The sequence below is a fragment of the Chloracidobacterium sp. genome, assembly GCA_025057975.1.
Taxonomy (GTDB): domain Bacteria; phylum Acidobacteriota; class Blastocatellia; order Chloracidobacteriales; family Chloracidobacteriaceae; genus Chloracidobacterium.
Genome location: JANWUV010000008.1, coordinates 1 through 55,339, shown reverse-complemented (window position 1 = coordinate 55,339; position 55,339 = coordinate 1). Strand labels below are relative to the sequence as shown.

General features: G+C 53.9%; 62 protein-coding genes and 2 pseudogenes (1 of these 64 cut by a window edge). 17 read left to right on the top strand and 47 right to left on the bottom strand.

The window, feature by feature from the left end; translation table 11 throughout:
• A protein-coding gene (gene tyrS / locus NZ585_08565) for a tyrosine--tRNA ligase (GenBank protein ID MCS7080088.1) crosses the window boundary here: on the top strand, positions 1-922 show its 3' portion. 389 nt of this gene lie to the left of the window's left edge; 922 of the gene's 1,311 nt are visible here — the last part of the coding sequence; the start codon falls outside the window, past its left edge; it ends in the stop codon at positions 920-922.
• The gene (locus tag NZ585_08560) at positions 909-2,036 is read left to right on the top strand and encodes an SAM-dependent methyltransferase (GenBank protein MCS7080087.1); all 1,128 of its coding nucleotides are present in this window, start codon (positions 909-911) and stop codon (positions 2,034-2,036) included. Before tyrS ends, NZ585_08560 begins: the two co-directional genes overlap by 14 nt.
• On the opposite strand, the gene NZ585_08555 is transcribed toward NZ585_08560, so the two are convergent.
• The 3 genes from NZ585_08555 to NZ585_08545 form a co-directional block, all read right to left on the bottom strand.
• On the bottom strand, positions 2,022-2,981 hold the full coding sequence (locus tag NZ585_08555; protein ID MCS7080086.1) for an AAA family ATPase: 960 nt from the start codon (positions 2,979-2,981) through the stop codon (positions 2,022-2,024). The two genes, NZ585_08560 and NZ585_08555, sit on opposite strands and share 15 nt — an antisense overlap.
• Before the next feature lie 77 nt (positions 2,982-3,058).
• Complete coding sequence (locus tag NZ585_08550; GenBank protein MCS7080085.1) at positions 3,059-3,502, bottom strand: universal stress protein; 444 nt, start codon at positions 3,500-3,502, stop codon at positions 3,059-3,061.
• 131 nt (positions 3,503-3,633) lie between these two features.
• Entirely contained in the window at positions 3,634-3,921 is a 288-nt protein-coding gene (locus NZ585_08545; protein ID MCS7080084.1) for a hypothetical protein, read from the bottom strand.
• A 411-nt stretch (positions 3,922-4,332) separates the two neighbouring features.
• Between NZ585_08545 and hemL the strand changes: the two genes are divergently transcribed.
• Positions 4,333-5,658, top strand: coding sequence for a glutamate-1-semialdehyde 2,1-aminomutase (gene hemL / locus NZ585_08540; protein ID MCS7080083.1), 1,326 nt, complete (start codon positions 4,333-4,335; stop codon positions 5,656-5,658).
• A gap of 81 nt (positions 5,659-5,739) precedes the next feature.
• The gene (locus NZ585_08535; protein ID MCS7080082.1) at positions 5,740-6,288 is read left to right on the top strand and encodes a DUF3299 domain-containing protein; all 549 of its coding nucleotides are present in this window, start codon (positions 5,740-5,742) and stop codon (positions 6,286-6,288) included.
• A gap of 27 nt (positions 6,289-6,315) precedes the next feature.
• Here the strand turns inward: NZ585_08535 and NZ585_08530 are convergent, their stop codons facing one another.
• The 5 genes from NZ585_08530 to galU all read right to left on the bottom strand — a co-directional run bounded on the left by NZ585_08530 (position 6,316) and on the right by galU (position 12,039).
• The gene (locus tag NZ585_08530) at positions 6,316-6,756 is read right to left on the bottom strand and encodes a transcriptional repressor (protein ID MCS7080081.1); all 441 of its coding nucleotides are present in this window, start codon (positions 6,754-6,756) and stop codon (positions 6,316-6,318) included.
• A 162-nt stretch (positions 6,757-6,918) separates the two neighbouring features.
• Positions 6,919-8,001, bottom strand: coding sequence for a 3-phosphoserine/phosphohydroxythreonine transaminase (gene serC, locus NZ585_08525; GenBank protein MCS7080080.1), 1,083 nt, complete (start codon positions 7,999-8,001; stop codon positions 6,919-6,921).
• A 331-nt stretch (positions 8,002-8,332) separates the two neighbouring features.
• Positions 8,333-8,917 (bottom strand): PAP2 family protein, encoded by a 585-nt coding sequence (locus NZ585_08520; protein MCS7080079.1) that lies wholly within the window; start codon positions 8,915-8,917, stop codon positions 8,333-8,335.
• Between the two features lie 44 nt (positions 8,918-8,961).
• The gene (locus tag NZ585_08515) at positions 8,962-11,091 is read right to left on the bottom strand and encodes a S9 family peptidase (protein MCS7080078.1); all 2,130 of its coding nucleotides are present in this window, start codon (positions 11,089-11,091) and stop codon (positions 8,962-8,964) included.
• Between the two features lie 84 nt (positions 11,092-11,175).
• Complete coding sequence (gene galU / locus NZ585_08510) at positions 11,176-12,039, bottom strand: UTP--glucose-1-phosphate uridylyltransferase GalU (GenBank protein ID MCS7080077.1); 864 nt, start codon at positions 12,037-12,039, stop codon at positions 11,176-11,178.
• 305 nt (positions 12,040-12,344) lie between these two features.
• On the opposite strand from galU, the gene tatA reads away from it, so the two are divergent.
• Together tatA and NZ585_08500 are read left to right on the top strand one after the other, a co-directional pair.
• A complete protein-coding gene (gene tatA, locus NZ585_08505; protein MCS7080076.1) occupies positions 12,345-12,530 on the top strand; it encodes a twin-arginine translocase TatA/TatE family subunit in 186 nt (61 codons plus the stop codon).
• A 141-nt stretch (positions 12,531-12,671) separates the two neighbouring features.
• A complete protein-coding gene (locus NZ585_08500) occupies positions 12,672-13,319 on the top strand; it encodes a Crp/Fnr family transcriptional regulator (GenBank protein ID MCS7080075.1) in 648 nt (215 codons plus the stop codon).
• Between the two features lie 63 nt (positions 13,320-13,382).
• On the opposite strand, the gene NZ585_08495 is transcribed toward NZ585_08500, so the two are convergent.
• Complete coding sequence (locus NZ585_08495; protein MCS7080074.1) at positions 13,383-14,774, bottom strand: protein kinase; 1,392 nt, start codon at positions 14,772-14,774, stop codon at positions 13,383-13,385.
• A gap of 153 nt (positions 14,775-14,927) precedes the next feature.
• Between NZ585_08495 and NZ585_08490 the strand changes: the two genes are divergently transcribed.
• Positions 14,928-16,718: an ABC transporter transmembrane domain-containing protein gene (locus NZ585_08490; protein MCS7080073.1), complete on the top strand. Its 1,791-nt coding sequence runs from the start codon at positions 14,928-14,930 to the stop codon at positions 16,716-16,718.
• Between the two features lie 68 nt (positions 16,719-16,786).
• Positions 16,787-17,695 carry a decaprenyl-phosphate phosphoribosyltransferase gene (locus tag NZ585_08485; GenBank protein ID MCS7080072.1) on the top strand — a complete coding sequence of 303 codons (909 nt, stop codon included), beginning with the start codon at positions 16,787-16,789 and terminating at the stop codon, positions 17,693-17,695.
• A 123-nt stretch (positions 17,696-17,818) separates the two neighbouring features.
• Here NZ585_08485 and NZ585_08480 read toward each other — a convergent pair whose 3' ends face one another.
• Positions 17,819-18,985 carry a redoxin family protein gene (locus tag NZ585_08480; GenBank protein MCS7080071.1) on the bottom strand — a complete coding sequence of 389 codons (1,167 nt, stop codon included), beginning with the start codon at positions 18,983-18,985 and terminating at the stop codon, positions 17,819-17,821.
• 158 nt (positions 18,986-19,143) lie between these two features.
• Here NZ585_08480 and NZ585_08475 point away from each other — a divergent pair, with 158 nt between their 5' ends.
• Positions 19,144-20,937, top strand: a complete 1,794-nt coding sequence (locus NZ585_08475) for a SpoIIE family protein phosphatase (GenBank protein ID MCS7080070.1) — start codon at positions 19,144-19,146, stop codon at positions 20,935-20,937.
• Between the two features lie 94 nt (positions 20,938-21,031).
• A complete protein-coding gene (locus NZ585_08470; protein MCS7080069.1) occupies positions 21,032-21,790 on the top strand; it encodes a peptidoglycan-binding protein in 759 nt (252 codons plus the stop codon).
• A 116-nt stretch (positions 21,791-21,906) separates the two neighbouring features.
• Here the strand turns inward: NZ585_08470 and NZ585_08465 are convergent, their stop codons facing one another.
• The 3 genes from NZ585_08465 to NZ585_08455 all read right to left on the bottom strand — a co-directional run bounded on the left by NZ585_08465 (position 21,907) and on the right by NZ585_08455 (position 24,643).
• Positions 21,907-22,851 (bottom strand): YihY/virulence factor BrkB family protein, encoded by a 945-nt coding sequence (locus NZ585_08465; GenBank protein ID MCS7080068.1) that lies wholly within the window; start codon positions 22,849-22,851, stop codon positions 21,907-21,909.
• Between the two features lie 31 nt (positions 22,852-22,882).
• Complete coding sequence (locus tag NZ585_08460; protein MCS7080067.1) at positions 22,883-24,160, bottom strand: glucose-1-phosphate adenylyltransferase; 1,278 nt, start codon at positions 24,158-24,160, stop codon at positions 22,883-22,885.
• A 72-nt stretch (positions 24,161-24,232) separates the two neighbouring features.
• Positions 24,233-24,643, bottom strand: a complete 411-nt coding sequence (locus tag NZ585_08455) for a hypothetical protein (protein ID MCS7080066.1) — start codon at positions 24,641-24,643, stop codon at positions 24,233-24,235.
• A gap of 641 nt (positions 24,644-25,284) precedes the next feature.
• On the opposite strand from NZ585_08455, the gene NZ585_08450 reads away from it, so the two are divergent.
• Entirely contained in the window at positions 25,285-27,132 is a 1,848-nt protein-coding gene (locus NZ585_08450) for a PDZ domain-containing protein (protein MCS7080065.1), read from the top strand.
• A gap of 26 nt (positions 27,133-27,158) precedes the next feature.
• Here the strand turns inward: NZ585_08450 and NZ585_08445 are convergent, their stop codons facing one another.
• Positions 27,159-27,818, bottom strand: a complete 660-nt coding sequence (locus NZ585_08445) for a Uma2 family endonuclease (GenBank protein MCS7080064.1) — start codon at positions 27,816-27,818, stop codon at positions 27,159-27,161.
• Here NZ585_08445 and NZ585_08440 point away from each other — a divergent pair.
• On the top strand, positions 27,817-27,987 hold the full coding sequence (locus NZ585_08440) for a hypothetical protein (protein ID MCS7080063.1): 171 nt from the start codon (positions 27,817-27,819) through the stop codon (positions 27,985-27,987). The genes NZ585_08445 and NZ585_08440 overlap by 2 nt on opposite strands.
• Before the next feature lie 54 nt (positions 27,988-28,041).
• Here the strand turns inward: NZ585_08440 and NZ585_08435 are convergent, their stop codons facing one another.
• A complete protein-coding gene (locus tag NZ585_08435) occupies positions 28,042-29,472 on the bottom strand; it encodes a DUF4912 domain-containing protein (GenBank protein MCS7080062.1) in 1,431 nt (476 codons plus the stop codon).
• A 93-nt stretch (positions 29,473-29,565) separates the two neighbouring features.
• Between NZ585_08435 and NZ585_08430 the strand changes: the two genes are divergently transcribed.
• Positions 29,566-32,127: a penicillin acylase family protein gene (locus NZ585_08430; protein MCS7080061.1), complete on the top strand. Its 2,562-nt coding sequence runs from the start codon at positions 29,566-29,568 to the stop codon at positions 32,125-32,127.
• On the opposite strand, the gene NZ585_08425 is transcribed toward NZ585_08430, so the two are convergent.
• On the bottom strand, positions 32,108-33,379 hold the full coding sequence (locus NZ585_08425; protein ID MCS7080060.1) for a thymidine phosphorylase: 1,272 nt from the start codon (positions 33,377-33,379) through the stop codon (positions 32,108-32,110). The two genes, NZ585_08430 and NZ585_08425, sit on opposite strands and share 20 nt — an antisense overlap.
• 150 nt (positions 33,380-33,529) lie before the next feature.
• Here NZ585_08425 and NZ585_08420 point away from each other — a divergent pair, with 150 nt between their 5' ends.
• Entirely contained in the window at positions 33,530-34,747 is a 1,218-nt protein-coding gene (locus NZ585_08420; protein MCS7080059.1) for a HEAT repeat domain-containing protein, read from the top strand.
• Positions 34,748-34,771: 24 nt separating this feature from the next.
• Entirely contained in the window at positions 34,772-35,452 is a 681-nt protein-coding gene (gene deoC / locus NZ585_08415) for a deoxyribose-phosphate aldolase (GenBank protein ID MCS7080058.1), read from the top strand.
• On the opposite strand, the gene NZ585_08410 is transcribed toward deoC, so the two are convergent.
• Complete coding sequence (locus NZ585_08410; GenBank protein MCS7080057.1) at positions 35,449-35,850, bottom strand: hypothetical protein; 402 nt, start codon at positions 35,848-35,850, stop codon at positions 35,449-35,451. The genes deoC and NZ585_08410 overlap by 4 nt on opposite strands.
• A gap of 38 nt (positions 35,851-35,888) precedes the next feature.
• Here NZ585_08410 and NZ585_08405 point away from each other — a divergent pair, with 38 nt between their 5' ends.
• Together NZ585_08405 and NZ585_08400 are read left to right on the top strand one after the other, a co-directional pair.
• Entirely contained in the window at positions 35,889-36,563 is a 675-nt protein-coding gene (locus NZ585_08405; GenBank protein ID MCS7080056.1) for an HAD family phosphatase, read from the top strand.
• A gap of 54 nt (positions 36,564-36,617) precedes the next feature.
• Complete coding sequence (locus tag NZ585_08400) at positions 36,618-37,967, top strand: hypothetical protein (GenBank protein ID MCS7080055.1); 1,350 nt, start codon at positions 36,618-36,620, stop codon at positions 37,965-37,967.
• Here the strand turns inward: NZ585_08400 and accC are convergent.
• From accC to NZ585_08250, 30 genes and pseudogenes are all read right to left on the bottom strand, one after another.
• Positions 37,921-39,255: an acetyl-CoA carboxylase biotin carboxylase subunit gene (gene accC, locus NZ585_08395; GenBank protein MCS7080054.1), complete on the bottom strand. Its 1,335-nt coding sequence runs from the start codon at positions 39,253-39,255 to the stop codon at positions 37,921-37,923. The two genes, NZ585_08400 and accC, sit on opposite strands and share 47 nt — an antisense overlap.
• A 7-nt stretch (positions 39,256-39,262) precedes the next feature.
• Positions 39,263-39,748 carry an acetyl-CoA carboxylase biotin carboxyl carrier protein gene (gene accB / locus NZ585_08390; protein ID MCS7080053.1) on the bottom strand — a complete coding sequence of 162 codons (486 nt, stop codon included), beginning with the start codon at positions 39,746-39,748 and terminating at the stop codon, positions 39,263-39,265.
• Positions 39,749-39,861: 113 nt separating this feature from the next.
• The gene (gene rplQ, locus NZ585_08385) at positions 39,862-40,317 is read right to left on the bottom strand and encodes a 50S ribosomal protein L17 (GenBank protein ID MCS7080052.1); all 456 of its coding nucleotides are present in this window, start codon (positions 40,315-40,317) and stop codon (positions 39,862-39,864) included.
• A 40-nt stretch (positions 40,318-40,357) separates the two neighbouring features.
• Positions 40,358-41,350 carry a DNA-directed RNA polymerase subunit alpha gene (locus tag NZ585_08380; protein MCS7080051.1) on the bottom strand — a complete coding sequence of 331 codons (993 nt, stop codon included), beginning with the start codon at positions 41,348-41,350 and terminating at the stop codon, positions 40,358-40,360.
• A gap of 30 nt (positions 41,351-41,380) precedes the next feature.
• Positions 41,381-42,019: a 30S ribosomal protein S4 gene (gene rpsD, locus NZ585_08375; GenBank protein ID MCS7080050.1), complete on the bottom strand. Its 639-nt coding sequence runs from the start codon at positions 42,017-42,019 to the stop codon at positions 41,381-41,383.
• Between the two features lie 86 nt (positions 42,020-42,105).
• The gene (gene rpsK, locus NZ585_08370) at positions 42,106-42,525 is read right to left on the bottom strand and encodes a 30S ribosomal protein S11 (GenBank protein MCS7080049.1); all 420 of its coding nucleotides are present in this window, start codon (positions 42,523-42,525) and stop codon (positions 42,106-42,108) included.
• Positions 42,526-42,547: 22 nt separating this feature from the next.
• Positions 42,548-42,931 (bottom strand): 30S ribosomal protein S13, encoded by a 384-nt coding sequence (gene rpsM / locus NZ585_08365; GenBank protein MCS7080048.1) that lies wholly within the window; start codon positions 42,929-42,931, stop codon positions 42,548-42,550.
• A gap of 25 nt (positions 42,932-42,956) precedes the next feature.
• On the bottom strand, positions 42,957-43,070 hold the full coding sequence (rpmJ, locus tag NZ585_08360; protein ID MCS7080047.1) for a 50S ribosomal protein L36: 114 nt from the start codon (positions 43,068-43,070) through the stop codon (positions 42,957-42,959).
• Positions 43,071-43,082: 12 nt separating this feature from the next.
• Complete coding sequence (gene infA / locus NZ585_08355; GenBank protein MCS7080046.1) at positions 43,083-43,301, bottom strand: translation initiation factor IF-1; 219 nt, start codon at positions 43,299-43,301, stop codon at positions 43,083-43,085.
• A gap of 28 nt (positions 43,302-43,329) precedes the next feature.
• Entirely contained in the window at positions 43,330-44,082 is a 753-nt protein-coding gene (gene map / locus NZ585_08350; GenBank protein MCS7080045.1) for a type I methionyl aminopeptidase, read from the bottom strand.
• The gene (locus NZ585_08345; GenBank protein MCS7080044.1) at positions 44,051-44,776 is read right to left on the bottom strand and encodes an adenylate kinase; all 726 of its coding nucleotides are present in this window, start codon (positions 44,774-44,776) and stop codon (positions 44,051-44,053) included. The genes map and NZ585_08345 overlap by 32 nt, the downstream gene beginning before the upstream one ends.
• A complete protein-coding gene (gene secY, locus NZ585_08340; protein MCS7080043.1) occupies positions 44,773-46,200 on the bottom strand; it encodes a preprotein translocase subunit SecY in 1,428 nt (475 codons plus the stop codon). The genes NZ585_08345 and secY overlap by 4 nt, the downstream gene beginning before the upstream one ends.
• A gap of 114 nt (positions 46,201-46,314) precedes the next feature.
• Positions 46,315-46,512: pseudogene (gene rplO, locus NZ585_08335) on the bottom strand (50S ribosomal protein L15).
• A gap of 47 nt (positions 46,513-46,559) precedes the next feature.
• Positions 46,560-47,063, bottom strand: coding sequence for a 30S ribosomal protein S5 (gene rpsE, locus NZ585_08330; protein MCS7080042.1), 504 nt, complete (start codon positions 47,061-47,063; stop codon positions 46,560-46,562).
• A gap of 7 nt (positions 47,064-47,070) precedes the next feature.
• Positions 47,071-47,376, bottom strand: a complete 306-nt coding sequence (gene rplR, locus NZ585_08325) for a 50S ribosomal protein L18 (GenBank protein ID MCS7080041.1) — start codon at positions 47,374-47,376, stop codon at positions 47,071-47,073.
• A 58-nt stretch (positions 47,377-47,434) separates the two neighbouring features.
• The gene (locus NZ585_08320) at positions 47,435-48,001 is read right to left on the bottom strand and encodes a 50S ribosomal protein L6 (GenBank protein ID MCS7080040.1); all 567 of its coding nucleotides are present in this window, start codon (positions 47,999-48,001) and stop codon (positions 47,435-47,437) included.
• Between the two features lie 9 nt (positions 48,002-48,010).
• Positions 48,011-48,403: a 30S ribosomal protein S8 gene (gene rpsH / locus NZ585_08315; protein ID MCS7080039.1), complete on the bottom strand. Its 393-nt coding sequence runs from the start codon at positions 48,401-48,403 to the stop codon at positions 48,011-48,013.
• 46 nt (positions 48,404-48,449) lie between these two features.
• Complete coding sequence (gene rplE, locus NZ585_08310; GenBank protein ID MCS7080038.1) at positions 48,450-48,992, bottom strand: 50S ribosomal protein L5; 543 nt, start codon at positions 48,990-48,992, stop codon at positions 48,450-48,452.
• 254 nt (positions 48,993-49,246) lie between these two features.
• Positions 49,247-49,624 carry a 50S ribosomal protein L14 gene (gene rplN / locus NZ585_08305; GenBank protein MCS7080037.1) on the bottom strand — a complete coding sequence of 126 codons (378 nt, stop codon included), beginning with the start codon at positions 49,622-49,624 and terminating at the stop codon, positions 49,247-49,249.
• Between the two features lie 6 nt (positions 49,625-49,630).
• Complete coding sequence (rpsQ, locus tag NZ585_08300) at positions 49,631-49,882, bottom strand: 30S ribosomal protein S17 (protein MCS7080036.1); 252 nt, start codon at positions 49,880-49,882, stop codon at positions 49,631-49,633.
• The gene (rpmC, locus tag NZ585_08295; GenBank protein ID MCS7080035.1) at positions 49,879-50,082 is read right to left on the bottom strand and encodes a 50S ribosomal protein L29; all 204 of its coding nucleotides are present in this window, start codon (positions 50,080-50,082) and stop codon (positions 49,879-49,881) included. Before rpmC ends, rpsQ begins: the two co-directional genes overlap by 4 nt.
• Positions 50,082-50,519: a 50S ribosomal protein L16 gene (rplP, locus tag NZ585_08290; protein MCS7080034.1), complete on the bottom strand. Its 438-nt coding sequence runs from the start codon at positions 50,517-50,519 to the stop codon at positions 50,082-50,084. Before rplP ends, rpmC begins: the two co-directional genes overlap by 1 nt.
• Before the next feature lie 12 nt (positions 50,520-50,531).
• Positions 50,532-51,209: a 30S ribosomal protein S3 gene (gene rpsC, locus NZ585_08285; protein ID MCS7080033.1), complete on the bottom strand. Its 678-nt coding sequence runs from the start codon at positions 51,207-51,209 to the stop codon at positions 50,532-50,534.
• A gap of 380 nt (positions 51,210-51,589) precedes the next feature.
• Complete coding sequence (rpsS, locus tag NZ585_08280; GenBank protein MCS7080032.1) at positions 51,590-51,877, bottom strand: 30S ribosomal protein S19; 288 nt, start codon at positions 51,875-51,877, stop codon at positions 51,590-51,592.
• 17 nt (positions 51,878-51,894) lie between these two features.
• A complete protein-coding gene (rplB, locus tag NZ585_08275) occupies positions 51,895-52,716 on the bottom strand; it encodes a 50S ribosomal protein L2 (GenBank protein ID MCS7080031.1) in 822 nt (273 codons plus the stop codon).
• A gap of 25 nt (positions 52,717-52,741) precedes the next feature.
• Positions 52,742-53,044: a 50S ribosomal protein L23 gene (gene rplW, locus NZ585_08270; protein MCS7080030.1), complete on the bottom strand. Its 303-nt coding sequence runs from the start codon at positions 53,042-53,044 to the stop codon at positions 52,742-52,744.
• A 6-nt stretch (positions 53,045-53,050) separates the two neighbouring features.
• Complete coding sequence (gene rplD / locus NZ585_08265) at positions 53,051-53,701, bottom strand: 50S ribosomal protein L4 (GenBank protein MCS7080029.1); 651 nt, start codon at positions 53,699-53,701, stop codon at positions 53,051-53,053.
• 36 nt (positions 53,702-53,737) lie between these two features.
• Positions 53,738-54,373 carry a 50S ribosomal protein L3 gene (gene rplC / locus NZ585_08260; protein MCS7080028.1) on the bottom strand — a complete coding sequence of 212 codons (636 nt, stop codon included), beginning with the start codon at positions 54,371-54,373 and terminating at the stop codon, positions 53,738-53,740.
• Positions 54,374-54,414: 41 nt separating this feature from the next.
• Positions 54,415-54,741, bottom strand: a complete 327-nt coding sequence (gene rpsJ / locus NZ585_08255) for a 30S ribosomal protein S10 (protein ID MCS7080027.1) — start codon at positions 54,739-54,741, stop codon at positions 54,415-54,417.
• 42 nt (positions 54,742-54,783) lie between these two features.
• Positions 54,784-55,339: pseudogene (locus tag NZ585_08250) on the bottom strand (EF-Tu/IF-2/RF-3 family GTPase).

Below are 55,339 nucleotides of genomic sequence, written 5' to 3'. Positions count from 1 at the left end.
GCTGCTGACGTTCCTGCGTGAAACGGGCAAGCATTTTTCCCTCAATATGATGCTCGGCAAAGAATCGGTGCGCCGCCGGTTGGAAACGGGCATCTCGTACACGGAATTCAGTTACATGCTCTTGCAGGCGCGTGACTACCTTGAACTCCACGACCGCTACGACTGTACGCTCCAAATCGGCGGCAGCGACCAGTGGGGCAACATCACGGCCGGCATTGAACTCATTCGTCGGATGCGCGGCCGCACCGTCCATGGGTTGACGATGCCGCTTGTCACCAAGGCGGACGGCACAAAGTTCGGCAAAACCGAACAGGGCGCGGTCTGGCTCACGGCTGACCGAACCTCGCCTTACGAGTTTTATCAGTTCTGGTTCAACACGGAAGACGCCGTAGTAATTCGCTACCTGAAGTCCTTCACGTTTCTCTCCCCCGAAGCGATTGGAGCGTTGGAAACCGCTGTTGCAACTGCGCCGGAAGCGCGGGAGGCGCAACGCGCGCTGGCCGCCGCCGTTACAGAAATTGTTCACGGCCCAGCCGGGTTACGGACGGCGCTAGCGGCGACCGACATTCTGTTTGGCGGCCATCCAATCACGGATATTGACGCCGACACCCTGCTGGCGATTTTTCATGACGCGCCTTCGGCTGAAGTTTCGTCGTCGCTCTTCGCCGGAGCGGGAGCTTTGCTAACCGACTTGGCGACCGCGGCCAAGTTGGTCGCTTCAAAGAGCGAAGCCCGCCGTCTGATTGAGGGTGGCGGCCTATACTTCAACAACCGGCGCGTCGAATCGGTTCATAGCCGTGTTGCGCGTGAGCAACTCATCGGCGGACGATATGGCGTTTTGCGCAAGGGCGCACGCACTTATCACCTGATTCGGTTGGTGGATTCCCCCGACGCCGCTGGCGGCGACCATGACGCCTCTTGAACAGCACATTCGCGAACGGATAGCGCGGCAAGGACCGCTGACGTTCCGGGACTTCATGGCCTTAGCGCTTTATGAGCCACGGCATGGCTACTACATGACGGCGGTCGAGCGGATTGGCCGCCGAGGTGACTTCTATACGGCGAGCAGCATCTCCAGTCACTTTGGCCAACTGCTCGCCCGCCAAGTTCAGGCTGTCTGGGAGGCGCTTGAGCATCCGTCGGAGTTGACCGTTGTCGAATGTGGCGCCGGAACAGGCGATCTTGCCGCTGACATTCTCACTGAACTCCGTGTTTCGGCGCCGGACTGTTTTCAAGCGTTGCACTATGTCCTTTGTGAAACTAGCGCCACAATGCGGGCGGCGCAGGCGGTGCGGCTGGCTTCCTTTGCAGCGCATGTTCGTTGGTGTGGCCTAGAGGAGCTTGCCGCCACGCCTATCACCGGCTTGATTTTCTCCAACGAACTGGTGGACGCGCTGCCAGTGCATCTGATTGCCGTCCGCCACGGACGCTATGCGGAAGGTCTAGTGACGCTTAGGGACGACCGACTACAGCTCATCTGGGCATCGCCAACGCAACCGGAAGCTTTCGCCGACTACCTAGCAAAGGGCGAGCTAACGCTGGCGGAAGGCGACCAGTGTGAAGTTGCACTCGACGCCGTCGCGTGGCTGGCGCAAGCGGCGGCGGCGCTTGGACGGGGGTACCTGGTTACAATTGACTACGGCGACACTGGCGACCACCTAAGCGGGCACCCGACTGGAACTGTACGTTGCTTCGCCCGCCATCAGATGTCCGAAAATTTTTTCACCGACGTCGGCCGGCAAGACATCACGGCCGATGTCAACTTTTCGGCGCTCATCAACTACGGCGCAGCCTACGGTTTGCGCACCATCCAACTCACCCGCCAAGCTGATTACCTGATACAGCTTGGGCTGTTGGACCTGCTTCAGAAACATACGCCGCTGGGCGACACGCCGGAGGACCTCAAGGCCCGCTTGGCGCTCAAACATTTTCTTGTACCGGGCGGGTTTAGCGACCGCTTCAAGGTGCTGGTTCAAGCCAAGGGGGACACGCCGCGTTTCCTGCCCCGTCCACCGGCTAACCTACAGTCGTTTTGACAATTCTCGTAGCAACGGGTGAACGACCAGCGTTCGGTTGTCGTCGTCAAGGGTGTGAACAAGACAGTTGGCCGCCGCCAGCGCCTGATGGAGTTCCCGGCCAGCGGGCGTTTCCATGTCGCCGTTTTTGAGCAGCCGCACCGCCTCATCAAACGGCGTCGGCAGGCGGCGCAAAAATTCCCGCAAGAGTAAAACCGGCGCCGATTCTCCGGCAGGCGTAAGCAGCGTCTCAAAGTTGATGCGGAGGTAAGAAGGCAGCCCGTACGCCAACTGTAAAACCAGATTGACGACGGCGGCCTGACCACCGGTTCGCTCGACAATCAGTCCGCCTTCATCAGCGCTGAGGTCATAGCGGGCCGCCTGCGCGAAGTATCCGACAACGTCTTCTGGGTCAAAACGCAGATCGGACTCCGTAATGTCCAACCGGGCGACGCGCCCGCGCGCGGTGCGCTTGAGCAACGGTGGGCGCTGGGTGGCAATGATGATCTGCAACGGCGGCGGCAAGTCAGCCGCTGCCTGTTCAACCAAGTAATTGACCGCCGGCGACTCCGCCACCCGCTCAAAGTTGTCCAACACCAAGGTTTCAATACCCAACTCGCGCATGCCGTTGACGACAAGCTGCACAGCTGGACGAATATCGCCGGGGTCAAGTACGTGGTAATCCGACACAATCGGCAAGCGGTAGAGTGCCGCACACACGTTAGCCGTAAACGTGTTCAACGCCGCGTCCGTCGCATCCAGCGTCAACCAACCGACTTGCGCGTTTGGGCGGTGCGCGATAGCGCTCAATAAGGTGGTCTTGCCGTAGCCGGGCGGGGCTTCAATGACCACTAGGGGAATGTGAAAGTGGCCGGCAAGCAAGTTGCCAAGGTACGCCCGATGGTACGCTCGTCGGTGCGGGCGCACCGGCGCACGCTTGGCTTGGAGCAACGACTCGACTGTCATACGAGGGTGCGTAACCTCCGCACGCCGCCGATCAGGCTCTGGCAACGCCGCTAGACGCCAAGGTTGATCCAGGTACGCTACTTAATGATTAACACGGGACAGTGAGCCCGGTGCATTACGCGGTCGCACACGCTGCCCAGCAAGAAGGATACGATGGGGCCGCGCCCACGACTGCCCATCACAATCAAGTCAAACTTTTCGGTTTCGGCGACTGACACAATTGTGGCGGCGGGAGACCCAATCTCATAGCGCATGAGGAAAGGCACGCCGCTCGGCCGGATCACTTCAGCGGTACGTTCCAGCACGGCGTTGGCCGACTCCCGCTGAAACCGCGCGACTTTTTCCGGGTCAATGCCCAACTCATAGCCGGGCAAGCTAATGTAAGCCATTTCATTGAATGGCTCCATGACAAATAACAGCGTCATAGCGCTCTGGGTCTTCGTCGCCAGTTCAGCCGCCGCCCGCGCCGCCTTGAGCGCTGTTTCAGAACCGTCTGTCGCCAGTAGGATTTTCTCAAACATAGCTCCGCCTCGCCGCCGGAAAAGGGTGATGTTTCATTTAGACAACTACGAAGCCGTCTCTCCCAAACCTCAGCTCCAGTAGTCACAACCCATCCATTAGGGGACAACCTAGCGTTTTGCAGTAGGGGAGTTTACCCAGCCAGCCACTCAACCAGCTTGATGACCGCAGGCGAATTGCCACGACGATTATCCGCCGCCAACTGCCAGGTATCAGCGCTGACGATTCCTTGTGTGGTTTCTGCCTCAGAGCTGCTTTTAGGAAAAAACCTGCGTGTAGCATAGCGTTGCTCTGGATTCAACGCCAGCACCTTGGCGAAGACGGCGTTCAGCGCCGCCGGCAACCTTGAACATACGGGCGACAGAAGGCGGCACTTCACCCTTCGCGGTTTTTGCAGGCGCTGGGCAAACAGCCGCTTCATGCGACCAAACGTTGGGCTTGCGCCGCTGCTCTGCAACCCTCCGCTGGCTCTTGTGGAAAACAAGCCGCTGACGGTCACACTATCAAACAGGTTTCTAACCAACTGTGAGGATATGTAGCCAAAACATTTGAAAAACTGGCCAACGATGCTTTAGAACCGAAGGTCGTTTCTTACTGGCAACGAACTGACGCGCAGCGCCAATCCGGGGGACTGAGATCCGACTAGCCTGGCGATGCGCCCGTTTAGCAGATTTGACTCACAACGCCATCGGCGCTAAAAGCTCTTCCGTCGCCCAAGAAAGCCGGGCGGTCGCCCCCTTGGCATTCATTGCCTTGTGGACGCAACGGCGGTTTTACCGCTGACTTCAGGCGAAGCGCCCACACTTTCTGTCAATTTTCTCTGAACATCACCATGCCTTTCACCTTGGAAACTGAAAAAATCGGCCCAAGTCGGTCGGAGACGCTTTTTGAGCAGGCGCGCACCGTCATTCCCGGTGGGGTCAACAGCCCTGTCCGTGCTTTTCGCGGCGTCGGCGGTACGCCGTTGTTCATTCGTTCCGCGCACGGTCCCTACATGACCGACGTGGACGGCAAGCGGTACGTGGACTACATCGGCTCGTGGGGACCGATGATTCTCGGCCATGCGCACCCGGAAGTGCTGGCGGCGATTCGCGCCGTCATCGAACGCGGCACGTCGTTCGGCGCGCCGACAGAGCTGGAAGTGGAAATTGCCGAACTGATAGTCTCGCTGGTGCCGTCGATTGAGAAAGTGCGGATGGTCAGCAGTGGTACAGAGGCGACTATGGCCGCCATCCGTGTCGCGCGCGGCTTCACAGGTCGGCGCAAAATCATCAAGTTCATCGGCTGCTACCATGGTCACGGCGACGCTTTTCTTGTGAAGGCTGGATCGGGCGTCGCTACGTTGGGCCTGCCGGACAGCCCCGGTGTTCCGGTCGAAGTCTCCCAGCAGACCATTGCCGTTCCTTACAATGACCTGACCGCTGTTGAAGCCGCCTTTGCAGCTTACCCGGACGACATTGCTGCCGTCATCGTCGAGCCGGTGGTCGGCAACATGGGTTGCGTTATTCCGAAACCCGGCTACTTGCAGGGCCTACGCGACCTGACGCAAAAACACGGCGCGGTGCTCATCTTTGATGAAGTGATGACTGGCTTTCGGCTGGCGCGGGGCGGCGCACAGGAGTTGTACGGCGTCACGCCCGACATGACGTGCTTGGGCAAGGTCATGGGCGGCGGCCTGCCGGCTGCCGCCTATGGTGGTCGCGCCGAGATTATGGACTGCGTCGCCCCGGTTGGTCCGGTCTATCAGGCAGGCACATTATCTGGCAATCCGGTAGCGATGGCGGCTGGTTTGACCACCCTGCGCTTGCTTCAGCAGCCTGGTGTGTACGAAACGCTAGACCGGCAAGCTAAAAAGGTCGCTGAAGGGCTTCTCAACCTCATTCACAAGGCGGGCTTTCCGGCGACGCTCAACCGAGTCGGCTCGATGTTCACAATCTTCTTCACCGACGGCGAAGTGACGGATTGGGACTCGGCCTCAAAAAGCGATACGGCGCTCTTCGCCCGGTTTTTCCACGCTATGCTCCAGGAAGGCGTGTACTTGCCACCGTCACAGTACGAGGCGGCTTTCATGGGTCTAGCGCATACGGATGAAGTTGTGGAGGCGACGCTAGCGGCGGCTGAACGCGCGCTTAGTAAGTTGACGGCGAATTCCGCCTGAACAGCCAATCGGGCGCGCATCTTTTGCGCCAACCACCATGGCGGCTCAGAGGTCGAGCCGCCTTTGCCTGACACTCCACGAATGCCGCGTTTCACTGAGCAAATCCGCGCCCATGCGCCCTATCTTGGTCTGGGCAGTCTGCTCCTGCTCATGGTGCTGGGCAGCCTGCTTGCGCCGCAACCAACAGCTCGCCCGCCAGCAAATGGGCGGCGTCCGCTCGCCGTTGAAGGCGACGTTATTCGGCTGCGTTTCGACTATATCAAGAACGCCAACTATGACTTTGACCCACGGGCGACAACGCCGACGCCACCCCCGCCAGAGCTTCAGGCGCTGGACGGCAAGCAGGTCGAAATCGCTGGCTTTGCACTACCGCTCTACAGTCCGACGGGGCAGACGGAGTTTCTACTGACGCAATCCGCCAACGGCTGCTGCTTTGGGGCGCCACCCATGCTACAGCACATGATTTTAGTCCGCGCTGGCCAGCTCAAGGTCGCCAGTTATAGTGAGCCGGTTGTCGTCCGTGGGACCCTTTCTGTCGGACCGGAATGGGAAGACGGTTATGTAACCAGCTTGTTGCGGCTTCAAGCAACGGCGATCCATCCTCTCACCGAGGGCCGCGCCGTTGAATGACCGTCGTCGCCCAATCGCGCAAGCTATTCAAGCCGATGCGGCGCGGGCGAAATGGCATTCGGCGCAGTAGCCGTACACCTCAAATGCATGCTTGACAATCGAAAACTGCCTGCGCAGCGCCTGCGTCATCAGTTTGGTCTCAATCGGACACCAATCGAGGCGGATGCTTTTGTGGCAGTTGAGACAGATGGCGTAGTGGCGATGCTCATCGCCCTGAAACTCAAACCGTGCAACATCCCGATTTTGAAGATTCGACTGATGCACCAACCCCACGTCCGTCAGCAACGTCAGGTTGCGATAAACGGTATCAAGGCTGACGTGCGGATGCAGCTTCGTCACTTCGCGGTGTACTTCCTGCGCCGTCATTGGACGCGCGGACTCCATCAAAATCCGGAGGATAGTTGAGCGCTGCGGCGTCATTTTCTGTCCGCGCTTTTTGAGGACGCCCAAAGCTTCATCGAACGTCATCGCTGTCCCTCATCTTACCCGACGCCCGCCGACGCGGTTGCCGTGTGCTGCAGCTCGCGCTTTTTTTCAGAAGATTCTCAGTTGCGAAGCCTAAAGCGTTGGGGATAAACCGTCAATACGCTAGGTATTACATGCCTTTGACGACCTGCTCAGGGCGCCGCCTCACCCATGACGGCGGGCAAAATCGCCCATGAAGTCAATCAGCGCCGTCACGCTTTCCATTGGCAGGGCATTGTAAAGCGAAGCGCGGATGCCGCCGACCGAACGATGCCCGGCCAACCCCTCAAAACCATTGGCGGCGGCTTCCCTCAGAAAGACAGCTTCCAGATCAGGGTTAGGCAAGCGGAAACACACGTTCATCAGGGAGCGGGAGTTGCACTCGGCCGTCCCGCGATAGAAACCGCTGCCGTCAATTGCGGCGTAGAGCCGTCCGGCCTTTTCGGCGTTGGCGGCGGCCACAGCCGCCAACCCGCCTCGGGTCTCAAGGTATTCCAACACTAGCCCAACGACGTAAATCGCAAACACCGGCGGCGTGTTGTACAGCGAGCGATGCCTGACGTGCGTCCGGTAGTCGAGCATCGTCGGCAATCCTTCTGGAATGCGCGCCAGCCAGTCGTCGCGCACAATAACAATGGTGACGCCCGCTGGGCCAGCGTTCTTTTGCGCGCCAGCGTAAATGAGCGCGTACTTGCTGACTTCCAGCGGCCGACTCAAAAAGTCCGATGAAGCGTCACACACTAGCGGGACCTCGCCGACTTCCGGCTCTTGGCGCCACTGTGTCCCAAAAATCGTGTTGTTCGAGGTGAAGTGCACATACGCCGCCCTTGGATCAAGGCGCAGTTCGCTCTGCGTCGGAATGCGGGCGTAGCTTTCAGCTTTGGTCGTCGCGGCAATGTTAACCCGCCCGATTTTACGCGCTTCCTCAACGGCTTTCTCCGACCAACTCCCCGTCACGATGTAGTCGGCGACGCCGTCCTTGGGCAGAAAGTTGAGCGGGACCATGCTGAACTGCAAACTCGCGCCACCCTGCAAAAACAGGATATGGTGCGTGTCGGGAACCTTCAGCAAGCGCCGCAGGCGGTTTTCCGCTTCGGTCAGGATGTTTTCAAAGGTTTTCGAGCGATGGCTGATTTCCAGCACAGACATGCCGACGCCCGGTAGACTCAACATTTCGTCGCGGATGCGTTCCAGCACCGGGACAGGCAAGACAGCCGGCCCAGCGTTGAAGTTGTGACAACGTTTCATAAGCGACCTTCTAGCCTTTCCAAAGAAAACCGCTGCGCTTGAAGCCTATCCGAAATAACCAGTGACGCAGAGGGCGTGGTACAAAGACAAGATATTGGAGGGGTTATTATAGTCTCTCCCAATGCCTTATTTAGACAGGCGCTCAGAGTGGGTTTCAAGGAGATGTAGCGCTCAGTCAGCCGAGCAGTCAGCAGCGCCGCCCGCCCAATCTACGAAGCGGGTTTCAACCGGCGTTTTCATCGGCTTTCAAAACAGCGAAGGGTTTGCATGGCGCACTTGCGCGCCAAGTCTCGGCCGGCGACGGAGGCATATCGCCATCAGCGGAACAAAGTCAGCGGAACAAAAGTGTGATTTGGGCGGCGGTGGCGGTCAGCCCCAGCGCTGTCCCAGCAACAACTTGCCCGATGGTATGCTTTTTCATTACGACGCGCGAAGCGCAGACAAGCGGAATCAAGCTGAAGTAGGGCAGCACAGCCGCCCCAAGCTGATAATAGAGCGCTACGAGCGGGCCGCTGATGCCAGTCGCATGGACGCTGATTTTCCAGTAGCGCGTAATCGCCAGAATGACCGTCGTATTGACCGCGTAGCAAAACATCAGCCCCTGCGCCAAGCGGGGGGCCTGGAACAGTTTGAGGCAAATAAAGCCGACCGTGTAGCAGAGAATTCCCAGCAAAAACGGGCGCGTCCGCTGCTCGCGCCGGTCAATGTTGACGTTCGTAATGAGACCGCGCCGCTTCATAATGAGCAGGGCTGAGAGTGGCAGGGCGGTTGCAAACACAATCGCCGTCGCCGCCGCTAGCGGCTTACTCGCGCCCTGATGATTGGCGTCGGTGGCAATGATGATGAGAAACGCCGCCGCCGCGTTGACGAGTGGGTTGAACACGTCCGACAGAATGCGCGACACCAATAACTTCATGCCTCGTAGATAACCACTCGTCTGTGAACGGAATGTGAAACGCTTCAGCGCAGATACTTTGCCAGCCAAGCATGAACCTCTTGAAACAGATACTTGTTGTCTTCGCCCCGGAGAATCCAGTGATTCGCTTCAGGAAAAACAATCAGACGGCTCGGCACGCGACGACGCTGAAGGATTGTCCAGTTCTCTAGCGTCTGGCTAAGCGGGACGCGAAAGTCGTTCTCGCCGATGGTGAGCAAAATCGGCGTCTGAAAGTTGGCGGCGTACCGGATGGGGTTCTGCTTGCGCCACGTTTCATTCTGCTCCCAGACAGGCCCGCCGTTCATCAACTCCCGGAAGTAGCTCGTATCGCTCGCGCCGTACTGTGACTCCGAGTTAATCAATCCAGCGTGACAGATGAGGCATTTGTAGCGTGTCGTCGTCGCCTGCAGCCAGTTTACCAAGTGGCCGCCGTAGCTGGCCCCGCCAGCGGCGACTCGCTCGCCGTCCGCATAGGGAAACGCCGCCGCGACCGCGTCCACGGCTTCGGTAATCTCGCTGCCGCACGTCCCAAAGGGATCGCCCTGAATGGCTTGCGCGAACTGTTCCCCAAAACCTGTCGAGCCAGTGTAGTTCGTCAACACGACGACATACCCTGGCTGCGCCAGCAGGTGGTAGTTCCAGCGTAGGAAAAACTGGTCGCGGAACATCGTGTGTGGCCCGCCGTGAATGAAGGCGAAGATGGGGTACTTCCGGTTGGGATCGAAACCGGGCGGCAGGACCAGCATGTTGTGAATACGCTTGCCAGCGCGGCTGGTAAACCAGAAGTGCTGAAGCGGTTGCCAGTCAATTTGTGCGGCGGCAGCCGTGTTGAAGGCGGTCAGCGCCGTATGACGACCAGCCGCCGGATCAATCCGTACGATTTCGGCCGGATTGACGGCGCTCTCCCAGTTGGCGAACAGTAGGAGTTTTTCGGCTTTCGGCGGAACAGCTAGATTGACATAACAGCCGAGCTTTACGTCCAAAACGGGCCTAGCCGTCCCGCCGCGCGCTGGCAGCGCGAAAAGTTTTTCGTGACCAGCGTCTTCGGCCGTGACATAGACGGTGTTCCCGTCAGGCGCAACGCCGAACGACTCCACCGAACGGTCAAAATCCGGCGCGAGCAGTCTCTCGCCCACCGCCTGTCCGTCCCGCCAATCGAAGCGCACCAAGCGGTCAAGGTGATAGACCTTCCCCTCCGTCGTCGGTTGCCGCAGAGCGTAGAGCGTCCGGCCGTCAGGAGCGAAGGCGGGACGGGTGTAGCTGTGGCCCTTGGCGGTCAGTTGACGTGGTTCGCCACCCTGCACGCCGACAACGTACAGATGCGTCTCAACCGGCGCGTAGGCCGCTGTATGCCGCTCGGTCGTCGCTGTAAACACCACGCTTGCGCCGTCGGGCGTCCATATGGCGTCGAGAGTATCGGCGGCGTTGGTTTCGCGGCCGCCAAAACCCGGTCCGGCGACGAGTTTGGTTCCGGCGAGCAAATCGCGCGCCGGCTCGCCGCCGTCAAGCGACTGAACGAATAGGTGAGTTTGCGTGTCTTCAAGCCAGTGATCCCACCGTCGGATGGGATAGCCGTCATAGACCCGCGCCTTGTATTTGCGCGCCTTGCGCTCAGCCGCAATGCGTTGGTTGTCGGCGTCGGTGAGCGCACCTGGAAAAACAACGCTTGAAAACAGCAGCGTCCGGCCGTCAGGACTAAAGCGTGGGGCGCTTGCGCCAGTGGAAAGCGATGTCACTCGCTGCGCTTCGCCGCCTTCCACGACATCCAGAAGATAGACCTGTCCCACTTCATCCCCTTCGCGCTTAGTGACAAAGGCAATCCGCCGCCCGTCGGGACTCCACGTAACATCACTTTCGGCCGCCTTTGTGAAGGTCAACCGGCGTGGCGGCGCGCCGCCGTCGCCGCGCACCAGCCACAAATCACTGGCTTGATCCTTGGGATCGTAGGCTGGCTCGACTACGGAAAAGACCACCAGCAGACCGTTCGGACTCGGTACAGGTGCGCCGACGCGCTTCATCAGCCAAACGTCTTCGTGGGTGATGGGGCGTTTCGCCGTGGTTGGGCTAGACGTTTGGGCGCGTAGGCTGAGCGAAGTTGGCGCGATGAAGAGCAACAATGAAAGAGCGGCAATTGGCTTTCTGTTCCGGTGCATGGCTTCGTGTGCAGAAGAGCGCCCTTGACCGGCGCTGCATGAGGCCGGCGGACGCAGTTTTGGTGAGCGCAGAGAGGTCGAATCCTACAAGGCGAGCGACTTGAGGTAGGCGCGAAACTCCGGCCCAAGATCGGGGCGCTGGAGCGCAAACTCGACGGTCGCCATCAAAAAGCCAAGCTTGTCGCCGGCGTCGTAGCGGACGCCAATAAACTCATGCGCATACATCGCTTGTTCCTTCAGCAGCAGACGCATGGCGTCCGTAAGCTGAATTTCGCCGCCGGCCCCTTTGGGCGTCTTAGCGAGTACGTCGAAGATTTCTGGCATGAGAATGTACCGACCAATGATAGCTAGATTGGATGGCGCTTCGGCGAATGGTGGTTTTTCCACCATGTCGCGGATTTTATAGACGCGCTCTTCAATCGGGTCCACCGCTAGCACGCCGAAGCGCGAAATGGCTTCGCCTTCGACGCGCGCCGTGCCGATGACTGAGCGGCCGTAACGCTCATACACATCAATCATTTGCCGCAGGCAGGGCACCTTGGAGTCCACAATGTCATCGCCGAGAATGACGGCGAACGGCTCGTCGCCGACCAGATCGCGCGCCACCAGCACGGCATGACCTAACCCCAACGCCTGCTTCTGACGGACGTAGGAAATATTGATTTTCGAGATTTCCTGCACCTGTTCGAGCAGGTCGAGTTTCCCTTTCTCGCGCAACAGTTGTTCCAGCTCGAAGGAAATATCGAAGTGATCCTCGATGGCGTTTTTGCCGCGTCCGGTCACGATGATGACTTGTTCGATGCCGCTCAAGATGGCTTCTTCAACGCCGTACTGGATGAGCGGTTTGTCCACCAGCGGCAGCATCTCCTTAGGTTGGGCTTTGGTGGCCGGCAAGAAACGGGTGCCGAGTCCGGCGGCGGGAAAGATGGCTTTCCGAATTTTTTTCATAGCGGTGCTTTTCTGAATGAAAAATGAACGCGCCCTTGGCGGACAACGCCGACAAGCGCACGGCAAACGTAGCCTTCTGAGCGCCCAACGATACGCTAACCCGTCCAAACTGTGCGAGTGTAATCCGTGTGTGGCGCTACGGTCATCTTACCTAGTGTGGGATGCAGGCGGCGGACGGCGGCGCTGGGGAACGCTGTCTCGACAATGAAGGGACTGCGTGGAGTTCAATTGACAGTATCCCGACACACTCTTAGTATGAAGTCACCTTGGCTGGCAGGCCCGGCTGCGGAGGAGCCACGTAGAGTATGAACCTGAGCATGTGGGAAATCCTCTTCATCGGTCTCATTGTCGTGCTGTTGTTTGGGACGAAGAAGATTCCCGAACTTTTCACCGGACTTGGGACTGGCATTCGCAACTTCAAGAAGGCTCTCAGTGAAGACCCGGAGGAAGCCAAACGCAAGGAACTTCCGACGCTGCCATCCAAGGAGTGAGCGTAGCAGGCGGCTCTGCGCCTTTCTCGTGACGGTCATCAGGCGTCCCCGCATAACATCAAGGTTTTTGGTATGTTCGCCGGATGGCGGCGGCCACCCGGCGGTGGCGTCCCTGCTTATCCACACCGAGGCGGTTCCGTTATGAGCACGATTGACCCGATTGCAGAGTTTATTCAAGGCCAGCTCAACGAGATTCGTAACGTCAGTAGTGAGCGGGAATACCACCGCAATGAAACGATTTATCATCTCGATGATCCCGCCGACCACATTTTTTACATCCTGTCAGGAAGCGTCAAAATCACGCGCGTTTCAGACGACGGCAAAGAGAAGATTATCAGCATTCACCGCGCCGGCGAGATTTTCGGCGAGTTGTGTTTCTGTGAGGTGGACGACCGCCGCAGCGATCAGGCGGTGGCCATGGAGTCCACGCGCGTGTTGGCGATTCGCGTTCACGACTTTCTGGCGATGCTGCGGGAGAATCCGAAGGCGCTGTTGGATATGCTCTCGCTGTTTTGCAAGCGGCTTTCGGAAGCGCAGCAGCAGATTGAAACCCTTGCGTTTGACAACACGACGCGCCGCTTGGCGCGCGTCTTGCTCAAATCGAGCAGCGACTCCGGTTTGGAGCGGCTACGACTGACGCATGAAGAACTGGCGCAAATGGTCGGTACGTCCCGCGAAATCATCACGACGATTATGAACCAGTTCCGCGAGGAAGGGCTGATTGACTACCGGCGAAGCGAGGTCAGTCCCCATGTGGAAAAGTTGCGGCAGTTCCTTGTCACCACTTGAGGCCGCCCAGGACGGCCTCCATCCCGCAGCTGACAGGCGGCGGACGCGCCGCCTGCGCGCCGCTCAAAAGCCGCCGTCCACCTGCTCACGTAGAACCCATCCTTCCGTCACCAGTGCTGCTTTGCGACGCGCCCATTTCTGTGGTCGGATGCGGTAAAAGTCACCCTTCATTTCCAGCACATCTGCTTCGACGCCGGCCGCAAGGTCACCCAGCCAATCACGCGGCGTTGGGTTATCCGTTGGCGCGGCGTACACTTTGGTCGGCGTCACAACTTTAACTTTGAACAGCGGCCGCGCTGGAGCTGTCGGCGGCGTCCGGCGCTGGACATACTCGCGTACGGAGGCGCGCGCCAAACGGTAAAGCGCCGTCAGCCCGCCAATAAACAACACTAAGGCTGCCAGACAGACCCCGACGCCAATCAGCCGTGTTATCGTCGGTGGAACAGTTGGCGAGGAGTCGGAGACCATCTCCGCCGTCGCTTTCGCAACTGGTGCGTCGTCTTCCTTATCCTGTCGTTTCCTCTGTTGGTCGCTCACGCCGTTTGTGGCCTCTAGCGCGGGGCCAGCCGGCGTGGGCACCAACGTCAATGTCGTTTCAACCGTCGCTGGCGGCGTTAGAACACGCTCTACTTCCGACCAGAAAGCGGCGACGCTCGGATAGCGTGCTGTCACTAGTGTCGCTGTCGCCTGCCGCAGGACACCGAGCAGCGCCTCCGCTGTCGGCCAAGCGGAGAGACGTGGCGGCAACGCGCCAATTGGCTCGCCGACGTAGGCCGTTGGCGGCTCGCCGGCCAGAACGGCGTAAAGAGTCTTCGCTAAACCGTACACGTCGGTCGCCGCCGACATAGGCGCTACGGCGCGACATTCCGGCGGGGCGTAGATACGCAAGCGATTGGCATCCGCTTGGTCTCCACGACGCGGTGTTTCGTCATCAGCGGCGGCGCCGAAGTCAGCGAGCTTCAACGTTTGGTGATCGCTTGTCAGGAGTAGATTGGTTGGTTCCACGTCGCCATGGACGACGCTAAGCGCATGACAGTGACTAAGCGCCGCCGCCGCTTGACGCAACAAGCGCAGAGCCATATCCGGCGGCAATCCACCTGCCGACCGACTCAGGGCGGCTAACGACCCCCCGGCAAGGTACTCAAGAACGTGGTAATCAAACGCCACGCCAGTTAAGTCGTACGCCCTTCCGCTTGCTAGTCGCTGAACAATGTTCGGGTGACTTACTCGATCCAGCCACAGCCCTTCGCGGCGAAACGCCTCCAGACGCGGATGGGATGGTTCAGCCGCGGGCGACAAACTACGCAGGTGGGCGATAAACGCCTTGACGACGACCGGCCGACCAGCGACGTTGTCCAATGCCAGAAAAATCGCCGTTTCGACGCCGGTCGCCAGATGGCGCTCAACGCGGTAACGTCCATCTAGTTCTACGTTTTCCAGCCGGAGAACGGTCACCCTGCTCTCTCCCTTGCACGGCGTCACAGGACAGCGGACATCCTACCGTGACGCCGCCGGCCACGGTAGAAGCTCCGCCGGTCGCCGGGTTCAACCGCCGGCACACCACCATGGTAAAAGGCTGAAACAAGGCTTTGACGCCGCTGCTCCGTCATGAACAACCTGCTGCGACTGCTCCGCTACACACGACCCTACACCGGACGAATTGCCGTCGCCGTTTTTGCCGCCGCCAGCGTAGGCTTCTTTGAAGCGGCTCGAACAGCTCTGATTCAACCGATCTTCGATGGCTTGGGCGTCACTTTGGATGGGCCGCCCGTCAACGTCGGCGGGTTTTCCCTGCCGCGTCTAAGCGACTGGTTGCCGTCCGGCGGCGCGTATTGGGTGATCGTACTCGGCTTGCTCGTTGGTTTCAGCCTGCTACGCGGCGTTGCGGAATTCACCGCCAACTTTTTGCTCACCTCCGTCGGGCAATCGGTCATCGTCACTCTGCGAACGGCGCTTTTCGCACGTGTACTCGACCAGTCGGCTCCCTTCTTCGACCGTCGGCGCACCGCCGAGATCACCAACTGTCTCATCACGGATATCGAAAAGGTGCAGTCCGGCGTGGCGCAATATCTAGCAGACGCTCTACGCGAAGGGTTTACGCTTCTGTGTTTGCTCGGGCTGGCGTTAGTGCTGTCGTGGAAGCTCACGCTGCTAACGCTGGCGGTCGTCCCGCTGTTGGCGACGCTCACCAGCATTTTCGGCCGCCGCTTGCGTCAGGCTGGGCGCGCCACGCAGCAGGCTATTGAGGATGTGTTGGCCTTGGCGAGTGAGACGCTGGCCGGCTATCGCATCGTTCAGGCGTACGGCGCAGAGGCTTACGAACGGGCGCGATTTCAAGCAGCCATCCAGCGCCTTCGGCGCTTCAACCTACGGACGGCGCGCGCGCTGTTTTTGCCGTCCCCCCTGCTCGATCTGCTGGGCGTTGCGGTCGGCGCGGGCGTCATTTTCTACACGCACCAGCTCATCGCCGCCGGGGAACTCACAGCCGGGACGTTCACGGCGACGCTGCTGGCGCTCGTCCGGCTCTACGATCCGATTCGCAAGCTGACGCAAACGTATCACGCCTACCAACAGGCGCTTGTATCCGCCGGGCGGCTGTTTGCCCTCCTTGACGAACCGGCGACGGTCGCCGACGCGCCGAACGCCCTGACAAAGGCGACCTTTCACCAGACGCTGACGTTCACCGATGTCGGCTTCACCTATCCACAGGCGACCACGCCGGCGCTGGACGGCGTGACATTCACCGTTCGCCGTGGGGAAACCGTGGCGTTGGTCGGGCCAAGCGGCGGCGGCAAAAGCACCGTCTTTGCGCTCCTGCTGCGGTTCTACGATCCCAACCGGGGCGTCATCGCCATAGACGGGATGGACATTCGCCGCCTAACGCGCGCGGCGCTGCGGCGGCTGATGGCGTATGTCCCGCAGGAAACGGTGCTGTTTGACGGCACGTTCGCCGACAACATCGCCTACGGACAACCGGACGCGACGCGCGCCGACATTGAACGCGCCGCGCGGGCGGCCTACGCCCACGAGTTCATTATTGAACGCGGCGGCTACGATGCGCGCATTGGGGAAGCTGGGCGCAACCTCTCCGGCGGACAGCGGCAGCGGATCGCCATCGCCCGCGCGCTGTTGCGCGACGCGCCCATTTTGCTGCTGGATGAAGCGACCTCGGCGCTCGATGCGGAATCCGAACAGGCGGTACAAGCCGCGCTGTCCGCGTTGATGCAGGGACGCACGACGCTGGTCATTGCTCACCGGCTGACCACCGTCCAACGCGCCGACCGGATTCTGGTTTTTGAGCGCGGTCGCATTGTTGAAGCCGGGACGCACGCCGCACTGGCGGCCGCGCATGGCGCCTACCGGCGGTTGTACGAACTTCAGTTCGCTGCACCGACTTAACGCAGACTGCCCTGCGCAATTGGTGGGCGCTACCGTACGGCGCGTTGATTCGGCTATATTCGCAAACGATGCCGACCGCCGTTGCCTCGCCTGTCGTTTCCCTTCCAGTAACCCTGTTCAAGGCGATGCGTCCGCAGCAGTGGACGAAAAACATCCTGCTGTTTCCAGCGCTGCTTTTCTCACAAAACCTTTTCCACCGGCGCGAAACCCTACTGGTGTGCGCCGCCTGCGTTGTGTTTTGCCTGCTCAGCAGCGGCGTTTATCTACTCAACGACCTGCTTGACATCGAGAACGACCGCGCGCATCCGACCAAGCGCCAGCGGCCGCTGGCGTCGGGCGCGCTGCCGATTCCGGTTGGCGTCGCCGCCTGCCTCACGCTGTCGCTAGGGTCGCTGATTGCGGCTTTTTGGCTTTCGACCGCCTTCGCCTGGACGGCTGTGGCGTACTTCCTTTTACAGGTGGCCTACACCGTCCGTCTCAAGCATGTCGTCATCCTCGACGTAGGCTGTATCGCCGCCGGTTTTGTGCTGCGTGCAGTCGCAGGTGGACAGGTTATTGCCGTGACGATCTCCTCATGGCTGCTCATCTGCGCAATGCTACTGTCGCTGTTTCTCGCGCTCGGCAAGCGGCGGCATGAGTTGCTACTACTTGAAGACGGCGCGACGGCGCACCGACGCATTTTGGGCGAATACACAATTGAACTGCTCGACCAGATGATCGCCATTGTGACGGCGGCGACGGTTGTTTGCTACACGTTCTACACGGTCGCGCCGGAAACAGTGGCTAAGTTCGGGACGACCAACTTGGTCTTCACTGTGCCGTTCGTCCTCTACGGGATTTTTCGCTACCTGTACCTCATCCACCGGCGACAGCTTGGCGGCAGCCCGGAAAAGACGCTCCTTAACGACGGCGCATCATTGGTCAACTTGGCGTTCTATGGGCTGACGGTCGTGGTTGTCCTCTACTGGCTGCGTTGAGTGTCGCCGGCGGGCGCGCTACGGTCGCGGCAGCGCGTAGAAACATTGCTCTGGGGTCTCTGCGCAATCACGAGCTGATTCCTCGACACAGGTACGAGCAAACTCGCTCGATACGGCATCTCTTTACTGCTGTCCTACCCACTCGCCGGGCTTCCGACGGACGATGGCGCATCCAATGGCCGGACGGCATAGGACGTTGACCGGCCGCCCCTCTAAAACCGCTTCCAGGGCGTCACGCAGGAGGTGGGTCGTCACCCGCTCCGGGTGATAGGTGTTGTCGTCAATGCGCCCGTGGTACTGCAAACGGCCTTGTGCGTCCACCAGAAAGCACTCTGTCATACAGGTTGCGCCCAGCGCGTCTGTCGCCTGTTGGTTTTCGTCTATGACCACTGGGAACACAAACGGCTTCGACTTCTGGCGCATGGCAACCTCGGTGCGAGATTCATTGGCGTTTGGGTTGAAACCAATGAACACGACTTGGCGCGCGGCGTACTCCTGCGCCAGTGCGTTGAGTCGAGCGCGGTAGGCTTCCACACAGGGGCAGCGCGTCCCAACGGCGACCAACACGACGACCTTCCCACGGTAATCGCTCAGGCGAACCACCCGTCCATCTAGTCCTTTGAAGACAACTTCCGGCACCTGAGCGCCAATCGCCACCACGGACTCGTCATTGGAGACGGCATGCCCCAAGTGATCAAGGTCGTCGCCCAAGGTGCGTCCCGTAAACACGTCGTAGCCCCAACCGGCCGCCGCCAACACCAACGCCGCCAAGCACTTTACGCCGACCGCTCCCGAAGCGGCGACTGGACGCAGCAATGCAGTGCGCAGCATGTTTGGCAACAGGAAGCGCGCGCTCTCAAACGGCAGCGCCCCAAAAGCAAAACATAGCAGCGTTATGGCAGCCTGACGAACCTCCCACGTCGTCATCGCCAGTACGAGCGCGGCCGTCAGCAACGTCGAAACACGCACGACCCTAGCCAACGGATGCCCGTGACGCACCTCCACGCGCTCGGCTCGGCTCAAACGCCACCGCTGCGCCAACCACCATACCGACAACAACGCCAACACCGCCGCCGGAACAAACAACACCCGCCGCCCAAGCCCAAGGAGGAACGATGCCTCAACCACCCATACACCGAGCTGTCCAGCCAAGACGCCTAATGCGCCGCACCACACAATGCGCGCTAAGCCCTGACCAATGACGACCGCCCATGGCCACCTCCGCGCGCTCGGCGGCAACCACAGTCCGTCCAATACCCCCAGAATGAAAGCTAGAATGAGAAAAAACATACAGTCGGCATTGTGATCCGGCGGCGAATGAGACGCAACCTCTGCCGCCCCGCCGGTTCGACGGTGGCGTCCCGCCTGCTTTTCGACTATGTTTCAACCCCTTATCGGCTTCGGCAGCTGTCTGATGCAGGCGATCCTGGTTTCCGCGCCCAAACCTCATGCACTCCCTCGTGATTCATTCGCACAATGCGCCGCCGCACCGGATTTTGCTCGTTAAGCCGCGTTACACCCTTGGGCGCAGCGTCCGGGCGGACATCATGGTGGCCGACTCCTTTGCCTCGCGCTTGCATGCCGCGCTCCGGCAGGACGGCGAAACCTATGTTTTGGAGGACCTCAACAGCGCCAATGGCACGTATTATCGAGGGCAGCGTGTGACGAGCCCGATTCGGCTTCGCGCTGGCGACCGCTTTCGGATTGGCGAAACCGATATTGAACTCGTGGCTGAACATCGCTTCTCGCCGGCAGCGGCTCCGTCGGTGACCTACTCTGCGACTTCCTCCACGGCCGTGCCTGAAGCGCAAATCGGGCTGGGCGATGTCCGTACGGCGGATGAGATTGTCCACCGCGCGTTTGAACGCAGTTCCGGCGGCTTGCGTTACCCACCACCGACCCTTGTCCCGGGTGAGGCTCGACCGACGACAGCGGACGCCACGCGCGCCGCGCCGGAAACCAACCTGGGTGCCAAGTTTCAGAGACACCGCCCCGACTTACTGGCGCTGGTCAGCAAAGTCGGCGTCACATTGCTTTCGAATGCGGGTCTCGACGACACCCTGCGGGACATTATGACGCTGGTGTTTGAATCGCTTCCGGCGGAGCGCGGCTTTCTCCTGACCTATGACAACGCTTCGCAGGAACTGGCTTGTCGCGTGGCGCGCACCAAGGCTGGGGAGATTCCACCTTGTGAAGCGATGGTGTGTCGAAGCATCACAGAGCGCGTTCTCACCACCAAGTCGGCTGTGTTGACCTCGGACGCCCGCCACGACCCACGGTTTGCCGGCAGTCACTCGATTGCGCTCGGCGATATTCGCTCCGTGATGTGCGTTCCGCTTGTCTTTCGAGAGCGACTCTACGGGCTGATTTATGTGGAAAATCCCTACCAGCGCCGCTTTACGCCGGACGACCTCGAAGTGTTGACCACCATCGCCAGCGTGGCGGCGATCAAGATTGAAAATACCTACCTGCTTGAAGAACAGATCAAGCGGCAGCGCCTCCAGACGGAAATTGCGTTGGCGGCTCGGATTCAGGCCTCAATGTTGCCTCAGTCTGAGCCGGTTGCGCCGGGTTTTGACATCGCCGGTCTGTCGCGTCCGGCGGAAGACATCGGTGGGGATTATTACGACTACATCAAAGTCGGCGAGGACCGACTCGCGGTCGTCATCGGCGACGCTTCCGGCCACGGCGTGGCGTCGGGTCTGCTGATGGCGCTTGCCAAAGGTGCGCTGTTCAACCAACTTGGCGTCGCCTGTGACCCACAAAGCGTGATGCAGACGATGAACAAGCTCATCTATGAGAATGGGACGCGCCGTGACCTGATGACGTTCTGCTATGTTTTGCTGGACCTACCGACGGGCACGGTGACGGTAAGCAACGCTGGGCATCCCTACCCGCTACTGTACCGCGCCGCGTCACGCGCCCTGTCCGACCTTGAGCTTGAGCACTATCCGCTTGGCGTCCGTCCGACGCTGGGGCGGCTTCCGGTCGTCACCCACCAACTCGACCCGCAGGATGTTCTCGTGCTTTACAGCGACGGCATTCCCGAACTGAGAAACCGCATCGGACATTGCTTCGGCTATGATGGCCTTGAAGCCGTCATCCGCCGGTGCGTGCATCTGCCCGCCCGTGAAATTTGTGAAACGGTTGTTGAACAGGCTCTGGCGTTTGCATCCGGCGCGATACCGGAAGACGATATCACGGTAGTCGTCATTAAACGTCGAGAATCGTTCAAATCGTAAGTCATGCCTGATCCATCAGTCATCTGAACTGAGGCGGAGGGACGTTGGGCGTGACGGCGCAAGTGATAACTTTTTCTAGCGAGGAAGCCCTCATATGCCGCAATGGAGTCGAACCATATGCGCCAAGATGGCGCTAATCATTGCCTGTTTACTGGCGGGAACAGGCTTCCCGGACCAGATTGCGCCGATGGAAGCTCATGCCGAGGAAATAGCGCGGCCGCAGAAGCGACGCACAACTGGCGCACGTAACCGCCGCACACGGCGCAGTCGCGCCCAAAGCACTCGCGCCCGCAACGCACGCGGTCGGCGGGTGACGGTACGCAACCGTCGCGGCCGCGCCGCACGCGCGCGCAGCCGCAGTGTACGAGTTCGGCGATTACGCGGTCGCCGTATCCGTGGGCGCGGCCTCCGTGCCCGACGCGGACGTGTCGCGCGCAGCCGCAGCGTCCGTGGGTATCGCGTGCGCGGTCGGCGCGGACGCTTCGCGCGACGCGGCCGCTCTATGCGGCGCAACCGGGCGACGGCGTACGCCTACCGTACGCCGCAAGTCGCACCGTACCGCCCGCCGCGCAACCTTGTCATTCCTGAAGCCCGCACCCGTGAGATTCAGGAAAAACTCAAGGAGGCCGGTTTCTATGAAGGCGAGATCACGGGACGGTACGATGAGCGTACTCGTGAAGCAATGCGTAACTTTCAGCGTGCCAACGGGATAAAGGAAACTGGTACACCAACCGCCCCGGCGCTGCTGCGACTGGGGTTAACGAAACACACTTCGGAAGCGGGTGACACCTCCGCGCCGCCGGTACAGTTGCCGCCGCCGCCCCCAACCGATACACCGCCGCCCTTGCAGTAAGCAGGGTAGAACGTTTCAGCGAGGCAGGCGCACGCCGGCGTTGATGCCCAGTTCAGGCTGTCTTTGCGCTGTGGGTCGTCCTGGGATGGTCGTCGTTGGCCTGCGGCGGCCATCCCCTAGTTGTTGCGGAGACGGGCGGCGTCCGTCTCGCGCGTCTCTTCGCCTATTTCCTCGGTGACGGCCGACAGTAGCGCGGCATGAGCGTCTGACGAGGAAAACTGCTCAAACCGGCGCTCAAGCTCCAGAATCGCTAGCCGACGATTGAACACGGCACCCACTAGAAAGACAAACGCAATGACGTACATCCAGACCAGTAGGACGATGACAGTTCCAATACTGCCATAAATCCGCCCATAGGCGCTGAAGTTCGACACATAGACACCGAAACCAAGCGTCGCCAATCCCCACAGCGTCGTTGCAAAGACCGCCCCCGGCAGGATGTGCCGCCAGCGGGGCGGACGACTGGGCGCCAGCCGATACAGCAGCATTTGAATCAAAAAGACGCTCAGCACGATAAAAAACCACCGCGCCGCCGCCCATACGTAGCCGAATTTGATTACGCCGCCGCTCAGACGAGTGATGAGGTGTTCGAGGTGCGATCCGACCACGCCAGCGACCGAGACCAGCACTAGCGGTAACCCGACGATAAACACCAGTTCCAAGCACAGCAGTTGTTCCCGCCAGAAGGAACGGCGCGGCGAAATGTCGTAGATGCGGTCAAGGGCGCGTGAAAGGGTTGCAATCAGGCCGACGGCCGGCAAGAGGGTAGCGAAAAACGACAAAAGCGCCACCTGTCCCGGCCGCCCCTGCATCAGTTGCTGCAAATAGGTCTCAACGACGCTGAAGGTGCCCGGCGGCATAATCCGCCGCAGGCCCTCCAAAATCACCTCTGTTTGCCCGCTTCCCAGCGCCGCAAAGGACGACACAAAAAACAACAGCAGTGGGAAAAAGGTTAGGACGAATGAGTAAGCGGCTTCCTTGGCGAAGCCGATGCAGTCGTATTCAAGCGTGTCCAAGACGGTTTTCCAAAGCAGGCGGCGGAGGTGCGGCAACCAACCCATGGCAGCGCAATTCCTTACACATTCATCCGCTTCAGATGGTGGTGTTGTCTGGAATCACCGCCTCTTTGGGAATGATGATGATGCCGTCGCGGATGAAATAATTCGGTCCGTCGGCTTCCTTGACACCGGCTTCATTCAGCAACCGCACATTGTTGCCAATCCGAACGCCTTTGTCGAGGATCGCGTTGCGAATGGTGCAGAATTTGCCCACACCGATGTCCGGCCGGCCAGCAAGCCGGTTTTCTCGCAGATCGTCCAGCGTTTCATATTCGTCTGCGCCCATCATCAGTACGTGGTCAAACTGCGTCCCACTTTCAATCCGGCTGCGAATGCCTATGATTGAGCGTCGGATAGTGGCTTCATTAATAATGCAGCCTTCGTTGATAATTGAGTTGATAATCTGCGCGTTGCGTACCTTTGTGCCCGGCAGAAAGCGTGGGCGGGTGTAAATAGGCGCTTCCATGTCGAAGAAGTTGAAGCGCGGTAGGACATCCGTCAGTTCCATGTTGGCTCGAAAAAAGGCGCTGATTGTCCCGATGTCCTCCCAGTAGCCGTTGAACAGATAGGCCCCGACCTGATGGGTTTGAATGGCCTGCGGAATAACTTCCTTGCCGAAATCCACGCGGCTGGTGTCCTGTAGAAGCGCCTCCAGCACATCCATCCTGAACACGTAGATGCCCATTGAGGCCAAGTACGGCCGTTTCGCGGCCTCTTCGGGCGACAGACCAAACCGCGTCGTATCCACCCGCATACTTTCAAGCGCCGCTCCGGTGGGTTTTTCTCGAAATTCAATTACTCGCCCGTCTTCATCCACCTTGAGGAGGCCAAACTCTGAAGCGTTGTCCGGCGGGATTGCCGTCACAGAAACCGTCACGTCGTTGCCGAAGGATTCGTGGTAGGCGATGAACTTGGCGTAGTCCATGCGGTAGAGATGATCGCCCGACAAAATGAGAATCGTCGTCGCGTGGGTACTTTTCAAGTGACGGAAGTTTTGCCGCACCGCGTCCGCCGTTCCCTGAAACCAGTCAGGGTTGTCAGGGGTTTGTTCGGCGGCGAGGATTTCGACAAAGCCGTTGGTGAATTGACTGAACCGATATGTCCGGGCGATATGGCGGTTCAACGACGCTGAGTTGAACTGTGTCAGCACCAGAATCCGTGAAATACCGGAGTTGATGCAGTTGCTGACGGGAATATCAATCAGACGGTACTTCCCACCAAGCGGTACGGCCGGCTTAGAGCGTTCGCGGGTGAGTGGGTATAGCCGCGTCCCCTTGCCGCCGCCGAGAATGACGGCCAAAACCTTATCCATTGCGCCAACCATCGTCTTGCTCCCTAAAAACGTTGTGCGTTCTGATGCTCAGCGCCGCGCCGTTGCGCCGAACTAGTCCTGCGTTTTCGGCAGCCGCGGTCGCGGGATGACAAATAGCCGTCGGTGGCGGTGGGTCCAAGGGCGGCGACTACGCACCGCTTGCGGAGCCGCTGCGCCGCGCCGGAGGTTGGCGATTTCAGCCGTCAGCTGCTCAATTTGGGCGCGCATGTACCGCTGTTCCGCTTCCATTTTTTCCATCACGTCAATGGCGCGGGACTGCACAGTCACCAGTCTTCCAAGGGTTTGCTGGAGCGTGGTAGCCAGCCGGGCGCTGACTTCTGTAAACAACCGTTCAACACATTCGGTGAGATACTTTTCAAAGCGTTGTTTTGCGTCATGATCCGAATCCGAGCGCGGAACGGCGCTCAGCGTGGAAGCGCCCGCCGCGTCCGACCCGGCGTTTGGGAACATTTCCTTGGACATTCGACTCAGGAGGTTCGTTTTTCAGGATTGGTTCATTGCGCCACCGCTTACACTGACGGTAGGGCATGCTAGCACTGTTTCATCAGCTGTGACCAAGGCCGAGCGCATACGCACGACGCCGGAACGACGACATTTAGCCTCAAGGTCCCAGGCCGAAGCAGAGCAAAGGTCAATGCAGCCAAGGCGCGGCGGCCGATGGGATGCCGGATGCACGTAGGCTCCGTGCGCGCTATGGCCGCCTGTGCGCATTCAGGCTTGTTTTCGCGCACGACTGACGCCCAAACCGCACCGGATCGGGATGGCGCGTCCGCCGGTCGGTTATCCGTGGGCGAACGTCGCCGAGGAAGCGCGTCAACGGGAGTGGGAAAGCCGTTGCGAGGCGGCGATCGGGCGTTTCGCCGTTGTCGGCTTCTGGAGGACTTGCGACGGACTGACCGGATTCCAGACGCCGAGCGCATTATGCGTTTCACAGCACCCTCACACTGGGTTGAGAGACGTAACCGCCGGCCCGGCGTGCTTTCCGAGATGTGCAGCGGACAGCCCGGCAAACAGAAGACGCTGCATCGCCTTGGGTCGGTGTACTAGAGTCGGGACCGGCGGTGATCGTCTTTCTCCAAAACATCTCTCGGTGGTTTCCTGTGATGCCGACATCGTTTTTTCTTCACTCCGCCGGACAACGTTTCATCGTTGCGCGGCTTGGGCTGCTCTGGTACGGCCTGTTCGCCCTTGCCCTTTCCGGGAACGCCCAAACATCCAAGTCACCGATGCTTGAATACACGTTGACGCCGCAAGCGCCGAACTCGCACCTCATCACCATCGCCATCCGCTATGCGCCGCCGGACTCGGTCAAACAGATTGACTTTGCGCTTCCCGCTTGGCGGCCGGGGCGCTACCAGATTCAGAACTATGCGCGCAATGTCCGCGACTTTGCAGCGACCGACCAGACCGGACAGACGCTGCGGTGGGAAAAGATTGATAAGTCCACCTGGCGGGTTGAGCGCGGCGCAGCGCGGGAAGTGCGAGTTTCATACGCCTACTACGCCAACACGCTTGACGCTGGCTCAACGCTTTGGAACGACGAAGAGTTGTACTGGAACGGGACGAATCTGTTGATGTACGTCGTTGGGCGCAAGACGCTCCCGGCGCGGCTGTCGCTGACGCTGCCTGCGGGTTGGACGTGCGCCTATCCCCTCAGGAAGGTCGGCGAGCCGTTTGTCTATGAAGCGCCCGATTACGACACGCTGGCCGACGCACCCGGCGTCGCCAGCCCAGCGCTGAACAGCGTACGGTTTGAACACGCCGGAACGACATACCATTTGGTGTTTCAGGGGCCGGTTAGCGTCCCACTTTCCGAGATCGCGGAACAGGTACGGCGCATCGTAGCCGAAACGACGGCGATGTTCGGCGGCAAAACGCCGTTTCGTGACTACTGGTTTCTCTATCACTCGATTCCAGGCGGACGCTTTCACGGCGTCGAACACCTCAACTCGACCAGCATCACATTCCCGTCAAATGTTTTCGAGGAACGCCCGCAGCGGTTTTACTCGATTACGGCGCATGAGTTTTTTCATGCGTGGAACGTCAAGCGGATTCGGCCGCAGGTGCTGGGGCCGTTTGACTACAGCCGGGAGGTTTACACGCGCAACCTGTGGGTCGCCGAAGGGGTGACGAGTTACTATGACGACTTGCTTTGTCGGCGGGCGGGGGTCATTTCGGAAGAGGACTACTTACGGACGCTGGCGACGACCATTGCTACCCAGCAGCGGATGCCGGGGCGACTGGTGACGCCAGTGACGGCGGCGAGTTTTGACGCTTGGCTGACGCCGGACGACGGGAATGTGCGGGTGGATTTCTACACCAAAGGGGCGCTGGTGGCGCTGCTGCTCGATCTGGACATCCGGCGGCGTACCGACGGCGCGAAGTCGCTTGACGACGTGATGCGGTGGCTGTATGCGACCTACGCGGAACGCGGCGTCGGGTATCCTGAAAACGGCATGCAGTTGGCGGTCGAGGCGGTGACCGGCGCAAGTTATGCGGATTTTTTCGCGCGGTACGTGGACGGTACGGCGGAGTTGCCCTACGGCGAGTACTTGGCGGCGGTTGGGCTTGAGTTGGTTGAGGCGCGGTCGCCGAAGCAACCGAAAGTGTCGCTGGGCGTAGAGTTGACGGGCGACGACAAGCAGACGGTAATCGCCAACGTGTTTCCCGACGAAGCGGGTTTTCGCGCAGGGCTTGACCGGGGGGACATTCTGGTGGCGATTGACGGCGAACAGGCGAATACGGCGACCGTACCGGAGTTGCTGAAGAAGCGACAGCCCGGCGATGTCGTCAAAGTCTTGGTGTTTCGGCGCGGCAAGTTGCGGGAAGCGGTGGTGACGCTGCAACCGGAAACGCGGGTGGATTTTCAGGTACGTCCTGTAGCGTCGCCGGGCGCCGCCCAGACACGGCTGTATCAAGCGTGGATCGGCTCGATGCAGCCTCGTTCGTAGCGCGGGTATGGAGGGAACACCGGCGGCTACACGGCGGGAGCGGCGGCCGGCAGGGACGGCTCAGACGAAGGCGGCGTCCAGATTTCTGTCAGGTCGAGAACAAAACCGGGCAGTTCGGGGTCGCCCGGCAACGCCATCGGCCGTTCGAGAACCACGACTTCGGCTTCGGGACGATAGACGTACACTGTCTGCGTTTCCGGGTCAATCAACCAGCCAAGCCGCGCGCCGTTGCGGATGTATTCGGTCATTTTTTCGTGCAGGTCGGCAAGCGCGTCCGTCCGTGACCGTAGTTCAACGACGAAATCCGGACACAGCGGCAGGAAGCCTTCACGTTGTTCCGGCGTCAACGCGGCGAGACGTTCCCGGAGAACCCACGCGGCGTCGGGCGACCGCTTCGCGCCGTTCGGCAGCGTAAAGCCGGTGGAAGAATCCGTTGCGACGCCAGTGCCGTCCCGTTTAGCCCACAGCCGAAGCTGCATGGTAATTTCGGCGTTGCGGTCTCCAGTCATCCATCCGGTCGGGGGCATAAGGATGAGGTCTCCTTCGGCGGTCATTTCAATCCGCAAATCGCGGTTTTGCCGGCAGAGGCGTTCAAACTGCTCGTCGGTGAAACGTAGTTCCGGCCCCAACCGGAGACGTAGACCGGTGGCATGTTCTTCTTGTTTGACAGCAGTTGGGGAAACCATGGTGGGCAAACTCAACTTTCGGCAAAAGCCACCGCCATCAAAAATGAGCCAATGGACTTTCAATCAGCTGAATAACAACCAGTCGCTCAACGAAATCATGGGCAGGAACTTCACCCGGCCGATGGGATTGGAAGGCAACAAAGGCAACAGCTCGAAGCGTCTTTTCTAGGGAAAGCGCACCAACGGCGTTTTCAGCGGAGTACCCCTGAAAAGTCACCTAGCTCTACACCAAGCCTGGCAGGCCAAGCTCGGCGGCGAGTTCGCGGGCGATGGCGTCAAGGTCGAAGTACAGCGTCCCCAAACCGCCGCCCGACAACCGCAAACTGCCCGGACGCTCCATACTCGGCAACCATACCGGCGGAACAACCGGCTGCGGTACGGGTTGCGTCACCTCCCGCCGCCGGACGCGCCGACGCGGCAACCGCCGACGCCGACGCTGCCGTAAGCTGCCCAACTCGCTGCCCGCCGAACTTCCAACGCCAAACCGCTGCAAGCCCGGCACGTCGAACATCTCCTCATCCTCAATCCAGTCGCCCCACTCCAACTCCTCAATCACTTCCTCATCCGTCCGGCCGGCGTCCTCAACGTAGCCCGCCGCCAGCAATCGCTCTACGTTGGCGAAGGCGACCGGCATGCCCCGCGCCGCCAAACGCGCTAGGTATGTGTCGCGCAACAGCGCTGGCAAATAGTGCAGCAACGCCATCGCCGCCAGATCGCCGCCGTCCCGCTCGAAAAGCGTCCCGACAACCTCCCGGACGGAATCCGGCAGTTGCTCAATCTGCTCCACCGCCAACGGCAAACCGTCGCCCGCCCTAAACACCGCTTCCGCCACCGCCGGCGCAAACCACTCCTGCAACCGCTCGCGTGGCAACGCCCCGCCGTCTGCTCGAAAACCGGAAGCCTCCAATGTCCGGCGAAAGCGTGTCTGCGAAATCCGATACTCCGGCTGCGGCGGCGTCTCCGGCGCAATCGTCCCGCGCGGCGTCCGCTTTTCCGGGGCTGACATTAGCCGAATAAAACCAAACTGCGGCGAATAGACGCCAAACTCCACCAAGTACGTCCGGTCGGGAAATACGCTGAACCACTCGCTGCCGCGATACGCAACCGGATAGTAGGTTTCCGTCTCGGTTTCCCGCTCCGTCACCCGCAATACCGGCCGAAACGTAGCAACCTCCTCCGGCGAAAACAAACTCTCTACCGCACGCACCGTTTCCGTGCGCGCTTCCCAATACACAAACATCCGAAACGGGTCCTGAATGAGCGCCGCCATCGCGTCAGTTTCGTATTCATCCGGCAACGGCGCTAGTTGCGGCGGCGCGTCCACATCCACTGGCGATTCCGGCAGCGCCGAAAGAAACGTCGGCGTTTCCCGGATGTCCGGCGGCGGCTCTTGTACGATGTCGCCGACGGAAACAGATGCCATCGGCTCCGATGCGCCCCCCATATCAAATGTGACAGACTCCAAACCGACCGGAGGCGCAACCGGCGTAACCGGTACTTCCACCGTCGGTTCAATGTCCGCTTCGCCGATGACCAACGTCGCCGCCGTCTCATCCGCCGTCATCAGTGGCAGTTCATCCGGCGTCACTAGCGACGCCGACTCATCCGAGAGCTGCAATTGGGTTGGCTCATCTGACGGATTTCCCGTAGGCATGGCACGACTCCTTGGGTATGAAGACTGAAATAACTTTCAAAAGTCGCCGACTCTAGCGCGATTTCTGAAAGCATGCATCATTTCTCCGACGCCATGCCAAACACAATCCTTCCCAAGCCGATTTCCAAGACGCACCGTGTACTTTTGCTTCTCGGCGTCTGGCTGCTCGGCTTCCCTGTGCCGCCGCTCCACGCTGGCGACGGACAACAGACCGAACCGCCTGCGCCGCGCCCGGCGGCTGTCACGCTGACGCTCACCGGTCTGACGGAACCGGTGCTGGTGCTGCGCGACGCGCGTGGTGTGCCCTACATCACTGCCGCCAACGACGACGATCTCGCCTTTGCACAGGGCTATGTCACTGCCAGCGACCGCCTGTGGCAAATGGACCTCCTGCGCCGTACCGCCGCTGGGGAACTGGCGGAGATTTTCGGCGAGCGCGTCCTTGACGAAGACCGGCTGCACCGCACGTATGGTTTTAGCCACATCTGCGAAGCGACCATCGCCCGGATGGACCCCGACGAGCGCCGACATCTGGAAGCCTATGCCGCTGGAGTCAATGCCTACCTTGACCAATGCCGTGACCAGACCTTGCCGCTAGAGTGTCGCCTCCTGCGCTACCGCCCGCGTCCGTGGCGTCCGGCTGATACACTCCTCATCGGCAAGCTTTTCTGCGAGGCGCTTTCAACAACTTGGCCAGTGGACTTAGCGCGCGCCGTTATGGCGCAGACCGCCCCCGACAAATACGCCGAACTGACCAAACCCATCGAAGCTGGCGAAACGAGCGTCCGCGACGTGCTGGTGGTCGGGACGGACGACCACCCTGCCTCACCTCCAACCGAGCGCTCCAAGCGTAAACGTCGGACGCCGCTGTCCAGCCCGCCGCTGCCGAAAAAAGCTTTGCTAGACGTAGAACGTCTCACCAACGCCCAGACCGCGTCGCTGGCGCGCGTCGGTCTCCATGCTGAAGCCCTAGCTGCGAGCAACAACTGGGTTGTCTCCGGCAAGCGGACGACCACCGGCAGACCTATTCTCGCCAACGACCCCCATCTGGATCCCTCCGCGCCCGGCATTTGGTATATGGTCAACTTGGCGACGCCCACCTACCGTGTCGGCGGCGTCACCGCGCCGGGCATTCCGGGCGTCCTCATCGGCCACAATGAGCGCATTGCATGGGGCTGTACGAACCTTGCCCCCGATGTCCAAGACCTATTCCTTGAAACCTTTGATCCGGAGCGGCCGCGCTTGTACCGCACGCCGCAGGGATGGCGCGAAGCCGAAACGCGCGTCGAGGAAATCAAGGTGCGGCGCACGCCGGGAGCGCCGGAGGTGGATATCGTACGGCACGAAGTCACCGTCACCCGTCACGGCCCTGTCATCCTTGAGCGCGACGGCCGACGGTTTGCCTTGCGTTGGACGGCGCTGGACATCACCCCGGATGAATCGCGTTGTTACCGGCGTCTGGCCCGCGCCGCCGACTGGAATGACTTCCGGCGGGCGCTGGCGGATTACGGCGGTGCGACGCAGAACTTCGTCTATGCCGACGTGGACGGCAACATCGGCTACTACGGCGCAGGGCGCATTCCCCGCCGCAAAAGCGGCGACGGCACGCTTCCAGTGGACGGCGCAACTGACGCTGGCGACTGGATCGGTTTGATTCCCTTCGATGAACTGCCCCACGTCTTCAATCCGCCCGACGGCTTGATTGTGACGGCCAACAGCCGAGTTGTTGGGCGCAGCTACCCACACTTTCTGACGACCGACTGGGCACCGCCCTACCGAGCGCGGCGCATTTACGACTTGCTGGCCGCACAGCCAAAGGTTTCCGTGGTGGACTGCCTGCGGATTCAAGGCGACATCACGGCGCTTGGCGCGTTGGGGTTTGTCCGGCAGGTTCTCGCCATCGCCGACGCCGACGCGGAAGCAGCCGCCGACGCCGAATGGCAGACCACGCTTCGCCTGCTCCGTGGCTGGAATGGCGAACTGACGCCCGACTCGCGGGCGGCCATGCTGGCGCTGGGGCTCGCTGAGGCCGTCCGGGACCGGCTGCTGACCACCCACTTTGGGTCGCAGCCAGTTGAAAACACCCTCCGTACGCGACGCAACGAACTTCCCGATTGGCGGCTGGCGATTTTCGGTGGGCTGCAGCTCGAACGATTGCTGACGCAGCGCCCGGCAAACTGGCTGCCCAAAGACACCCCTAGCTATGGGGCTCTGCTGCGCACCTGCCATCGTACGGCGCGCGAACGCCTAGCCGCACGCTTGGGAGCTGACCCGGAGCGTTGGACGTGGGGACGCCGCCGCCCGATGATGTTTCCGCACCCGCTGGCGGAGATACCGGTGTTCGGCCGTCAGTTTCAGATTCCGGCGCTGCCGCAAGTCGGGGGTGGCGGCTTTATCGCCGCGACACCTAACGTTGGCGTCACGGTCTCAATGCGCTTTGTCGCCGACCTGAGCCAGTGGGACGCCTCGCGGCTGGGCCTGCCGTTGGGAGAATCCGGCGACCCCGCCAACCCACACTGGGCCGACCAGCTTGAGAGTTGGCGGACCTGTCAGCCACCGGTTTTTCCGTTCAGCGCAACGGCGGTTGAGAAAGCCGCCCGCGCGACGTTCACGCTGCGACCACCGACGACTTCCCTCAATCGGCCGCGATGGTGACGGCCGCGCTAAGTCGCCGGATGACTTCGGGCAAGCGGGCGTCGTTGTTGTAGTAAATGCGTACGAGGGCGTCTCCGGCGGCGACGTAGTCGCCCAACCGGACTTCCATGTGGAAGCCAACGGCCGGGTCAATCACGGTTTCCAGCGTCAGGCGTCCGGCCCCTAGCACGACCCCCGCCATCCCAATGGCTTCAGTGTCCATCGCCGTGACGCGCCCGGCATGCGGCGCGCGCACAACGGTTTCGTACGCCGCTCTGGGCAAGAGCTGGTCGTCTTCGGCGACACGCGGATCGCCGCCCTGCGCGGCAATGATCTCGCGCCATTTGGCCAGCGCCGCGCCGGACGCCAGCGTTTCGCTTGCAAGTCGGCGGCCGTTTTCAACGGTCTCAACCCGTCCCGCCAGCACAAGCATGTGTGCAGCCAGATCGAGCGTCAGCTCTCGGAAGGATTCGGCGACGGGTTCGCCGCGCAGAAGCTGCTGCACTTCAGCGATTTCGAGCGCATTCCCGACGGCGCGGCCGAGCGGCTGATTCATGTCGGTCAGCAGCGCCGCGACCCGCTTGCCCATGGCCGCGCCGGTGCTTGTCAGTGAATCCGCCAGCTTCTGCGCCGCTGCGCGCGACTTCATAAACGCTCCGCTGCCGAACTTCACGTCCAGCGCCAGCGCGTCAATGCCTTCGGCCAGCTTCTTGGACATAATGCTCGCCGTAATCAGCGGAATGGACTCCACCGTTCCGGTCACGTCGCGCAGCGCGTAGAGCTTTTTATCCGCCGGGGCGATTTCCGGCGTCTGCCCGATGAGCGCGACGCCAATGCGCTCGACTTGGCGGCGGAAGTCGTCAAGCAACAGGTTGGTACGGAAACCGGGGATGGCTTCGAGTTTGTCGAGCGTCCCGCCGGTATGCCCCAGCCCGCGCCCGGAAATCATCGGGACGGCGACGCCGGCCGCCGCCACGATGGACGCCAGCGCCGGAGAGGTTTTATCGCCGACGCCGCCCGTACTGTGTTTGTCCACTTTGGCGACGGGCAGGTGTGAAAAATCCACGACCGCGCCCGAATGGAGCATGGCTTCGGTTAGGGCGCGGGTTTCGGCCGTCGTCATGCCACGCAGAAAGACGGCCATCAAAAAGGCCGCCATCTGGTAATCGGGTACGTCACCGCGCGTGTAGCCGTCAACCAACGTTGCGATGTCGGCGGGGTCAAGCTCGCCGCCGTCGCGCTTGCGACGGATGATTTCAGTCGTAGTCGGCATACCAGGAGCTGTTCAGCACTTCCTCGCTTTAATGCAGCGTTCCCAACCATTGAGCAAAGCAACGGCCAAAAATCCAAGCGCATTTTCCAAAAAGCTACAATGCTCATCTTGGGCGTGTAATGTGAGCCGGCTGCTAGGTAATGCTACCGCATGGGATTTGGCATTGCCGGTGTCGCCGATTTCTCTTACCGTTGTTGGGCTTCCGCCGACGGTTGGCAGGTGGTTGAAGTCTGTCAGGGAAAACACAAGAGAACCTATGGAACGATGTCTGGTTGGCTGTTTCTGCTTTCCGGTGTTTTGGTTTTGATCCCCGTTGGTGGGCTTGGGCTTGTTTTGCTATACCGAGCCAGACAGGCGCAGCGCCGCCGCCAGCAGAAGCGACACTATGAACGTTACTGCGCCCAGCTTCAGGACATACTGGAACCGCTGGCTCAGGCCACAGAAGTTGTGGATGTAGCGCCTTTTGCTCGGTCGCTAAGGGCAACGACGCGCGATGAAGTGGCAGCGCTCAAGCAGGCGCTTCTTGAGGCATACGGAGCAGCGACCGACGCCCGGCGCAAGTCGCTGGCGCTGTTGTATGAAAATCTTGGTCTCATCGCGGACGACATTCAGATCATTCACAATGGAACGCTGGAAGAGCGGTCGCGAGCGGTGTTTCGCCTTGGCTGGCTACGGCATCTTCCGGCTCTCGAAGCGCTTGAGCGCGTCACTAAACATAGTTGCACTGAGTTGCGGTTGGTAGCGATTTGGGCGCTGACTGAAATCGCCGACGGGCGCGGCATCAAACCGGTGGTAATCGCCCTATCGGAAGCCAACGGCTGGCAGATTATGCAGGCGGCAAATCGTCTGATGGGCATGCAACTTGATTTGACGCTGCCGTTGATGGAGTTGTTGGATTCAGCTGGGGGCATGCGCGAGCGCCGTGAGCGAATTACGGCGACTGTACTTGACCTAATCAGCGATTTTGGCGCGCGCGCGCGCCAGTACATCAACCCGATTGCTGGTAGGCAGGCGGCGCTTCGCTTGTTGGACAGTGGTTCGGTCAACATTCGCACTCGAGCGTTGCGTGCGCTCACGGCGCTTGGCGTCGAGTCGCCTCAGGAGGTTGAGGCGATTCTTCGGGCGCTGAATGACAACGACTGGGAGGTACGTGCAGTCGCAGCCCGAGCTATCGGCGACCTGCAACTATTGGCCGGGTTATCTGGCCTGCGGCAGGCCGTAAGTGATAAGGCTTGGTGGGTTCGCCACAATGCGGCGCAGGCGCTCAAGAAACTTGGCGATGCCGGGGAAATGGTTTTGCTACAACTCATGCAGAGCGATGACCGTTTCGCGCGTGAAACCGTCATTCAAGTCATGCAGGGTGGTTGAGGATACTGGCGACAGGACACCAGCATGGACACCGGAGCACTGGCGGCGTTGATTGATCACACCTGCCTTAGACCAGAAGCGACGCAGGCTGACATTATACAACTTTGCGCGGAAGCCAAAACGTACGGCTTTGCAGCTGTTTGCGTAAACCCCATTTGGGTTTCATTGGCGGCGCGGGAACTAGCCTCGCAGGCAAAGACGACTGTCTGTACTGTCATTGGCTTCCCGCTGGGTGCAACGACAACAGAAGTTAAGGTCTATGAGGCGCGGCAGGCGCTCGAGAGTGGCGCTCGTGAAATAGACATGGTACTGGCAATTGGTAAGTTACGGGAAGGCGATTGGCCGTTCGTTGAGGCGGATATTCGTGCTGTCGTTGATGTAGTACATGCTCATCAAGCAATCTGCAAAGTCATCATTGAAACGGCCCTACTCAGTGAAGATGAAAAGATCAAAGCCTGCCGAATTATTCAATCCGCTGGTGGGGATTTTGTTAAGACATCCACTGGTTTTAGTTCCCGCGGCGCCACGGTGCAGGATATCGAGTTGTTACGCCAGACCGTAGGCGATAAGCTCGGTGTCAAGGCATCTGGTGGGATTCGAGACCGAGCGACTGCTGAGCGACTGATCGCAGCTGGGGCAACGCGCCTTGGAACAAGCAACGGCGTCGCCATTATTGAGGATAGGCGAGCAATATCTCGATACTAGGGGCGTTGCTCTATCTTGGCCTTGTCCTTGAGCAAAGTAATACGGGTGAGTTGAGTCGGTAAGGATTCTCGGTAGACTACTTCAAGCCTTTGTCCCGGCTTAATGTCAGCGAGACGAATTTCTTTGCTATGGCCAATGATAGGAAAACCTTTTTCAGTTGTGATTTTGGCATTTCGGGACACGCGATAGGTTAGTTCATCACCTGTAATCTCATCTGTCGCCTCAATAGTGTACAGCTCAGGATTGACGGACTTGACAACGAGAATTGTTTTAAGATTTCGCTTGATTTCGCTTGCCGTGCGCGGCGCTCGTCCTAAACCAACGCTTCCCTGGGCTATTGCAGGTACTGTAACGACAGCAAAGAGAGTATGTGTTAAAATGATACTAAGGCAGTTCATAAAAATTCCTCCTGATATGCTATTTATTAGACTGTGCTATGGTACGGGCAATAATCTTTGATTTCGACGGAGTTATTGCAGACACTGAGGACCTTCATTTCTTCTGTCTCAGGCAGACTCTCTTAGAAGAAGGAATAAATATAAACCGCCAACTGTACAATGAAGTATATCTAGCTTTAGATGACAAAACTTGTTTTAAGCAAGCATTTATCAGAGATGGTAGAGAAATCACTGTTGAGAAACTTACTAAGTTAGTCAAAAGAAAGTCTCAACTTTTTTACTCTCGTCTAACAAGTATCAAACTTTTCCCTGGGATCGTTGAATGGATAAGGGAAGCTTCGTTGAATTTTACCCTAGCGATCTGCTCCGGCGCAGCAAAACAGGAAATCATAGATATCCTTACATTGTACAACTTACTCGAAAACTTTATGACGATTACTAGTGCTGAGGATGTTCAAAATTGTAAGCCATCGCCCGAAGGTTACCTACGAACACTTCAGCGTTTGAATGAATGTTTGAACAGTAGACCAAAGCTGACTGGTGCTGAATGCCTCGTTATAGAGGATTCACATGCGGGCATTGAGGCAGCCAAGGCAGCTGGCATGTATTGCGTTGGTGTGACAAATTCACATAGTCAGGAATATTTGAGGGAAGCCGATATTGTTATCAGTTGTATCACTGAGTTAAGTTTAGAACATATCAAAGCTCTTTAGAAAGGCTTAAAAAGATAAACAGATGTTGGTAGGCTAAGATTAGGAAATGTTATTATGTTTTCGGTTTTACCTGATTGGCTTATAGAAATTTGTAAGGCAATCAGATTACTTGGAGGAAAAGGATTCCTTGTCGGCGGCTGTGTCAGAGATCGTCTTCTTGGATACTCGATAAAGGATTATGATCTTGAAGTCTATGCCTTACCAAGCCAAACTCTTAAGGAGTTACTTGAAAAGTTTGGAAAGATTAACGTTGTTGGAGAACAGTTTGCTGTTTACAAGCTGCAACCGAAAGCTGCCGCTCCTGTAGAGGTAGATGTTTCTCTTCCACGTCGTGAATCAAAGCGTAGTAGAGGGCATCGCGGTTTCCTTATTGAAGGTGATCCTTGGATGACATTTGAGGAAGCTGTCAGCCGTCGTGATTTTACTATTAATGCCATACTACAAGATCCCTTAACCGAATCCATAATAGATCCTTTATGTGGAGTCAATGACTTAGTAAACCGAAGATTAAGAGTAGCAAATCCAAAGACATTTAAGGAAGATTCCTTGAGAGTTCTTAGGGCAGCACAGTTAGCTTCGAGATATAATTTGAGTATAACAAGTGAAACAATCAAACTCTGCAGAGAAACTGCCCTTGAAGATCTTCCAAAAGATAGAGTATATAAAGAGTTTGAAAAAATATTATTGTTTTCGCCAAATCCTTCTATTGGATTAAGATATCTACAAAAGCTTTGTGTTATTCAAAGACTCTTTCCTAGCCTTATAGAATTACAAAGTTCACCAACAATGAATACACCTTATTCTCAAGATACAAATTGGAATTATACATTGAAGTCTCTTGAAAGAGGTAAGGTTGTAGTTGAAGCTCTTTGTATTCCAAAAAGGATTTCCATCCTATTAGCAATTATTGGAATTAGACTTTCATTACCTAATCTAGTCAAGTTTCTAGATGAACTTGGTATTCACACTGTTCAAGGATATCCTGTCAGACGTCAAGTAATCGGTCTAAGAAAAGTACACCTTATACCTTACAAAATATTTTATCAAAGATTATATAGACAAATTGCCATAATTTGTTTCAGACGATTAGGAAGAATTATTGACTTAGAATTACTTAATTATCTCTGTAAGGCTCTTTATCTGGAATCTTCAGAAGAATTTTTATTCTGGCTTGAAGAAATACTAAAAGATCTTTCTTCGGGAAATTCTCAGTCACTTATTACAGGTCATGACGTTTTAAGCAAGGGAATTAAACCTGGACCAAAGGTAAAAAGTATCCTTAGGCAACTCCAAGAATTTCAGATAGAAGGTGAAGTCTTAACCATATCAGAAGCTCAGTTACTGCTTGAAAAATTAGTTAGGAAAAATTTTCAAGAAAACGAGTTGAAAAATGGCCAGACTTGAAAGTTTTACTCTCCATAATCTTCTGGTGCAAAGGTATTGTTGTCTTGATACCTTCTATTACGAAGGCTTCAAGTGCCCTTCTCATGCGGGCAATGGCTTGATCGCGATTAGGCGCATGAACAATTACCTTGGCTATCAAGGAATCGTAATAGGGTGGCACTTTATAACCTGTGTATATGTGTGTGTCTACGCGGACACCTGGGCCGCTTGGTATATTCAGCGAGGTAATCTGGCCTGGAGAAGGTGTAAATTTTTCTGGATCTTCAGCATTTATTCGACATTCTATGGCGTGACCATTAAAGTCTAAGCCTGATTGTGAGACACTTAACCTTTCTCCAGCAGCAATAAGAATTTGTTCGCGCACTAAGTCAACACCGGTTATGAATTCTGTAACAGGATGTTCAACTTGGATTCGAGTATTCATCTCCATGAAATAAAAATTTAAGTCTTCATCAACAATAAACTCAACTGTTCCAGCATTGACATAGTTGACACCTCGACAGGCGTTTATTGCTGCTTCACCCATCTTCGAGCGTATTTCAGGTGAAACGATAGGACTGAGAGCTTCTTCAACGAGTTTTTGATTCTTACGCTGAATAGAGCAATCACGCTCTCCTAAATGAACTATATTACCGTGCTTGTCCGCCAATACTTGAATTTCTATGTGACGTGGGTTCTCAATATATTTCTCTATGTATACTCCCGGATTACCGAAAGCCGCTGCAGCTTCCGAGCGAGCTGATTCAAAGCCTATTTGAAGTTCTTCAGCAGACCTAACGACACGCATGCCACGTCCGCCACCGCCAGCAGTCGCTTTGATGATTAGAGGATACCCTACTTCTGAGGCAATAGCCTGTGCTGCATCTAGGGACTCGATAATTCCCTCGCTTCCCGGTACAACCGGGACACCAGCAGCTTTCATCGTCGCTTTTGCTGTCGCTTTATCACCCATTGTTCTAATGGCGCTTGGCGGCGGCCCGATGAACGTTATGTTGCAGGCTTCGCAAACTTCTGCAAAACGAGCATTCTCCGATAGGAAGCCGTAACCCGGATGAATTGCGTCAGCATTTGTTACTTCCGCAGCGCTAATAACAGCTGGTATATTGAGATAGCTTTGCCGTGAGGGCGGAGGACCAATACAAACGGCTTCGTCTGCAAAACGTACATGCAACGATTCTGCATCAGCCTGAGAGTACACAGCCACTGTTTTCAGCCCGAGTTCCTTACAAGCCCAGATAACACGGCAAGCTATTTCACCTCGGTTAGCAATTAGAACTTTTCTAAACAAGGATAAGCTATTTCCTTCTTAGTGAAAATAAAGGTTGACCAAATTCTACTGGTTTACCGTTTTCTTGATGAATTTTTACAACTTCTCCAGCTATGTCAGATTCAATTTCATTCATAAGTTTCATAGCCTCAATAATACATAAAACAGTACCTGGGGACACGTGACTACCTATTTCAACAAATGGTGCTGAATCTGGACTCGGAGCGCGATAAAAAGTCCCTACTATTGGCGAATAGATGATATGTAGATCTTCTTCAGTTTCTGAAGCTTCTTCTTTTATAACTTCTTTAGCAACTTGAATTTTCTCTTCAGGGGGTTGTGGGGCATAGGCGTGAAGGTCCGCTGTAGAAGGCTGGGAAATAACTATTCCTTTACCTTCTACAGCATAGATGGTCTTAATGCGAAGCTTAAGTCCTGCTTTGTCAATTTCTAATTCTGCAATTTGTTTTTCATTCACCAGTTCTATTAATTCCTTTATTTCTTTTATGTTCACAGAGTCGCCTCCGCTCAAAAAAACTTAGCTCCAATACAGTTGGAGGGAAAATTCCTGTACTGAAACTTCAAGAAACAATTCATCTGTATTACATCAAATAATGAGATAAGAATCTATGGAGTAACTTTTTTATCAGTTTCTCGATTGCTTTCCGACTCAACAAATTCAATAATCGCCATTTCAGCTCCATCACCTTTTCGGTGGCCAAGTTTTAGTATCCTAGTATAGCCGCCTCTTCTATCAAGATATCGAGGGGATATAACGTCAAAGAGCTTTGATAGAGCTGCTACGCCAGCTGTCCTTTCTGCACCGCGCTTACAATGTTTTGGATTCTCATTCCAGTTTTGATTACCTGCATGAAAATAAGCGGCCGCCAATCGGCGCGAATGTAAATCACCTCGCTTGCCTAATGTTACAGCTCGCTCAATAAATGGGCGAAGTTCTTTTGCCTTTTGTACAGTTGTTATAATTCTCTCTTTGAGAACTAGCGAAGTTGCTAGATTCCTCAACATTGACTTCCTATGCGCAGAAGTACGACCCAGTTTTCTGTGTGCGTGACGGTGCCTCATACTATCGCTCTCCACTATCACAATCTATACAACAATCTGCCTAATCATTTCTATACCCTATAATATTTCCTTCTTCATCAAAGATAGCACCAAGCCCTAACCCCATTGCGGCAAGGATTTCCTTTATTTCGTTTAACGATTTACGTCCGAAATTTTTAGTCTTGAGCATTTCTTGCTCGTTCTTTTGCACAAGTTCTCGAACAGTCTTTATATCAGCATTCTTTAGGCAGTTATAAGAGCGTACGCTTAGTTCTAACTCTTCTATAGAACGGTCCAAGTTTTCGTTAACAATAGACTTTCGTTCAGGAATTTTTACCGGTTCAACTTCAACCTCAGTTTCTTCAAAGTTTATAAATATGGACATGTGGTCCTTGACTAGTTTCGCTGCTAATCCAATTGAATCAGCAGGACTAATACTTCCGTTTGTCCAAACCTCTAGTATAAGCTTTTCATAATCTGTATCTTGTCCCAACCGAGCTGCCTCAACATTACAGCGTACACGCTTAATTGGTGAGTGGACTGAATCAATGGGTATGTATCCAATTGCTAGATCTTCATCAAAATTCCTATCTGCTGGTACATAACCTCTTCCCATCTTCAAACGCATTTCAATTGAGAGATTTCCACCCTCACTAACGGTAGCAATGTACATGCTCTTATCGAGAATTTCAACACCTTCCTCAGTCTCGATATCTTGGGCATAAACCTCACCAGCAACATTCCGACTCAACCGCAAAGTCGAAACTAGCTTTCCTGGTGGCATCTTGAAGGGTATTCTTTTCAGATTTAGGATGATATCAGTAGCATCTTCTACGACGCCTGGTATGGAGGAAAACTCATGCAAAACACCCTCTATCCTAACAGCAGTTATAGCAGCACCTTCTATAGATGAGTATAAGGCACGGCGAATGCTGTTTCCTATTGTTGTTCCGAAACCCCTTTCAAAGGGCTGTGCATAAAAACAACCATAAGTATCCGTCAAGGTTTCTAAGTCACACTCTAACTTCCTAGGACGTTGGAAAGGAATCAACATATCTACACCACCTGAGTAGACAACTTCTTCTTACTTCGAGTAAAGCTCAACTATCATTTGCTCATTAATAGGCTGAGTAATATCTTCTCTTTTTGGTAAAGAAATTACGCGCGCTGCAAGAACATTCTTATTCTCAACTTCCAACCAACTTGGACGCCCTCTCCCAACTGCTGTCGCGAATGACTGAAGAATATGAGGGTTTGAGGCGCTTTCTTCTTTTATTGAAATAAGATCACCTACCTTAACTTGAAAAGATGGAATATTTACCTTCCTGTTGTTTACTTTCACATGCCCATGGCTAACCAGTTGCCTAGCGTGGGCTCTCGAAGTAGCAAATCCTATTCTATAAACGACATTATCTAGCCGTCTCTCAAGAAGAGAAAGAAGGTTTTCCCCTACTATGCCACGCTGACGGGAAGCCTTCTCAAAGTATCCCTTGAATTGATTTTCTAATATTCCATATATTCGCTTTACCTTTTGCTTTTCTCTTAGCTGTTCACCATACCCAGTCAGCTTTCCTCTCTTCGTCTCTCTTCCATGCTGTCCAGGAGGATATGTTCCTCTTTTTTCGATTGGACAAGATGGCTTATAGCAGCGATCTCCTTTTAGGAAAAGCTTAATACCCTCTCGGCGACAAAGCCGGCAAACCGGACCACGATACCGCGCCATACACTCTCACTCCTTCTCCTTGCCTAGTCACATTCCTTTGTCACAGTCATGTTCCTTGGTCACATTCCTTGCGAAGCCTACATAACTCAAACTCGACGCCTTTTACGAGGACGACAACCATTGTGCGGGATTGGTGTAACATCACGGATCACTTTTACTTCTATGCCGCTTGCTTGTATTGCTCTGATTGCTGACTCACGCCCCGAGCCAGGACCGCTCACCCTAACTTCACAGGATTGCATTCCTACTAACTCTCGTGCCATCGAAGCTGCTTTTGCTGCAGCTTGTTGAGCGGCAAAAGGTGTTCCTTTTCTTGAGCCCTTAAATCCCAGTGCACCAGAGCTACTAGCGGTCAGCACATTGCCATTTAGGTCTGTTATACTAACTATAGTGTTATTGAAAGAAGCTTGAATGTAGACAATTCCTTGAGGAATATTTTTCTTCTCTTTTTTCTTATAACTCTTTCGCTTCTCGGTGCTTTTTGCTTTTATTATTTTTTTTGTCATAACTTCTCCAACAAATCAAAATTCATTTCTTACCAGGTGCTTTCTTCTTTGCTATAGTTGCACGTCTTGGTCCCTTACGTGTTCTCGCATTTGTATGCGTTCTCTGTCCACGAACTGGAAGATTCTTTCGATGCCTTAACCCCCGGTAGCACTGAATCTCCATCAACCGCTTTATATCCATCTGAACTTGCTTTCTAAGATCTCCCTCGACAACTACTGAACTATCAATAACAGCTCTTATACGCCCTAGTTCTTCTTCCGAAAGGTTATGTATCTTAATACTAGGGTCTACATTTGCTGTATCAAGTATTTTAGCTGCAAGAGGACGTCCTATCCCGTAAATGTATGTCAAAGCTATGTCTACCCTCTTATTCTCTGGAAGATCAACACCAGCAATACGTACCATAAACCACTTCCCGTGCAGTTGAGACTTATCCTTGTCTTTGCTTGTGTTTTGGATTAGTGCAGATAACTCGAACAACGCCGAATCTGTGAATTACTTTGCAAGACTTGCATATTTTTTTTACAGATGCCCTCACTTTCATGATCCGTTTTCCTCATTTATAACGGTAAATAATCCTTCCCTTAGTTAGATCATAAGGCGAAAGCTCAACTAAGACTTTGTCGCCAGGTAAGATTTTTATAAAATTTTTACGCATCTTTCCCGATATACGTGCAAGGACCACATGCTTATTCTCTAATTCAACACGAAACGTTGCATTCGGTAGTGCTTCCAATACAAAAGCTGGAACTTCTATCGCATCTTCTTTAGGCATGCAGGTTCCTCTCTTTATTCAAACTCTACTATGAGTGTTCCGTTAGTACGAGTGGTCCATTCGGAGTTATAGCAACAGTGTGCTCAAAGTGGGCTGAAGGTTTGCCATCTTTTGTAACAACAGTCCATCCGTCTTTCTCAACTCTAACAGAGGCTGTACCTAGATTGACCATGGGTTCTATTGCCAAAACCCAACCACATCTCAGGCGCGGGCCAGTATTAGGACGGTGTCCACAGTTAGGCACTTGTGGATCTTCATGCATCTTTCGTCCAACACCATGACCACAAAAATCCTTGACTAAGCCATAATTGTACGGCTCTACATATGACTGAATTGCATAAGTAATATCATACAAACGATTTCCCTCTACCATTTTATTTATAGCATGATATAATGATGATTCTGTAACTTTTAGTAGTTTTCGTAACTCCTCTGAAGTTTCTCCAACCGGTACTGTAGTCGCAGCGTCAGCTACATATCCCTCAAAGACAACCCCTGCATCTATACTAACAATATCTCCTTCCTTGATTACCCTACTTGTCGGAATACCATGAACAACCTGTTCGTTCACTGAAACACATATACTAGCAGGATAACCGCGATAGCCCTTAAACGGTGAATACAGGTTTTTGCGCCTCAGCCATTCCTCAGCAAGATCATTCAGCCTCGATGTTGTTATGCCTGGTATAACATTCTCCTTCAAGACATTTATAAGTTCCGCTAAGTATTTACCAGCTGTGTGCATTTTTTCAATCTGATAAGGCGTCTTTGATATAATCATCTCTAGGCACTTCAGCAACTTTTTTATAGATACAAGAGAGTATGTCTTTATAAACATCTTCGAAGTTCTGATTACCATCTATTTTACATAACGCATCCTGATCACTGTAAAAATCAACAAGAGGAAGTGTTTGAAGTGAATATGACTTTAGTCTTTCAAGTATAACTGATTCCTTATCATCTACACGATAGTAAAACTCAGAACCGCCACACTGATCACACATACTTTCAAGCTTCGGCTTTGCAAAATACTGATTGTATATAGCTCCACAGGATTTACAAGAAAACCTACCTGTTACCCTTTTCACAAGAACACTCTCAGGAACTACTATTTCAATTACGATAAGCTTACTTCCTTTTTTCGTTAGAAGCTTTTCTAGAAAGATAGCTTGGTCTAGGTTCCTTGGATAACCATCAAGTATAAAGCCGTTCTCACAATCAGAGCAGGATAATCGCTCTGTAATGATGGAAGCTAGTATATCATCCGGGACTAGTGCGCCAGAAGCAAGAATCTTGGATAGCTTTTCAGAGAGCGGGCCTTCGTTGGAAGCATAGGATCGAAGAATATCACCAGTCGAGATTTTTGGTAAGGTAAGCGCAGCGCTTAGTCTTGCTGATTGAGTTCCCTTTCCTGAGCCAGGAGGGCCTATTAGGATTACTACAACAGGTCTTTCACTTAACATAGCCACTTTCACTTAACGTAGCCACTTTCTTGCAAAAAGCGCTGTCCCCTAAACCTTCGACCCGTACTCCCTAAAAGCTCATACTTCTTAGTTATCAGACGAGCCTCTAATTGCTGAGCAGTGTCTATTGATACTCCGACAGCTATAAGCAAGGATGTCCCGCCGAAGTAGAAAGTATAGCCGAACCCTTTCACTATCCATGACAAGGCAGAGTTTGATGTTATATTAGCATAAAGCCACTCACCGATAAACGGTATCTCTCCAACATCTAGTCCACTAGCTATAAACTGCGGAACAAAGCAAATAAATGATAAGTATATAGCCCCAACAAATGTAAGCTTCATTACTATAGAATCCAGGTATTCAGCAGTTGATTTACCAGGCCTTACACCTGGTACATAGCTGCCAAATTTTCGAAGATTATTAGATACATCCTGTACATCAAAAATAACTGAGACATAGAAAAAAGAAAAGAATACAATACACATAATAAAGACTAATTCATATATCGGGTGACCGGAGCGTAAGATTTTCGTCAGCCATTCATAAATTCCAGAGGAGTTTATGCTTACAAACTGAGTAACCGTTATCGGAAACGCCAATAAAGAAGAGGCAAATATGACAGGTACTACACCCGACATATTAATTCTCAATGGCAGATATGACTTCGAAGACACTCCTATTTCTCTTCGCCTTGTATGTTCTATTGGTATCGGACGGTATGCTTTTTCGACAAATACTATGAGTGCTACGATAAGCAGCAAGAGCATAGCCACAAGTAGGCTCTCTAATGCAGAAATAGGATCACTTCCGAGTCTCTCAGTAAATTGTACAATTATCGAAGGTAATCTAACAACTATACCTGCAAATATAAGCAAGCTTATACCATTTCCAATACCTCTCTCCGATATCTGCTCCCCCATCCACATGACAATTGCTGTTCCTGTGGTCAAGGCTATAACTGATACCAGGAGAAACATTCTAGACGATATACTTACCAACCCCGGTTGAGATAACATCCAAAAGCTGATTGCCGTAGATTGAAATATAGATAGGAGTATGGTCAGATATCTCGTGTACTGATTGATTTGACGTCTCCCTGCCTCGCCTTCCTCCTGTAATCTTTTCAACTGTGCTATAGCAACGGTAAGCAATTGTATGACAATTGAAGCCGTTATATACGGCGTTATACCTAGCGCAAATACTGATATAACTTTTAAGTTACCGCCAGAAAATAAGTCTAGAACGCCAACCAGAGAGCCCTGGAGAGTTTCCCATATTGACTTTAATTTATCCTGATCTATTCCTGGCACACGAACATGGCTACCTAACCTATATAAAAGTAATACTAGTAAGGTAAAAATCACTCTGCTTCTTACATCTTTTGAACTTACTACACTTGTTATAAACTGTCTTAACTCTTCGACCTTTTTCATTTCTTGACCAAGAGGAGATTCTGTACTATGAAACTGTTACGCCCCATATAAGCATCAACTTACTGTAACAGTTATCAGATTGTAGTTAAGGAAATGCTAAGCCTTATTCCTTCTAGTGAAACCTCGTTTTGGAAGCTTCCTCTGAAGGGGCATTTGCCCTCCCTCAAAACCTCGCTTTGACACATAACCAGAACGGGACTTTTGTCCTTTTGTCCCTCGTCCAGCTGTTTTACCAATCCCTGAACCAGGACCTCTCCCTACTCTCTTCTTTACTTTCCTTTCAATCTTTGGAAGGGTACTAAGCCCAAGCATTATCGTCTCTACTCCAGCGCTTGATATGAGTTAGTTAGACTTTATGATTATAAGTCAGATTGGCTTTTACCTCTTAGCAAGGCAACTTTCTCTTTTGAGCGAACCCTAGAAAGCCCTTCAAAGGCTGCTCGGACGATGTTATGAGGATTACGAGAGCCGAGCACTTTAGTAACTGCATCGCGAACACCAAGGACTTGTAGAACTGCTCGGAGCGTGGCTCCAGCAATAATTCCCTTACCTTCCTTAGCAGGCTTTATCAAGACCTTACCTGCACCAAAAACACCTAGCACTTCATGAGGGAGTGTACCATTAGTTATACTCACTCTAATCAAGTTTTTCTTCGCTGATTCAATGCCTTTTTTTATAGCAGCAGGTACTTCAGAGGCCTTACCATTACCAAAACCTGCGACGCCATCCCCATTACCAACAACAACAAGAGCACTAAAGCTCATGTTCTTGCCACCTTTTACGACTTTTGTAACACGTCTAATAGAGACAATGAAGTCTCTTAGCTCTGAATCATTAATTTCCGGGAAAATTCTATTTTGCATAGGTCCTCTAGAAATTGAGACCGCCTAGTCGTGCCGACTCTGCTAGCTGTTTTACTCTGCCATGGTACTTGTACCCATTGCGGTCAAAGTATACATCCTTGATTCCCAGCTTCTTAGCTCTTTCTGCAATTTCCATACCTACTTGGCTTGCCCTATATAATTTCCTTGATAAACCATTAAGATTCTCAGGATAGTCCCTAAGCTTTAGAGAACTTGCAGCACAAAGGGTCATACCACGGGAATCATCTATTATTTGAGCATATATGTGCTTAGAACTCCGAAAAACACATAGACGGTACCTTTGGCTTTTCATCTCCTATAGCTCCTTGTCACCTCGATTATACCTTTATGCCTTTATACCTTATACAGTTTTATTTCTTGCTACCCTTTGTACCGGACTTACCTGGCTTTAGGACTAGTGGCCGATCAGCATAGCGTATACCTTTACCCTTATACGCATCTGGGCGCTTGAGCGCTACAAGATCAGCTGCTACCTGCCCCACTCTCTCCTTATCCCAACCTCTTACTGTCAATGTTGCCTGATATTGCTGAATTGATTTTTGCATCCTTTCTATTGCACAGTCTATTCCTTCTGGCAATTCATACTCCACTGGATGTGAAAACCCTAGGTTGAGTATTAACTTATTACCTTTTTGTTCTACCTTATAACCTACTCCAACTAAATCTAAACTCACAGAGAAGTTAGAGGAAAGGCCAATGACAGCATTATTGATGAGCGTCCTTATCAATCCTTGAAACTTACGACTATTGTGATCTAACGCAGTAACCTTGATTTGATTATTTAACACATCAGCTTCAATTCCATCAGGAATTCTTATTTTCTTAGATAAATTGCCTTTTTCAATAGTGAGAAAGCCATCCTCAGCCTTAACATTAAGGCCTGAGAAATCCACTATCTTTTTTCCTATTCGTGACATACTTTCCTCTTAGTAAACTATACAGAGAAGTTCCCCACCAACGCGCTTTCGGCGGGCTTCCTTACCAGTGAGTATGCCCTGAGAGGTACTTAGTATACAAATTCCGAGTCCGTTTAGCGGACGAGGTATTTCATCAACTCCGACATAGACCCGCCTGCCAGGCTTAGATATCCTTTGGAGGTTCTGTATAACAGGTTCAGAGGATTGCGAGTACTTCAAATAGATACGTATTGTTCGATGATAGCCTTCACCCGTAACCTTGTAGTTATTGATGTAGCCTTCTTCTCGTAGGAGTCTTACAATCTCCGCTTTTATCTTCGAGTAGCTTACATCTACCTTAGAGTGCCCGGCCCTAGTTGCATTTCGTATCCTTGTTAGGAGATCGCTAATTGGATCTGTCATATAACCTTAACCTACTAAAAGCCCACTCTACTAGTAAAATTTTGGCTTACTTTCTAAAAGGCATACCAAGACATCTGAGTAACTCTCTTGCCTCTTCGTCGGTTTTAGCAGTTGTTACAAAGGTAATGTTCATTCCTCTTACCTTCTCAACTTTAGTGATATCTACTTCTGGAAACATGATCTGCTCTCTAACGCCAAGGGTATAGTTACCTCTCCCATCAAAAGATTTAGGAGAAACTCCCTTGAAGTCCCTCACCCTTGGCAGAGCTATCTTTACTAAGCGCTCAAAAAATTCATACATCCTCCTCCCTCGCAATGTAACCTTGACTCCAACTGGATCGTTCTTACGTAGCTTGAATGAGGCTATCGACAACTTAGCACGTGTCACAACTGGCCTCTGACCTGTTATAAGTGCTAATTCGGACAGGCTTGTCTCTAATACTTTAAGATTTTTTGAGGCTACATAATCCTTGCCTACTCCCATATTGATAACTATTTTTTCAAGTTTAGGAACTGACATAACATTTTTATAGCCAAAAATTTCTCTCATTCTATTGATAACCTTTTCTTTTTGCAAGTTGTCCAACATAAATTTATATCTCCTTGGCTATTATATTTTCTTAATTTTTGAAATCGAAATCCAAGATTCTTTCTTAAGAATCCCATGGCTTTCAAGTACTGATGATCTTTTCTGGTGCTTAACACACATTCCAATATTCTCTACAATTACTCTCAATCTTTTACGATCTATGCTCTTTATACGACCTGACTTACCTTTGTCTTTACCAGATATAACAATAACACTGTCATTTATCCTTATATTTTTTGTCAACTTTTTGCTCTTCATATCACCTCCGGGGCAAGGGATATTATCTTCATAAATTTCTTATCTCTTAGCTCTCTGGCAACGGGCCCAGAAACCCTTGTCCCAACTGGATCCCATCCTTCGCTACCGCGCTTAACCAAAACCGCGGCATTTTGGTCAAATCGAACATAACTTCCATCCTTCCTTCTTACCTCTTTACGAGTTCTTACAATTACGGCCTTGACTACTTGACCCTTCTTGATAGAACCGTCGGGGGCGGCTTCCTTGACGCTTGCAGTGATAATATCGCCAATCGAAGCTGTCCTCCCTACCGAACCACCAAGCGGCAGTATGCATGATATCTTCTTTGCACCAGAGTTGTCAGCGACTTCTAATATGGTACGCATTTGTATCATAGTCGTTTACTTCCCCATAGCATTCCTCTGAATGATTTCTTTAACTACCCATCGCTTTCTTGCCGAGAGTGGGCGAGATTCAACAATTCTAACTTTATCACCAACTTTACATGATAGTTCATCGTGGGCAAGAAATTTTGAATGACGGCGAATAAACTTCTTATATACTGGATGCATAACAAGTCTCTCAATTCTCACTGTTACCGTCTTCCTCATCTTGTTGCTCACAACAAGACCAACTTTTTCGAGTTTACTCATTTCTTCGTAGCCTCTCTTTTCTTTTCCGCTATTACTGTTTCTATTCTTGCGATAGTTTTCTTTATCGAAGATATTTTATTACCTGCTTCAATAACTCCTGAATTCTTCTTCAGAGTAAGCTTTGCAACTTCCAGTCTCATTTCTTTTCCTAGAGCGACGAGTTCACTGAGTGACTTAGACCGAATTTCTTCAATTGTCATTACAGTATAGCTCCGTTTTCCAATTCTCTATAGACAAACTTTACCTTCATCGGCAACTTTTGCGCAGCTAGATTCATTGCCTTCCTAGCGAGTGCCTCACTAACCCCTTCTATCTCGAAGAGTATTCTTCCTGGCTTTACAACAGCCACCCAACCTTCAGGGGCCCCTTTACCTTTCCCCATTCTTGTCTCAGCAGGCTTTTTTGTGACAGGCTTATCTGGGAATATCCTTATCCAAATCTTACCACCTCTTTTCAATGACCTAGATATAGCTATTCTTGCAGCTTCTATCTGACGACTTGTTACCCAAGCAGGCTCAACAGCCTTTAATCCGTACTGACCAAAGCTAATACTCGACCCTGAAGTTGCTATACCAGTCAGCCGACCACGTTGCTGCTTTCTATATTTTGTTTTCCTAGGAGACTTATACTCTGCCATAATATCTCGTTGTTAACCTTTTCTCCAAAAGTCTACTTGATTATTTTGATTTCGTTTCATTGAGAATATATCTCCCTTGTATATCCAAACTTTGACGCCTACCACGCCATAAGTAGTATACGCTTCAGCAAAACCATAGTCTATATCAGCCCTAAGCGTGTGCAATGGCATTCTACCCTCTAAGTATTGTTCACTCCTTGCTATCTCTGCTCCATTCAGTCGTCCTGAGACGATCACTTTTACACCCTGTGCACCAAAGCGCCTAGCACTTTCTGTAACTTTCCTCATTGCGCGTCTAAATGCAACTCTTTTCTCTATCTGTGAAGCAATCTGCTCAGCTTGAAGCTGAGCATTCAACTCCGGCTTCTGTATCTCCTGAATGTTTATAATTACATCTCGCCCTGTCTTTTGTTGAATTTCAGACTTCAACTTATCTATTTCTGTCCCTTTCCTACCAATAATAACCCCAGGACGAGAAGTGTGAATTATTACCTTTAATTTGTTCACAGCACGTTCTATATCAATCGCTGCTACACCTGCTCCTGAGAATCGTTGTTTTAGCTCTTTGCGTAATTGAAAATCCTCTGTAACGAGCTTGGCAAAATCTGTGTCTTTGTCCGAGTACCAGGTTGATCGCCAATTTTTGACGATTCCAAGCCGAAATCCATATGGATGTACTTTCTGGCCCATTAGTTACTAACCCGATCCTATTCAGATTGATCTGTCAGTACAAATTTTACACTGAATAGCCGTCTCTGCTCTCTATATGCTCTCCCCATTGGAGCAGGACGTATCCGCCGACGATACTTAGTCACCCCTGTGTTTACATAACATTCCGAGATAATGAGTTTCTCGATATCTATGTGAGTATTTCTTTTCTCAGCAATATACTCTGCGTTCGATATAGCTGACCACAGAACTTTCTTCAAGACTCTAGCCAAGCGCTTACTACTTAGACCAAGCAAAGCTAAAGCCTCGGTCACATTACGTCCTCTAACCTGGTTAACAAGAAGCCTTGCTTTCTGAGGCGAACCTTTTGACGAGCGAAGTATGGCAACAGAACGCATTGATTATCTCCGCTTTGCTGACTTTTCATTCTTGTCACCGGCGTGTCCTTTAAATGTCCTTGTTGGAGCAAACTCACCAAGTTTATGTCCTACCATGTTTTCCGACACAAAGACCGGGATGAATTTCCTGCCGTTATGAACAGCAAATGTATGACCAACCATATCTGGTATAATAGTCGAACGCCTTGACCAAGTCTTAATAACCCGCCGTTCATTTGCTTCATTAAGACGAGACACAATATCACGTATGGAATTATCCACAAACGGACCCTTTTTCACCGAGCGAGGCATCTCATCCTCCTTTCTAGCTACTTGCGACGACGAACTATGTACTTTTCCGTTCGTTTGTTACGCCTTGTTTTGTAACCACGAGTCGGTTGCCCCCAGGGCGTCACAGGATGCCTCCCACCTGAGGTTTTACCCTCCCCACCCCCAAGGGGGTGGTCAACAGGATTCATCGCAACTCCACGAACCTCCGGACGCAAACCCCTCCAGCGTGCTCTTCCAGCCTTTCCAAGGGAAACATTCTCATGGTCTATATTTCCAACTTGGCCAACTGTTGCATAGCAGGCAACTGGAACTTTTCTCACCTCACCAGACGGAAGTCGCAGCTGGGCCATTTTGTCATCTTTTGCCACGAGTTGAGCCTTGGCTCCTGCCGCCCGCGCTAACTGTCCTCCTTTTCCCGGACGAAGTTCTATGTTGTGTAACTCAGTCCCCAAGGGTATCTTCTGTATCGGGAGGGCATTACCGGGAACTATGTCCGAATCTGGGCCTGAGATAACTGTCTGACCGACTTTTAATCCAAGAGGAGCTAGTATATAACGTTTTTCACCGTCTACATAGTTTATCAATGCAATTCTTGCTGAGCGGTTTGGATCATACTCAATTCGGGCTACTCTACCAGGTATGCCTAACTTGTTCCGCTTGAAATCTATGATTCTGTAGAGTCGTTTATGCCCACCACCTCGATGGCGGGTGGTAATCCTGCCGTCATTATTTCTCCCAGAGATTTTCTTCTTCTTCTCAGTAAGAGACTTTACTGGCCTCTCCTTAGAAAGGTCGGGGTCAATAATAAAAGTTTGGAAACGTCGCGCGGACGAGGTTGGTTTTACACTCTTGATCGGCATAATATGAAGAAGCCCGGAACGGTATTTAGAGAGATTCTAAGTAATCTCCAACTACATGACCAGGTGCAAGGGTAACATATGCTTTTTTCCAGTCACTCTTTTTACCTTGGTAACGACCCCTACGAACTTTTTTTCCTCTGAAATTTGCCGTATTGACCGACTGTACCTTTACATTAAAGAAGAACTCAACTGCTCTCTTGATATCAAGTTTTGTAGACTTCTTGTGAACGCGAAAAGTTAATACTTGACTCGGACTAGCACTTTGCTCTTTCAATACTAGGGCCTTTTCGCTAACCACAGGTGACTTTATAACACTGAGGATATCCATTTACTGTCACCGTCCCTTTCCATGAAGTATCCTCTGAATATTCGAGGTCAAAGCCTCAAGCGCAGGCTGACTAATCAGTATCTTCTCATGAAGGAGTAGATCATAGATGTTGACGCCAAGAGGATTTACGGTTTTCACTCCAGCAAGATTTCTTGAGGCAAGCATAAGGTTTTTATTCAAGGTAGAATCAATAATCAACACCTTATGGTTTGACAACCCTAATGCACTAAGTTTGGAATAGAGAAATTTTGTCTTGTGAGTAGGAAGTGAGATACTATCAACGACTGTTACACCACCTTCTCTCAAACGCTCCGCAATAGCTGAAGCTATTGCCTTCCACCTCTTCTTTTTTGGAAGAGTATACGACCAATCCCTCGGCTGTGGTCCATGTACATTTCCACCGCCCTTCCATAAGGGTGAACGAATACTTGAAACACGCGCTCTCCCTGTCCCTTTCTGCCTCCACAACTTCCTACCTGAACCAGAGACCTCACCGCGTGTTTTAGTGGCTACAGTTCCAGCCCGGCCTCTTGCACGATACTCATGGACAGCCTCTCCTATCAGAGTGATATTCAATGGAGTTTCTGATAAAACTCCTTCTATCTTTAGCTCAGAAATTGGTTCATTATCTAAGTTACGTACTGTTACTAGCGACATAACTGAACCGCTCCAATCACATAAAACCACACAAAACTATGAATGAACCTTTTTAATAATCAAGTAATTTCCATTTGCTCCAGGAACAGCACCACGAACCAACAAAATACCCAACTTCTCATCAACCCTGACAATCTTCAAGTTCTTAACCGTACAATTGACATTGCCCATGTGACCAGCCATGCGGCTGCCCTTGAAGACCCTCGAAGGAAAAGAGGAAGCCCCGATTGAGCCTGGAGCACGGTGAAACATTGAACCATGCGTAGCACGTCCACCGCCAAAGCCGTGACGCTTAACGAAGCCAGCAAAGCCGCGTCCTTTTGATTTACCAGTAATCGTCACCAGATCATCCGGCTTGAATATGCTTGCTAGGATTAAGGAACCAATTGGATACTTTTCAACATTCTCAACTCTAAACTCCCTAAGTAACCGTGTTGGGGGCGTCCCCTTTGCTGTCTTCTCGAAATGCCCCCGAAGCGGTTTACTCACCTTCTTCGGCGGCCGAGACTCAACTAACCCAACTTGGATGGCGTTGTAGCCATCCTTTGCCTGAGTTTTATGCTGCGTTACGACACAAGGACCGGCCTTGATTACGGTTACTGGAACAACAGCACCCTTGTCATCAAAAACTTGGGTCATGCCGACTTTTATGCCTAAAATTCCTTCAGCCATGGCTTTCTAAATTGCTTTTTCTCCTCACAATGTTTCCTTACCTACCGCTTTTCTTTGAAAAAGGTCTTTATCTGAACATCAACTCCGGCCGGTAAATCAAGCTTCATTAAGGCATCTACTGTCTGAGGCGTCGACATCAAAATATCTACAAGACGTTTATGGGTACAGATTTCAAACTGCTCGCGCGATTTTTTGTCCACATGAGGCGACCGTAGCACTGTAAAACGGCTTCTTGAGGTCGGTAGCGGTATGGGCCCAGCGACCTTTGAGCCCGTGCGACGCGCCGTCTCAACAATTTCCAAGGCGGATTGGTCAAGAATCCGATGGTCGTAAGCTTCCAGCCTGATGCGTATCTTATCGCTCATCATGTTTCCACGCCCCTCACCTTTCCTTATGTGAGCTGGCTCTAGCTACTCGATAATTTCGGAGATGGTGCCGGCGCCAATCGTGCGCCCCCCCTCCCGAATCGCAAACCGCAGCCCTTTCTCCATCGCAATCGGCGTAATCAACTCCACTGACAGCGCCACATTGTCCCCAGGCATCACCATCTCCACCCCCTCCGGCAACTCCACCACCCCCGTCACGTCCGTCGTCCGAAAGTAAAACTGCGGCCGATACCCCTTGAAAAACGGCGTGTGCCGCCCCCCCTCCTCCTTCGTCTACACATCCACCTCCGCCCGAAACTTCGTGTGCGGCGTCACCGTCCCCGGCTTCGCTATCACCTGCCCCCGCTCAATGTCCCGCCGATCCACACCCCGCAACTACACCCCCACGTTGTCCCCAGCCTGCCCCTGATCCAACAACTTCCGAAACCTCTCCACACCCGTCACCACCGTCTTCCGCGTCGGCCGAATCCCAACCACCTCCACCTCGTCCGACACCTTCACCACCCCGCGCTCCACGCGCCCAGTCGCCACCGTCCCACGCCCCGATATCGAAAACACATCCTCAATCGGCATCAAAAAC

What these genes read in the sequence shown, in the direction of transcription:
- tatA (MCS7080076.1), top strand. Translation starts at nt 12,345, where the DNA reads ATGAACCTGAGCATGTGGGAAATCCTCTTCATCGGTCTCATTGTCGTG.
- rpsM (MCS7080048.1), bottom strand. Translation starts at nt 42,931, where the DNA reads ATGGTACGTATTGCTGGTGTTGATCTTCCAGAGAATAAGAGGGTAGAC.
- rpsK (MCS7080049.1), bottom strand. Translation starts at nt 42,525, where the DNA reads ATGACAAAAAAAATAATAAAAGCAAAAAGCACCGAGAAGCGAAAGAGT.
- galU (MCS7080077.1), bottom strand. Translation starts at nt 12,039, where the DNA reads ATGAAAAAAATTCGGAAAGCCATCTTTCCCGCCGCCGGACTCGGCACC.
- rplN (MCS7080037.1), bottom strand. Translation starts at nt 49,624, where the DNA reads ATGATACAAATGCGTACCATATTAGAAGTCGCTGACAACTCTGGTGCA.
- NZ585_08425 (MCS7080060.1), bottom strand. Translation starts at nt 33,379, where the DNA reads ATGCCGACTACGACTGAAATCATCCGTCGCAAGCGCGACGGCGGCGAG.
- NZ585_08515 (MCS7080078.1), bottom strand. Translation starts at nt 11,091, where the DNA reads ATGCACCGGAACAGAAAGCCAATTGCCGCTCTTTCATTGTTGCTCTTC.
- rpsJ (MCS7080027.1), bottom strand. Translation starts at nt 54,741, where the DNA reads ATGATGAGCGATAAGATACGCATCAGGCTGGAAGCTTACGACCATCGG.
- rplD (MCS7080029.1), bottom strand. Translation starts at nt 53,701, where the DNA reads ATGTCGCTAGTAACAGTACGTAACTTAGATAATGAACCAATTTCTGAG.
- NZ585_08475 (MCS7080070.1), top strand. Translation starts at nt 19,144, where the DNA reads ATGCACTCCCTCGTGATTCATTCGCACAATGCGCCGCCGCACCGGATT.
- NZ585_08535 (MCS7080082.1), top strand. Translation starts at nt 5,740, where the DNA reads ATGCCGCGTTTCACTGAGCAAATCCGCGCCCATGCGCCCTATCTTGGT.
- rplC (MCS7080028.1), bottom strand. Translation starts at nt 54,373, where the DNA reads ATGGCTGAAGGAATTTTAGGCATAAAAGTCGGCATGACCCAAGTTTTT.
- infA (MCS7080046.1), bottom strand. Translation starts at nt 43,301, where the DNA reads ATGCCTAAAGAAGATGCGATAGAAGTTCCAGCTTTTGTATTGGAAGCA.
- hemL (MCS7080083.1), top strand. Translation starts at nt 4,333, where the DNA reads ATGCCTTTCACCTTGGAAACTGAAAAAATCGGCCCAAGTCGGTCGGAG.
- NZ585_08490 (MCS7080073.1), top strand. Translation starts at nt 14,928, where the DNA reads ATGAACAACCTGCTGCGACTGCTCCGCTACACACGACCCTACACCGGA.
- rpsC (MCS7080033.1), bottom strand. Translation starts at nt 51,209, where the DNA reads ATGGGCCAGAAAGTACATCCATATGGATTTCGGCTTGGAATCGTCAAA.
- NZ585_08380 (MCS7080051.1), bottom strand. Translation starts at nt 41,350, where the DNA reads ATGTTGATTCCTTTCCAACGTCCTAGGAAGTTAGAGTGTGACTTAGAA.
- NZ585_08480 (MCS7080071.1), bottom strand. Translation starts at nt 18,985, where the DNA reads ATGTTTTTTCTCATTCTAGCTTTCATTCTGGGGGTATTGGACGGACTG.
- NZ585_08470 (MCS7080069.1), top strand. Translation starts at nt 21,032, where the DNA reads ATGCCGCAATGGAGTCGAACCATATGCGCCAAGATGGCGCTAATCATT.
- rplQ (MCS7080052.1), bottom strand. Translation starts at nt 40,317, where the DNA reads ATGAGGCACCGTCACGCACACAGAAAACTGGGTCGTACTTCTGCGCAT.
- rplW (MCS7080030.1), bottom strand. Translation starts at nt 53,044, where the DNA reads ATGGATATCCTCAGTGTTATAAAGTCACCTGTGGTTAGCGAAAAGGCC.
- secY (MCS7080043.1), bottom strand. Translation starts at nt 46,200, where the DNA reads ATGAAAAAGGTCGAAGAGTTAAGACAGTTTATAACAAGTGTAGTAAGT.
- NZ585_08545 (MCS7080084.1), bottom strand. Translation starts at nt 3,921, where the DNA reads ATGAAGCGGCTGTTTGCCCAGCGCCTGCAAAAACCGCGAAGGGTGAAG.
- NZ585_08445 (MCS7080064.1), bottom strand. Translation starts at nt 27,818, where the DNA reads ATGGTTTCCCCAACTGCTGTCAAACAAGAAGAACATGCCACCGGTCTA.
- NZ585_08530 (MCS7080081.1), bottom strand. Translation starts at nt 6,756, where the DNA reads ATGACGTTCGATGAAGCTTTGGGCGTCCTCAAAAAGCGCGGACAGAAA.
- NZ585_08435 (MCS7080062.1), bottom strand. Translation starts at nt 29,472, where the DNA reads ATGCCTACGGGAAATCCGTCAGATGAGCCAACCCAATTGCAGCTCTCG.
- NZ585_08485 (MCS7080072.1), top strand. Translation starts at nt 16,787, where the DNA reads ATGCCGACCGCCGTTGCCTCGCCTGTCGTTTCCCTTCCAGTAACCCTG.
- NZ585_08520 (MCS7080079.1), bottom strand. Translation starts at nt 8,917, where the DNA reads ATGAAGTTATTGGTGTCGCGCATTCTGTCGGACGTGTTCAACCCACTC.
- NZ585_08550 (MCS7080085.1), bottom strand. Translation starts at nt 3,502, where the DNA reads ATGTTTGAGAAAATCCTACTGGCGACAGACGGTTCTGAAACAGCGCTC.
- rplR (MCS7080041.1), bottom strand. Translation starts at nt 47,376, where the DNA reads ATGAAAAGCCAAAGGTACCGTCTATGTGTTTTTCGGAGTTCTAAGCAC.
- rplB (MCS7080031.1), bottom strand. Translation starts at nt 52,716, where the DNA reads ATGCCGATCAAGAGTGTAAAACCAACCTCGTCCGCGCGACGTTTCCAA.
- NZ585_08560 (MCS7080087.1), top strand. Translation starts at nt 909, where the DNA reads ATGACGCCTCTTGAACAGCACATTCGCGAACGGATAGCGCGGCAAGGA.
- NZ585_08420 (MCS7080059.1), top strand. Translation starts at nt 33,530, where the DNA reads ATGGGATTTGGCATTGCCGGTGTCGCCGATTTCTCTTACCGTTGTTGG.
- serC (MCS7080080.1), bottom strand. Translation starts at nt 8,001, where the DNA reads ATGAAACGTTGTCACAACTTCAACGCTGGGCCGGCTGTCTTGCCTGTC.
- rpsE (MCS7080042.1), bottom strand. Translation starts at nt 47,063, where the DNA reads ATGCAAAATAGAATTTTCCCGGAAATTAATGATTCAGAGCTAAGAGAC.
- NZ585_08455 (MCS7080066.1), bottom strand. Translation starts at nt 24,643, where the DNA reads ATGTCCAAGGAAATGTTCCCAAACGCCGGGTCGGACGCGGCGGGCGCT.
- NZ585_08400 (MCS7080055.1), top strand. Translation starts at nt 36,618, where the DNA reads ATGTTTTCGGTTTTACCTGATTGGCTTATAGAAATTTGTAAGGCAATC.
- NZ585_08500 (MCS7080075.1), top strand. Translation starts at nt 12,672, where the DNA reads ATGAGCACGATTGACCCGATTGCAGAGTTTATTCAAGGCCAGCTCAAC.
- rpsQ (MCS7080036.1), bottom strand. Translation starts at nt 49,882, where the DNA reads ATGAGTAAACTCGAAAAAGTTGGTCTTGTTGTGAGCAACAAGATGAGG.
- rpmC (MCS7080035.1), bottom strand. Translation starts at nt 50,082, where the DNA reads ATGACAATTGAAGAAATTCGGTCTAAGTCACTCAGTGAACTCGTCGCT.
- rpmJ (MCS7080047.1), bottom strand. Translation starts at nt 43,070, where the DNA reads ATGAAAGTGAGGGCATCTGTAAAAAAAATATGCAAGTCTTGCAAAGTA.
- NZ585_08465 (MCS7080068.1), bottom strand. Translation starts at nt 22,851, where the DNA reads ATGGGTTGGTTGCCGCACCTCCGCCGCCTGCTTTGGAAAACCGTCTTG.
- NZ585_08430 (MCS7080061.1), top strand. Translation starts at nt 29,566, where the DNA reads ATGCCAAACACAATCCTTCCCAAGCCGATTTCCAAGACGCACCGTGTA.
- map (MCS7080045.1), bottom strand. Translation starts at nt 44,082, where the DNA reads ATGATTATATCAAAGACGCCTTATCAGATTGAAAAAATGCACACAGCT.
- rpsS (MCS7080032.1), bottom strand. Translation starts at nt 51,877, where the DNA reads ATGCCTCGCTCGGTGAAAAAGGGTCCGTTTGTGGATAATTCCATACGT.
- NZ585_08440 (MCS7080063.1), top strand. Translation starts at nt 27,817, where the DNA reads ATGGTGGGCAAACTCAACTTTCGGCAAAAGCCACCGCCATCAAAAATG.
- NZ585_08320 (MCS7080040.1), bottom strand. Translation starts at nt 48,001, where the DNA reads ATGTCACGAATAGGAAAAAAGATAGTGGATTTCTCAGGCCTTAATGTT.
- deoC (MCS7080058.1), top strand. Translation starts at nt 34,772, where the DNA reads ATGGACACCGGAGCACTGGCGGCGTTGATTGATCACACCTGCCTTAGA.
- NZ585_08405 (MCS7080056.1), top strand. Translation starts at nt 35,889, where the DNA reads ATGGTACGGGCAATAATCTTTGATTTCGACGGAGTTATTGCAGACACT.
- rplP (MCS7080034.1), bottom strand. Translation starts at nt 50,519, where the DNA reads ATGGCAGAGTATAAGTCTCCTAGGAAAACAAAATATAGAAAGCAGCAA.
- NZ585_08450 (MCS7080065.1), top strand. Translation starts at nt 25,285, where the DNA reads ATGCCGACATCGTTTTTTCTTCACTCCGCCGGACAACGTTTCATCGTT.
- rpsD (MCS7080050.1), bottom strand. Translation starts at nt 42,019, where the DNA reads ATGGCGCGGTATCGTGGTCCGGTTTGCCGGCTTTGTCGCCGAGAGGGT.
- NZ585_08460 (MCS7080067.1), bottom strand. Translation starts at nt 24,160, where the DNA reads ATGGATAAGGTTTTGGCCGTCATTCTCGGCGGCGGCAAGGGGACGCGG.
- NZ585_08410 (MCS7080057.1), bottom strand. Translation starts at nt 35,850, where the DNA reads ATGAACTGCCTTAGTATCATTTTAACACATACTCTCTTTGCTGTCGTT.
- rpsH (MCS7080039.1), bottom strand. Translation starts at nt 48,403, where the DNA reads ATGACAGATCCAATTAGCGATCTCCTAACAAGGATACGAAATGCAACT.
- NZ585_08555 (MCS7080086.1), bottom strand. Translation starts at nt 2,981, where the DNA reads ATGACAGTCGAGTCGTTGCTCCAAGCCAAGCGTGCGCCGGTGCGCCCG.
- rplE (MCS7080038.1), bottom strand. Translation starts at nt 48,992, where the DNA reads ATGTTGGACAACTTGCAAAAAGAAAAGGTTATCAATAGAATGAGAGAA.